The sequence below is a fragment of the Rhizobium sp. Root483D2 genome (assembly GCF_001426685.1).
Taxonomy (GTDB): domain Bacteria; phylum Pseudomonadota; class Alphaproteobacteria; order Rhizobiales; family Rhizobiaceae; genus Pararhizobium; species Pararhizobium qamdonense.
In genome coordinates this window covers 305,322-357,122 of sequence record NZ_LMFB01000005.1, presented here as the reverse complement: position 1 = coordinate 357,122, position 51,801 = coordinate 305,322, and the positions used below count along the sequence as shown (strand labels likewise).

Sequence of the window (51,801 nt, the reverse complement as noted above, 5' to 3'; positions counted from 1 at the left end):
CACCCCCATCATCACCCACCGCATCGGCATCGACGATTTCCGCGAGGGGTTCGAGGCCATGCGCTCCGGCAATTCCGGCAAGGTGGTCATGGATTGGTAAGGCAGGTCAAGGCGTGCAGACTGGGCTAACTTGAAACAACTGATTGCGGGAACGATAGAATGTCATTTCAGACCGGTGCACTGTCCTCCCGCGCGTGGCCTAGCAGATTATGAGTAGCTTGCAGCCTGTAGATATGAGGGAAAACTGGAACCGCCGGATGGTGATGCTGGCGCTTCCCATTATTCTGGCCAATCTGGCGCAGCCGATCCTGTCCCTGGTCGATACGATGGTGGCCGGGCATTTGCCGGGCTCCTCCTATCTCGGCGGTGTCGCGCTTGCCGGGGTGCTGTTCAACTTCCTGTTCTGGAGTTTCAGCTTCCTGCGAATGGCAACGACCGGCCTCGTTTCCCAGGCTTGGGGTGCGCAAGATGGTGCGCTGATGCGCCTGCATCTGCTCCGGGCACTTTTGATTGCCGCAACCGGCGGAGCGATCATCATCATCCTGCAAAAGCCGATCGTCGAGCTTGGATTGGGATTCCTCGGCGGCAGCGCGGCGGTCTATGAAAGCGCTTCGGCCTACGCCTTTGCCCGTATCTGGTCCGCCCCTGCCGCGCTTGGAAATTTCGTCCTTCTCGGCTATCTCCTCGGATGCCAGCGGGTGATGATTTCGCTCGCCCTGCAGATCGCACTCAACGTCATCAATCTCGTTGCGACATTGACGCTGGTTTTTGTGTTCGACTGGGGCGTTGCCGGTATTGGTGCCGGCACAGCGCTTGCGGAGTGGATTGCCTTGATCGCGGGGCTTGTGATCGTCAAGCCGTTTGGCGCACGCCCGGCGCTGGCGTTGAGGGATCTCCTGGACAGGCTGGCGTTCCAGCGTCTCATCGCCGTCAACCGCGACATCTTTTTGCGCAGCCTGTTTCTGCTGATCTGCTTTGGCTGGTTTGCCCGCAGCGGGGCTGCGGAAGGTGACGCTATTCTGGCGGCCAATGCCATTCTTCTCAATCTGCACGGTTTCACATCCTACGGTCTGGATGGTTTTGCCCACGCCACCGAAACCCTTGTCGGCTCGGTCATCGGTGCAAAGCGCAAGGACGCGCTTGCCCGCGTGATCAAAGCAGCCTTTCTGTGGTCGGGATTGGTCGCACTTCTGTTTTCGCTGTGTTATGCATTTGCCGGCCCATCGATCATCGCGCTCCTCACCAATCAGGAGGATGTGCGGGCCGTTGCCACCGTCTTCCTTCCGTATCTCGTCGTCCTGCCGCTCGTTTCGGTCACCAGCTATATGCTCGACGGGGTTTTTATCGGCGCAATGCGAACCCGGGAATTGCGCAACAGCATGTTTGTTTCGACGGTCATCTTCCTTGTGGCGGCCTATGTGTTGCAGCAATTCTTCGGCAATCATGGACTGTGGATGGCTATGATGGTGCTGATGTTTGCCAGAGCCGCAACATTGGGCATAAGCCTGAAACGGCGGGGCTTTATCGACGGATAGCCTGCCGTTCGAGCTTTAGGGCGCCGGCAAATGGAGCGCTCTAATTCTCGTTCATCGCGCGGCTGCCGTCATGGAGGTTGCGAAACCGCGCTGCGGCCTCTGTCCTGTTGTGAACACCCAATTTCCGGATGATGTGGTGCAGGTGAATCTTGACGGTATGCTCCGACAAACCGCATTCCGCAGCGATCAGCTTATTTTGCAGACCATGCGAAACCATGCCCAAGATTTGCGATTCCCGTGTGGTGAGCGACGCCATATTGACGTTAGCGGTCCTGGCCGTGCCGTTGTCTGAATATGCATGTGCTTTCTGGTCGCGGAGTTTTGCCTCATGGATCAGCGCGGGGGGCAAATACTCAGCGCCACAGAGCAGCAACCGCATGATCGACAGCCAGACATCGAGCCTGAGATCCATCGGCAAAACGCTTCGAATAAGCGGAGACCTGACGACGTCGCTGATCGATGTCACCAAGACCTTGTCATAGGGCTCGATCACTGCGGTTAACGCATGCGGATGCATGCGCATGAGTTCGGAGGCCTCGGCCTCGGCTTTCCTCATCAAGGCTCTATCGACCAGGATGAGTGCGACCGGATAGGAGAAGACCGCACATGCGGTGTCGATCGTATCGACCTGCTCGACCCGTATCCAAGGGAATTCGCGCTCCAGAGCATCGATCAGAGATGGCGATATGCTCCCGCTGTTTGCCAGGATCAAAATGACCCGTTGTGGTCCAACGCGTCTGCTGGCCCCCGCAGCGTCATGTTCATTCCCGTCCAACAGCATCATGTCTGTACCCATCACTCTGCGCACGCCCAAGCCAGATAACGGCCAAAGTCCGAACGGAATCCATGCGTTCGATCCAGACTGTAGCTGACGATGGGAACAGCCGCGACGGCGCAAAACGGCTGAGACGGGAGCATCGACGTTCGATGCGTGCGAAGATATGGCCGCATCATCCCTCATCCAAACGGACAGGGAGGGTAGCCGGCGGGGCACCCAAGCGGCGGTAGGTTTCTGCTTTAATCTTTAAGCCTCCACCACCCCGCTCCGCCTTCGGATTGGTCTGCATCAATCGATATAGAGGCCGTCATATTCTCGGCGGACGCCGCATCGCATTCTCACCCATATTGATGAAGCAAAGCCGCCGCTCTTCCCCTTCTCAATCTCGATGCAATGGGCACACTGAAGCTCAACCCGCGATGGGGCAGTTTGGCACTTCCAGCTTGGAGACATACGTTGCTTGTTTCATTCCGGCGTCACGAAAGCGCATTGCGTACACTGTTTGCCGCAGTCGCCCTCAGCGTTTCGGGCGGCGCTTTTTCGCCCGTTCTCGCGGGGGATGATCAATTCCAGCCACAAACAAAAATTCGCCTGACGGTCGTTCAATGGATGCCCTCCAAGGGCGTTTATGAGAGGTGGGACGCGCTCGGCGGCGAATTCATGATTTCGCAGGCGAAAACGGTGTCGCTTCCGATTATCGGCACGGTTTCCGTTGGGGGTCTTGATGGCGCGGGTCTGGCTGCAGAAATCGCCAGGCAACTGAAGACCAAAATCGGACTGGTGCAGACACCCGAGGCGACCATCGAAATTCTGGAGCGGCCGCCGATCTACGTTATCGGTGACGTGAACAAGCCTGGCGAATACGGGTTTCATCCGGGGCTGACGGTCCTGCAATCGGTGGCGATGAGCGGCGGGGAATTCAGGCCGTCGAATGGGTCAACGGGGAGCTTTGATAAAACGGGTTATGTCGGCCAGTTGCAGGAGATCGGCAACGCGATCCTGCGCAGCAAAATCAAAATCGCCCGTCTTCAGGCTGAAATGTCGGATGGCATGGAAATGCGCCTGGAGCCGGACATGCAAGACGGCCACGGGATCGCTGCGGCCATATTCGAGCAGGAAAAAATCATCTACGCCGCTCGCCGCAATGACATGGATCGCCAGTCGAAATCCTATGCCGAGCTGCGCGATCTTCTCACATCCGAAATCGCCACGATTGAAAAGAAGATTTCCAGCACGGACGAGGACATCGTGTCCGTCCAAAAAGAACTGACCAATGTCAAAAGCATGGTCGAGCGCGGCATCGCGCTGCCATCGCGCCAGTCCGACCTCGAGCGCACATTGCGCAGCTATCACGGCAACCGGCTTGACCTTGTAACCGCCATCATGCGGGCGCGCCAGAATATCGCTGAGACAACGCGCAGCCTCGATGGTCTCTACGACAAGCAGCGCACGGAAGTGGCCGTCGAACTCCAATTGGAACAGGCAAGCCTCGACCAGCAAAATCTAAAGCGGGACACGACGCAGAAGCTTCTGCTGGAGGCTTTGTCGGGAGATGCCGGTTCGCCGGCCGAGGCGGGTGGAGCGACCCTGGCTTTCAGCGTGACACGGCAGGAAGGCCAATCCATCCGCGAGATACCGGCATTGGATTCCACGGTCCTGCAGCCAGGCGATGTCGTGCGGGTCAGCCGCAAAGCGCCTGTGGCCCCGGCTGACGCCATGGTTTCCCCGGTGGATGCGGAAACCCAATCGGAACAGGCAAGTCAGTGAGGACGGACACGTTTAAGGCGGTAGCAGGTGGCGGGGCGGATCGAACCGCTCGGGGCAACGGAACAGAGAAAGCAAGGCATACGCTATGAAGGGGATCATACTTGCCGGGGGTAGCGGCACGCGTCTCTACCCTCTGACGATCGCGGTATCGAAACAGATGCTGCCAATCTACGACAAACCCATGATTTTTTACCCCTTGAGCGTCTTGATGCTGGCCGGCATCCGCGAAATTCTCATCATTTCCACGCCGCGCGACCTCCCCTGTTTCCAGGAGCTGTTTGGCGATGGGTCCGATTTCGGACTGAGCCTGTCTTATGCCGAACAGCCCCATCCGAATGGGCTGGCAGAAGCTTTCATCATTGGCCGCGACTTCATCGGCAAGGACAATGTCGCGATGATCCTCGGCGACAATATCTTCTTCGGGCATGGACTTCCCAATATTTGCAGGCAGGCGACGGCACGGGAAAAGGGCGCTTCGGTCTTTGCCTATCATGTCGAGGATCCCGAGCGCTACGGTGTCGTCAGCTTCGACAAATCGACCGGCAAAGCCATGACGATCGAAGAAAAACCGGCGCAGCCGAAATCCAACTGGGCCGTGACCGGACTGTATTTTTACGACAATGATGTCATCGACATCGCCTCTTCCATCAGGCCATCCGATCGGGGCGAGCTCGAGATCACCACCGTCAACAATATCTATCTCGAGCGGGGCGATCTGCATGTCTGCCAGCTCGGACGTGGCTATGCCTGGCTCGATACCGGTACCTATGACAGCCTGCAGGATGCCTCCTCGTTTGTGCGAACGGTCGAACGGCGGCAGGGGATCCAGATCGCCTGCCCGGAGGAAATTGCTCTGGATATGGGTTGGCTTCAGCCGGAAGAGGTCCTGCGGCGTGCATGCCTGCTCGGCAAGACCGCCTATGCGGCCTATCTGCGCCGGCGCGTAGAGGAATATGCAGCATGAGCCTCCAGATCAAATCGCTGGGGCTGGACGGTGTCTTGGAAATCCTGCCACCGAAGTTTCAAGACGACCGGGGATTCTTTTCCGAAACATGGAACGCGCAATTGCTGAGCGACAGCGGCGTGAAGCTCGACTTTGTCCAGGACAATCATTCCCGCTCGATTGCGCCAGGGGTGCTGCGCGGGCTGCATTACCAACTTCCGCCCTATGCGCAGGACAAGCTGGTCCGGGTGGTCAAGGGCTCCATCTTTGACGTCGTCGTCGATATCCGGCGCGGTTCTCCCAGTTTTGCGCAGTGGACAGCCCTGCGCATTTCTGCCTCCAAATGGAACCAGGTGCTCGTGCCCAAGGGGTTCGCACATGGTTTTCTGACGCTCGAGCCGGACACGGAGGTGGTCTACAAGGTCACCAGTCCCTACTCAGCCAGCCACAGCCGCTCGATACGCTATGACGACCCAGATATCGGGATTATCTGGCCGATGAATGCTTCGGCATTTCAACTCTCCGACAACGATCGCATGGCGCAGTCCCTTGATACAGCAGAGGTTTTCGACATGGCTGAGGAGAATGCGCTATGAACATCCTCGTTACGGGTGGTGCAGGTTTCATTGGTTCGGCCCTGTGCCGGCATCTCGTCGAGATCGGCGAGACCGTCATCAATGTCGATAAACTCACCTATGCCGGCAATCTGGCCTCTCTGCGATCCGTCGAAACCCGAGCGAACTACCGCTTCGTCAACGCCGATATCTGCAATGAAGCCGCGCTTGGCGAGCTGATGAGGCGGGAGAGGATCGACCGCGTCATTCATCTGGCAGCTGAAACGCATGTCGACCGGTCGATCGATGGACCGGCCCAATTCATTGAAACCAACATTGTCGGCACCTTCCGGCTTCTTCAGGCATCGTTGAAATACTGGCGCCAGCTGTCTGAAGCCGCGCAACGGCAATTCCGCTTCCATCATGTTTCCACAGATGAAGTCTTTGGCGATCTGCCGTTCGACGACAGCACTTTCAACGAGCAGACACCTTACGCGCCGTCATCCCCCTATTCCGCGTCGAAGGCGGCGTCGGATCATCTGGTTCGCGCTTGGCATCACACTTTCGGCCTGCCGATCGTCATGTCCAATTGCTCGAACAATTACGGGCCCTATCATTTTCCGGAAAAACTCATTCCGCTGGTTATTCTGAATGCGCTCAACGAGAAGCCCTTGCCGGTCTATGGCGCGGGAATGAATGTGCGTGACTGGCTCTATGTCGAAGATCATGCACGCGCGCTTGCGCTGATCGCAAGCCAGGGCACCATCGGCGAAAGCTACAATATCGGCGGAAGCTGCGAGCGTTCCAATCTCGCGGTCGTTCAGGCGATCTGCGATATTCTGGACAGCGCGAAGCCCCGCCGCAATCAAAAAAGCTACCATGATCTCATCTGTTTCGTGGCCGACAGGCCCGGTCACGATCGCCGTTATGCGATGGATACAACGAAAATCGAAAGCGAGCTGGGTTGGAAGCCGCAGGAGAGTTTTGAGACAGGACTTTCGCAGACCATTGCCTGGTATCTCGACAATGAATGGTGGTGGAGGCCGATCCGGGATGGCGCTTATGCTGGTGCCCGGCTTGGCAGATTGGCTGCCGTGCAATGAAAATCCTGGTGACCGGCACGAAAGGGCAGGTGGTCACCAGCCTTGTCGAGGCCGCCGCCGCCATGGAGGATATCGAACTGGTCGCCGTTGGCCGGCCGGATTTCGATCTCGCCGACCCGTCCTCGGTCAGACAGGCAATTCTTGCAGCCAAGCCTGACGTCGTCGTATCGTCCGCCGCTTATACTGCGGTTGACCGTGCCGAGGACGAACGCAATCTGGCTTATGCTATCAACGTCATGGGGGCGGCGGCGGTCGCCGAGGCCGCCGCCGTTTTGCGTGTGCCGATCATTCATCTTTCCACCGACTACGTGTTTTCCGGAACCGATCCCTACCCTTATCTGGAGGATGACGAGGCCGAACCGAAAACTGTTTACGGATACTCCAAGTTGCGCAGCGAGCGTGCGGTGGCCAGCGTCAATCCGCGCCATGTCATCCTGCGGACGAGCTGGGTCTACAGTCCGTTCGGGGCTAATTTTGTGAAAACCATGCTGCGCATTGCCACGGAGCGGGAGAGCGTCGGTGTCGTTTCCGATCAGTGGGGAAATCCGACCTCGGCTCTCGACCTCGCAACAGCGATTCTTCTGATCGCAACCTACCCCGCCAGATACAATACCGGCATTTATCACTTTACCGGAACAGGCGAGACAAACTGGTCGGGTTTTGCCCGGCATGTGTTTGACATCAGCCGGGCCCATGGCGGCCCCTATGCCGACGTCGAAGACATTCTGTCCAGCGATTACCGTACCAGGGCCAGACGCCCGGCAAATTCCTGTCTTTCGACCGACAAGTTCGAAAGGGTGTTCGGCTGGCGTGCACCAAGCTGGCAAGCCAGCGTGGAAACCGTTGTCCGGCGCATCATCGACAGGGACTATCCCAACTTCTCTTCGCCGCTGCACGGCGCACATAAGGCTTGAAATTCATGAATGCGCGCGCGACACCGTCCGAAGGACAGACCTACACGCAGATCCTCAAATCGACAGCCTTGATCGGCGGGTCGTCGCTGATCACCGTTGCGTTCTCGATCATCCGCAACAAGGCGATGGCGGTCATTCTCGGGCCCGAGGGCGTCGGGTTGATGGCGATCTACAGTTCGATCGCCGATATCGCCCAGGCTGTTGCAGGCCTCGGTGTTCAGTCCAGCGGCGTGCGTCAGATTGCCGAGGCGGTCGGAACGGGCGATGCCGAAAAGATTGCCCGGACGGCCTTCATTCTGCAGCGTATCTCGATCGTCCTTGGTATTGCCGGCACGCTGTTGCTGGCATGTCTGGCATTTCCCGTCGCGCATCTCACCTTTGGTGATCATCAGCATGCCGCCAGCGTCGCATTCCTCTCGCTGGCGATTTTCTTCCGGCTCGCTTCGGCTGGACAGACGGCGAAGATTCAAGGCATGCGGGAAATCTCGGTGCTTGCCCGCATCAATCTGCTGACGGCAGTGTTTGCGACGGTGGTCACCATCCCTCTGGTCTACTTTTTCGGCTTTGAAGGCGTGGCGCCGTCGCTCGTTGCGATCGCTGCCGTGACCTTGCTGATCTCATGGTGGTACAGCCGCAAGATGCCGCAAAGCGCCGGCAAAGTGTCCCCGCCGCAGTTTAGGCAGGAACTGGGCGGGCTGTTGAAACTCGGGCTCGTCTTTATGGCCAGTGGATTGCTCACCCTTGCAACCGCCTATATCGTGCGCATCATCGTGCTGCAGCACGGCGGCATTGTTGCGGCAGGGCTGTATCAGTCCGCTTGGGCACTCGGCAGCCTTTATGCCGGCTTCATCCTGCAGGCGATGGGCACCGACTTCTATCCGCGCCTGACGGCGATTGCCGGCGATCACACCGCTTGTAACCGTCTGGTCAACGAACAGGCCCAGGTCAGCATTCTGCTTGCCGGTCCGGGCGTGCTGGCAACGCTAACCTTTGCGCCTCTCGTCATGCGGCTGTTCTATTCTCCGGAGTTCTATGGTGCTGCAGACCTCTTGCGCTGGATCTGCCTTGGCATGCTCCTGCGCATCATTGCCTGGCCCATGGGCTTCATCGTGCTGGCAAAGGGCGAACAGGCGATCTTCTTCTGGACGGAAATTGCCGCGACCGTGGTGCATATCGGTCTCGCCTGGTTGCTGGTGGCCGAGTTCGGCCTCGTCGGTTCTGCGGCTGCATTTTTCGGGCTCTACCTCTGGCACAGCATCCTCATCTACTTCTTCGCGCGCAAACTCACAGGTTTCCGCTGGTCTCCCGCCAATCTAAAAATCGGACTGATCTTCATCGTCTCGTCGGCGCTGGTGTTCTGCGCAACGCTTTTTCTCCCCTTCTGGCAAGCGACGGCCTTCGGCTCTCTCGCCGTGCTGCTGAGCGGGCTGTATTCCTTGAAAATGCTGATCGGGCTTTTGCCGCCGGAGCAGCTTCCACGTCCAGTCAGACGATGGGTTCTGAGAGTCGCTTGAAGGGCAAGAATACGGCTCGACGGAAAGCAAGCCATCGCGATAAACGCAAACAGGAGACGCAAAGTCTGCGCCTCCTGTTTGCAGTTAGGGTATTGGACTAAGTAGAATTTATGCGGTCGCTCTCTGCGGCGCAAGGCACAGATTGCGAAGCGTCTCGGTGACAAGAAGCACCTCTTCGTCGGTCATCTGCGCAAACAGGGGGAGAATGATCGCCCCTTCCTGCGCCGCCACACTTCGCGCGAGCTGGCCTGCAGCAACCCGATGTGTCGTCTTATCGGCATAAGCGTCTTCGCGATGAATGTTCATGATGCCGCGCCGGGTCGAAATACCCTGGTCCAGCAACACCTGCATCGTCTCGCGCTGGTCAAGCCATGGCGGAAGCATGACGCAATAGCTCTGCCAGTTGCTGCGGGCCCAGGATGGCTCAACGGGTGTCTCAAGCCAGGTGATGTTGCGAAGTTCCTGCCGGTAGAGATCGGCCAGATGACGCCGCCGCGATATCAGTTCCGGCAGCCGGGTGAGTTGCACCCTGCCCATCGCGGCCTGAAGATCGGTCATGCGATAGTTATAGCCGAGCTCCGGATAGCCCTCATAGATGACCTGGCGCGATCCATGGCGGATCGTATCGGGCACGCTCATGCCGTGTTGCCGCCACAGCCGGAACTTGCGGTCATATTCGGCATTGGCTGTCGTCAGCATGCCGCCATCGCCAGTCGTGACGACCTTGCGGGGATGAAACGAAAAACAGGCAATATCGCCCCGCGGCCGGCCAATTTTTTCCCACTGGCCATCGATGAGGATTTCACTCCCCGTTGCGCAGGCTGCGTCCTCGATGACCGGAATGCCATTGCTTCTGCCGATCTCAACGATCGTTGCAAGGTCGCAGGGCATGCCGAGCTGATGCACGCACAGAATCGCTTTGGTCCGAGAGGTAATTTCCGTCTGGATCAGCTGAGGGTCGATATTGAAGCCATTGGCTTCGATATCGACAAAGACCGGAATGCCGCCCAGATAGCGGATGGCATTCGCCGTTGCGATGAACGTATGGCTGACGGTAATGACCTCGTCTCCGGGGCCAACACCAACGGCCTTCAACGCCAGATGCAAGGCCGTCGTGCAGTTTGAAACTGCGCAGGCATGATCGGCCTGGACGAAGGCTGCGAATTCGCTTTCAAACGCGGCAACCTCCGGACCTTGCGTCACCCAGCCGGATAACACGACGCGGCGGACCGCCTCCACCTCCCTTTCATCGAGCAGGGGCTTGGCAACGGGGATCTGGGGATGGACCGGGCTCATGCGGCGCGCCCTCCCACTTCCAGCACCCGTTCCTGGCGCCACCAGTCGACAAGACCGCGCAGGCCGTCTTCCAGCGACACCTGGGCTTTAAATCCCAAAAGACGCTCGGCCTTGTTCGTGTCGGCAAGCCTCCGCGTCACGGCGTTCACTTTGCGCGCTTCCTGATGTTGCGGCTCCAGTGACGCGTTCATCACGCTCGTCAAGAGCTTGGCAAGCTCAAGCAGGCTGGTCTCTTCACCGCTCGCAACGTTGAAGACCTCGTCGGTGATGCCCGACTTTGCGGCAAGCATATTGGCCCGCGCGATATCGTGAATATGGACGAAATCCATGGTTTGGCTGCCATCACCATTGATGATCGGCGGCAAGCCCGCTGATATCCGTTCCATCCAGCGGATCAGCACCTCTGTATAGGCACCATAAACATCCATGCGCGGACCGTAGACGTTGAAGTACCGCAGCGCGACATAGTCCAGGCCGTACATTTCGGCAAAGCTGCGCAACAGTCCTTCGTTGAACGCCTTGGCGGCGCCGTAGATGGTCCGGTTGTTGTAGGAGTGATGTTCCTCGGTCGTCGGGAAACTTTCGGCTAGACCCAGAACGGAGGCGGAGGAGGCGGCGATCACTTTTCCTACCTTTGCCTCAACGGCCGCTTCGAGAACATTGAACGTTCCCTCCGCCAAGACTTCAAATGCGAGCCGGGGGTCTTCGGCGCATTGCGTGATCCGGATTGCTGCCTGATGGAAGACGATATCGACGCCTTTGAAATGCTTTGCCAGCAAAGCGCGGTCGCGGATATCTCCTTCGATGACGGTCAGCGGAAAGACCGCCTGTGACTCTGCCAAATTTTCCCGGCGGCCACGCACGAAATTATCAAAGATCAGGATTTCGCGCGGCTGCTCGCGCGCCACGAGATCGGCAATATGCGAGCCGACGAGGCCGGCTCCGCCGGTAATAAGGATCCGCTTGTCTTTCATGATCTGCTCCCAACGTTCAGGATGTGGCTGTCGTGGTGTCGCTATCGCTACGCCAACGGAGAAACTTTGCCGGGACCCCGGCGACGATCGAGAAGGGAGCGACGTCAGAGACGACGACTGCTCCAGCGCCAACGATTGCGCCCTTGCCGATTGTCACGCCCGGAAGGATCGTCGCATTGGTGCCGATGTCGGCCCATGCGCCGATACGCACTGGCTTGATTTCGAGATCCGTTCGAATGATCGGTACGTCGATCGGATTGGCTGTGTGGCTTGACCCAAGCAGCTTGGCGCCGGGCCCCCAGCCGACATGGTCCTCGATCACCAGGTCACGCGCGTCGAGAAACGCCTGCGGGCCGATCCAGACATTGTCGCCGATCACGCATCTGCCGTCGTAGCGGCCCTGAATATTGGCCTGCGCGCCGATGAAAACGCCGCTGCCGATCTCGAAGGTCTCCGGATGTTTGAAGACGGCGCCACTTCCGATCTGAAGCCCGGCCCCGCATTGGCGCGTAGCGGCCTGCCAGATCGCCTTGCGCATCAAGGCATCGACATAGCCATCACCCGTTGAAAAGCGGCCATAGAGCTCGATGAGGCCTGCGGCGCCATAGGTTCGTTTGAGTTCAGCGGCCATATCCAGCTGAAATCCGGGATCCTGCGGGATTTCGCGGCGCCCATGCACCGATTGGACGATCCGGGCCATGGAGGTGATGTCAGCTGACATAGGCGTCTTGCTCCAGGGCTGCCACGACCTGTTCCACCTGTCTTGCGGTCATTTCAGGATAGATCGGCAAGGACAGAACCGTGCGGGATGCGGCCTCGGATACCGGAAAGCCACCCGGTTTGTAGCCGAGGTCTTCATGTGCCTTTTGCAGATGTACCGGGATGGGGTAATGCAGGCCGGACTGGATGCCCTCCGCTTCCAACGCACGGTGGAGACCGTCCCGGTCCCGGCAGCGGACCGCATAAACATGATAGACATGGCGGCGATAGGCGACTTCGACGGGTGTCTCCACGGTATCCAGATTGGAAAGCAGTGACGAATAGCGGGATGCATGCGTGCGGCGTGCAGCGGTCCAGGCGTCGAGATGCCGGAGCTTGACGCGCAGGATCGCCCCTTGGATGCCGTCCATGCGATAGTTGAAGCCTTTGACCAGATGATGGTAGCGGCGCTCCTGGCCCCAGTCGCGCAGCATCCGCATGGTCTTGGCATGTGCATCATTGTTGGTGACGACGATGCCGCCTTCGCCGCAGGCGCCGAGGTTTTTGCCGGGGTAGAAGCTGAAGCAGCCGGAAGCGCCAATGCTGCCGGCGCGGCGGCCCTTATATTCCGCACCATGCGCCTGGCAGGCATCTTCGATGACAGCAATACCATGGCGGTTTGCAATGGCCATGATTGCGTCCATATCGGCCATCTGGCCGTAGAGATGAACCGGAACGATTGCCTTCGTGCGCGGCGTGATCGCGGCTTCAAGCTTGGCGGGATCCATGGTGAGCGTCATCGGTTCGACATCGACGAACACGGGCAATGCGCCGGCATAGCAGATCGCCGATACCGTGGCGACGAAGGTGAACGGAACGGTGATGACTTCATCACCGGGGCCGACATCTGCTGCCAGCAACGCCAGATGCAGCGCACTGGTCCCGGTGTTGACGGCCACCGCGTGTTTCGCGTCGGAATAAGCCGCAAATTCCTCCTCGAACTGGGCGACTTCCGGCCCCAGAACATATTGTGCCGAGGCGAGAACACCGAGGACGGCAGCGTCGATCTCATCCTTGATCGATGCATATTGCGCTTTGAGATCAAGGAACGGGATCATGCGATTAGCCTCGCCTGTTCGAGTTCAACCACGCGGCCGCGCTGCTGCAGAGATTGGGTTGCCGCTTCAAGGATGCGGACAACGCGCAAACCGGCATGGCCATCGACGATCGGCTGCTCGTTCTTTTCCACACAATCGACGAACTGCTTGAGTTCACGGCCAAGCGCCTCGGTCATATCGAGCTGCGGCGCGTACATGTCGCCCGTGCGGTAGCCGACCAGCATCTGGTAGACCTTCTCGCCATTGCGTTGCGGATTGCCGTTCAGTGTGATGCCCTTGTCGTAGATCTTGATCTTTTCGCTGGGCTCAAGGTCGTCGTAGACAATCATCTTGTTGCTGCCGCCGATCAATGTGCGGCGAACCTTGACGGGTGCCAGCCAATTGACGTGGATATGAGCGATCAGCTTGCTTTCGAAAAACAGATTGAGATAGGCGATGTTTTCCGGTTCGCCGGCGACATGGCTCATGCCGGTCGCGGACACGGCAACGGGTTTTTCCTGCAGCACGTAATCCATGATGGAGAGATCGTGGACGGCAAGGTCCCAGATGACGCTGACATCATGCTGGAACAGGCCGAGATTGACCCGGACGGAATCGTAGTAATACATGTCGCCGAGCCCATTTTCGACGACTTCGCGCATCTTGCGGACAGCGCCCGTATGCACGAATGTGTGATCCACGGCGAGGACGAGACGCCGGCGGGCGGCCTCATCAACCATGCGGCGCGCTTCATCCACCGTCGAGGCCATCGGCTTTTCGACAAAGACGTGCTTGCCGGCCATCATGGCTTTCATCGCCAGTTTGAAATGGGTCGAAACCGGCGTTGCGATGGCCACCGCATGAACGCGGGGATCGCGCAGCACCTGTTCGAAGTCGCTGGTGATTTCCACGGCTGGATAGCGCGCTTTGACGGTCGCCAACCGCTCCGGCATAAGATCGCAAACATAGAGAATCTGTGCGTTGGGCACTTCCGCTATGTTCCTGACAAGATTTGGGCCCCAATAGCCGTAGCCAATTACCGCTATGCCGATCATTATACTCTCCTGGACAAAGGAATTTCGGCCGGTGCGCCCTGCGCGCAACCGATAATTTGAGCTGGAACGCCTGCGACAATCACCCAGTCGGGGACATCTCTTGTCACCACGGCGCCAGCGCCGACGACGGCGCCGGTCCCGATCGTCACGCCGGGAAGGATTGTCGCGTTGCTGCCGATTGCGGCCTGGCGTTTGACCAATGTGGGAACGACATCCCATTCGCCGTCGGTCAGCAATTCTCCATCTGCATTGACGGCGCGCGGGTGGGGATCGTTGGTGAACATCACCCCATGGCCAATGAAAACGCCGTCTTCGATCTCCACGCCTTCGCAGATGAAGGAGTGGCTCGAAACCTTGCAGTTGCGGCCGATGACCGCGTTCTTCTGGATTTCCACGAATGTGCCGATGCGGGAACCCGCTCCCACTTTGCAGCCATAGAGATTGACCAGGTCGGGATGGTGAATGACCACCCCATCTTCCAAAATGACACTCGATGCGATCATGCTGCGAAGACCCCAAATCGCGAAACAAGACTGAATTCAAATGATCTCGATGCGGCGATTTTCATCGCGATAACAATCATCAAAGGTCACGTTGTTTTGAATTCTCCGGTCTTCAGAAGAGTGGGTTTCGACCGGCGAGTAAAGAAAACAAAATGCGGTAATCCGCACTTCGAAAGGCGTAGCCATACAAGGCGCGGTGCTGCTTCCGAATGCGGATGCTGGCGATCATCTGCACCCTGTCATGGGCGCGTCACTCAAAGGGGGAGCTTGCGGGATCATACCATCCACGCAACTCTGCCATCGTACCAGTGCGCTTACTGCGGCTCCGTACGCCGGGCTTTTGAGCGAGGACGTTCGGCTGGATAAACATTAAAGACAGAGGGAAACGATGCGTCTTCTCGTATATCCGCATGATCTTTCGATCGGTGGCAGTCAGATCAACGCAATCGACCTTGCAGCCGGTGCCGCCGCTGCAGGTCACGATGTCTCGGTCTACGGCATTCCCGGCCCGCTGGTTGACTACATTACAGAGCGTGGACTGACATACATTCCGGCCCGAACTCTCCACTATCGCCCCGCGCCCTCGCGGATAGCGCAGCTCGCAACCATTGCCCGTCAAAACCGGATCGATCTCATTCATGCCTATGAATGGCCGAGCTGCCTGGATGCCTATTACGGCGCCTCGCTTTGCCTGAACGTGCCCTTGTTGTGCACAGTGTTAAGCATGGATGTGATGCCTTACGTTCCGGCATCCGTGCCGCTGATCATGGGCACTGCGGATCTCGGCGAGCAGGCCCGCAAGGTTCAAAAAAGCGGCGTCTGGGTGATCGAACCGCCTATCGATGTCGAGCGCGACAATCCGGATATTGACGCAACCACCTTCCGGCGCCGGCATGAGGTCTCGGACGAGGAGTTTCTGATCGTCAGCGTTTCGCGTCTCGCGCTTGATCTGAAACTGGACGCATTGGTTCGCGCCATTGACGCGGTCGATCTTCTTGCGGGCTCATATCCGTTGAAACTCATCCTGGTGGGGGACGGGCCCGCGCGCGCCGCATTGGAGATGCGGGCACAGGCGGTCAATGCCCGGCATGGAAGAGAGGTTATAAACCTTCCCGGAGCGGATATGGACCCGCGGCCCGCCTATGCTGGCGCCGATCTCGTTGTTGGAATGGGAAGCTCGGCATTGCGGGCGCTGGCGATCGGCCGTCCGTTGATCGTTCAAGGCGAGGATGCTTTCTCTGAAATATTCGAACCAAAAACCTATGATCTGTTCTTGAAACAGGGCTTTTACGGATTGGGCGACAAAAAACCCGGCGCGCAGCTGCTTGCGCGCCAGATCGAAGACCTCGTTGTCGATGCCACCAGGCGGACCGAGCTTGGCACCTTCGGCAGACGCGCCGTCACGGAGCGCTTCAGCTTGCAACGCGCCATTGGCGTGCAGCTGGACATTTACCGGCAGGTTCTGGCCAATCCGCCGCAGCGAAATCTGTCTGAGGCCATGCGCTCGGCGCGGCTGGCCCTCATGCTGGAATATGCCAATCACGATCCCGGCCGCAAACGCCGCAAAAGGGACCGTGAATCTGCAATTCTCTCCGCCGCACGCTCAGGCCTTTGGCCGCCAGCATCCGCCGGGAGCTTGGTGTAGCAGAATCAACTTTTTTCCGAAAACAGTTTCGCTGGATGTCTATCAGGCGACGGGCCGCTGTGGGCGGCTCTTGAATAATTTCCCGACCATGATGGAGCCGATCAACTGCATATGGCGGGGATAGGTTCTCAGAGCGGCGGTGAGAAATTTCATCGCGCTTTTTCGCTTTCCCGCTGTGTAAAAATAGCGCGCGACATCGATCAGCATCAAGGACTTCTGTTCGCTGCGATTGCAAAGCACGGCCCGGTTTTTCTTCAGGATTCGAAGCAGGCCGATGATTTCGCGGCGGCGGTTGATCGAGATGCTGTCACGCGAAATGAAGCCGAGCACGACCGGTTCGACGTCTTCATAGATCGACGTGTGCTGGGCCAGGCGGATGGCAAAGTCCCAGTCTTCATTGGCCCGGGCGCAGACATCAAACCATTCGGCATAGGGAAAGCAGTTCTTTCGAAACAGGGCGTTTTGCAGACTGATCCGGTTGCGGGTGAGGAGCCGGCCAAGCTGATCCTCCTCCAGTGACAGGCGCCCTTCCGGAGGAGGATCGTAAGCCACCCGGCCGGAGCCATAATTCCGCTGGTTGTCGCGCCCATAGACGATCTTTGCGCCGATGACGGCGCCGACATCGCCGGGGATCGCGGAAAACAGTGCGAACTGCTTTTGCAGTTTGCCGGGCAACCACAGGTCGTCGCTGTCCTGGAACGCGATATACTCGCCTTTCGCATGGCAAAGGCCGGTGTTGCGCGCGGCAGCTGCTCCGCCGTTTCGAACACGCCTGACATAGCGGATGCGGCGATCACTGAAGCCACGCACCACGCTTTCGATGTCCTCCGTCGAGGCATCATCGACCACGATCAACTCCAGATCCTGATGGGACTGGGTGATGACGCTGTTAATCGCTGCGACCAGGCTGCCGCTTCTATTATAGGTGGGTAGAATAACGGATATCGTCATCAAATGAACATTCCACACGAGCAACAATGACAGTCAGTGCGTGCGCATGTCTGCGCAACTGCCTTGGTTTTGGCATCGGCAAGCGACTGCGATCCAACTCCTCTGGCGTACGGGACCGGAGCAGCAAGCACAATTTAGCTTTATTCATAAGCCGTGCGCCAAGAGGTGAGGCGAAGCGCCACGCCATCAGTCAAGCTCCATCATTTGGAGGAGGCTGTCATAGCCTGCAGATGAAGAGGTCAGCGATCATCCGGCCGCATCGCGGCGTAAGAGGTATGCACTCCGGCAAAATCCACACCCCCCTCTCGACCAAAAACCAGGTTCATATCGCGCCCGGATTTCGGCAAGCTCTGACGTGAAACGGGTTTCCCGCTTTGTGGCGATCCGGACTGGAGAGAAATCGTGTGTAAACTCCGACCGATTGCGGCCTATGGCAGACCAGACCGTGTTTCCAAAGTGAACCCCGGCTATCCCAGTGCTATGACGCCGGTATTTCCGCGTTGGTCTAAGCCGTCAAGCCGGGTGCACTCTTGATGCCCATGCATGGTGCCGCAAGACGGGAGGGCGAATACCCTCAACAGCGCCGGCGTCCTGGGTCCATTACCAGGCCAGCCCAAGTGCCCACGCCCAACCGGGCCTTCGCCATCCAGGCGATCGAGGGGCGCACAGCAACACAGACGGCAATCCGGGACAAACTGCCTTGGGTGGCGGGTCTCTTTCTGTTCAGCTTGATTATCCCCTGGATCATCGAGCTCGGCGCGTTGCGCCTGTCCGTTTCCCGCTTCATCTTGATCGCCACGATCCTCCCCTGTCTGGTCATGTGGATGAGCGGTAAGGCCGGGCGGATCAGGACGCCGGATATTCTGGTGATTTTGTTTTGCCTTTGGTGCTCGGTCAGTCTGGCTGTTGTGCACGATCTGGCAACGTCTTTTCAATCCGGCGGCATGATGGCGATCGAGACGATGGGCGCCTATTTTCTGGCGCGCGTCATGATCAGAAACGAGGGGCAATTTTATGGAATGGTCAAAGCCATCTTTCTGATCATCCTGCTGCTTCTGCCACTATCGCTTTATGAATCGGTGACAGGATCGAACATCGCTCTCAACATGTTCCGATCGGTTTTGCCCACCCAGATCGATTATTTCATGGCACCGCGATGGGGGCTGCGTCGCGTACAGTCGGTGTTCGATCATCCCATCCTATATGGCGTATTTTGCACAAGCGTGTTTGCCCTCGTGCACAAGGTTCTTGGGCGCGATGTTTCGCCGATGCGCCGATGGGGCCGTTCCATTCTGGTCTTTCTGGCCACGCTTCTTTCGATGTCGTCAGGTCCGTTGAGCGCCTTGGTGGTGCAGGCTCTCTTGATGTCCTGGGGATGGTTTCTGCGCGGCTTTCGCTATCGCTGGCATGTCCTTGCGGCATTCTTTGCATCGCTCTACACGGCGGTTTCGCTTGTTTCGAACCAATCCTTCTTTGAATTCTACGTTCACTACTTTGCCTTCAGCCAGGATACCGGGTGGGACCGCATTCGCATCTGGCACTACGGCTGGCTTTCCGTCTTCAATCACCCGATCTTCGGCATCGGTCACAACGAATATCAGCGGCCGGAATGGATGGAGCCGAGCATCGATATGTTCTGGCTCATCAATTTCGTGCGTTTCGGATATATTGCGGGCATCCTGATGTTCCTGATTTTCGCATGGGTTTTCCTCAGCACCGCCTTGAAAAAAGGCTTGAGCGACCAGCAAAACGACTACCGGACGGCCTATCTGATTTCGATGGTCGGTGTCTTCACGGTGGGATGGACGGTTCATTTCTGGAACGCGCCCTACCTGCTGATCATGTTCTATCTGGGCAGCGTATCCTGGATGCAGGATATTGACAGCGATGCGGGTCAAAGCTCGAAGGTCACCCCGAGAAGCTCACTCAGAACAACCGTGAAATCGTCATGATACAGAGGGCCAAAACCCGCTGGCTTGCGATGTCCTGGCTGCTTACGGCAGGCGTCGCGCAGCATGCGCCCCTCGCGTTGGCGCAAGCAGCAATCGCGGACGCGTCGCCAGTGGTTGAGGCGAAGATCGCGGTTTATCCGGATGAGGCAAGCACCGGCGTCCCCACTAATCTACCTCTCGCGCGCGCAACAAACTTCGTTCTGGATGTTGCTGGAGCGACCGTCAGCGGCCTGGATTTTCAAGGCACAGTCACGATCACCGCGCCGAACGTGACGCTGCGAAACTGCAGGATTTCGGCAAAGGGCTGGGCGGCGCTGGACATCCGGTCGGATGGCGTGACCGTCGAGAACTGCGATATCGACGGCCAGGCTGCGCCCGGTATTCGCGGTATCAGCATTTCCGGCAACAATGTCTCAATCCGTCACTGCAACATCCATCATACGGAAGACGGTATCTACCTTACCGGCTCATCCAATATAACTATCGAAAACAACTATATCCATGACCTGCAGTCGCAATGGGACGGTCCTCATTTTGACGGAATTGCCACGGATGGCGGGATCGCCGATGTTGTCATCAAAGGCAACACTATCGTCAATCCTCACGGGCAGACGTCGGCAATCATGCTGAGCAATTATTTCGGGCCGGTAACGCGCGTGCGTGTCGAAAAAAACCGTCTCTTGGGCGGCGGTTATACGGTCTATTCGGACGGCCAGTTCGGCGCCGGCACGATATCCAATGTCTCGTTCCTGGATAACAGGATGGGCAAAGGCCATTATGGATACGCGTCCATAAACAACAATACTCCGGATTGGTCCGGAAATATCGATGACACGCTTGAAACAATGTTGAACCAATGAAATTGGCGCGCACGGGGAGCCGGATAACATGAAGGATCTAACAATTAGCCGCTTCAGAACCGCTCGCGGGCGCATTCTCAGACGTCAGATCGAGAAACTTGCCGACCATCTGGGACGGCCGGTCTCCATTCTGGACGTTGGTGGCCGGCCGGACTATTGGGAAAATGTCGGGCATGAGCGCATCAGTGAAATCCGGCTTCTCAATATCGATGAAAACGAGATCGATCGTCACGGCCTGTCCAATCTTTTTACCAGCGAGATCGGCGATGCGCGTGACCTGAAGGGCTATGCGGATAAATCGGTTGATCTGGTTCATTCCAATTCGGTGATCGAGCATGTCGGCGCCTGGCCAGATATGAGCGCCATGGCATCAGAGATGCAGCGGGTCGGTCTGTCCGGCTGGATACAAACGCCGGCGTGGGAATTTCCGATCGAGCCGCATTTCCGGCTGCCATTCCTGCATTGGCTGGCTCCGCCCATGCGGCGTGTGGCGCTGAAATTGTCGAAGGACTACGGTGCCTTGGATGTCGCAACGCGCCGTTATCACATCGACCGCATCAACCTTTTGTCCTACAGCGAGGTCAGGGCGTTGTTTCCGATTGGTAATATCTATGTCGAAAAGTTTGTTTTCTCGAAAAGCTATTCAGCCCGGTGGGGGCCGGGGGCTGCGTGAAAGCGCCCTGAACAATCTGCCACGATATCGCGCCAAATTTCGTTGCGCATCCGCATCACGGCAACGCTGGGCCGGGTAATGACATATTCTGCGCGCGCGACGGCTGAGCTCTCAAACGTTACAGCTTCCGGCTGAGTCCATCGTTCCGGAACGGCACAGCGTGTCCACTCGAACGTATCGCAATGCGGCATATACAAGCGCAATATTTAAAATAATTTAAAAGTTATTGTTTTGTGGAGCGTAAAGGGAGACTTTATATCTCTTTCGTGACGAAGATTATGGTAAATCGCCGCGATGTCCTCCGCCTGGACCATTTAGCACTCAAATTACCCCTAAAAAGGTACTGGCTATTAATCCGTAAAGGGTATCCAGTTGCGCCTTCGTAGTGCCTTCACTTCATCACGGAAAACAAATAATTTACGGCTTCATTCAAATACTATGCAATGTCATTTACATCGTGTAATATAAGTAACTGCGAATAAATATTTTGATTTAAACAAATGTATATCACAGGTTGAGTTTCTAGTAAATCTGGGGCTGGCGCGTGCTTTTTTTACGACCTTGGCGTTGACCGGGTATGTGCATGTGCGTTTAGGGAGTAGAGACGTATGAATTCACTATTGATGACAAACGGCAAGGACATTTCGAGTAATCTTTTCCATTCCATAGCAACCGATCCTCTCAGCACACAAAATGATAAAAGGCCCGGCGAAATGCCGCGGGGGCGTTCGCTTTTGATCATTGACGACCGTGCGCTGGATCGGCAGTGCCTTGCCTATTGCATATCCGCACACAAGATCGACATGGATGTGCTGGCCTTCGGTTCGGTGGAAGAATGGGAGCGCAAACGGCATGACTATCCGCAGCTCGCCGCCGTTCTTTTGAACATCGGCGGGAAGAAAATTGGCGAACCGAGTGTTTCCGAAGAAATCACCAGGCTCGCCGCAGCGTTTGAAGCGCCCATCATTGTTCTGGCAGATGCTGACGATCTGCCGCAGATCATGAAGGCACTCGAATGTGGAGCGAAGGGCTATATCCCTTCGTCCGTCAGCATCGACGTCTGTATCGAAGCCATTGCGCTTTCAATGGCCGGCGGCATCTTCGTTCCGGCCAGCAGCGTCTTTGCAATGCGCCAGGCGCTTGAAACGGGAAGCCCAGCTGCCCGCCCACTCGCCGGCATGTTCACCGAGCGGCAGGCCGAAGTGGTCGAGGCGCTACGGCGTGGCAAGGCCAACAAGATCATCGCCTATGAACTCAATTTGCGCGAAAGCACCGTCAAAGTGCATATCCGCAATATCATGAAGAAGGTCAAGGCGACCAATCGGACTGAAGTTGCTTACAAGATCAAGGATCTCTTCCCGCTTTCTTCGGCTCCGGCAAGCGAAGGCATGAAGGGAAGCGAGCATTAATTTTTAACGGATTCAAGTTCTGCGTACATTTTCCGAAAGGTCGTTCGGATTTGTCTCTTTCATCTCGGTCTTAGCAAAGCACCAAAAATATTTGGTGCTTTGCTTTTTTGTAAGGGGCCTCTTTTCAGAGGCCCGTTCCTTTGAAAACAACCATCGGCGTCCGGACCAAAATCCACAAATCCGCACTGAAGGACATCATGCCGGAATAGCGGGTATCATGCAGTGCGCGCTCGATGAAGGTACAGCCATTGCGCTCGCTAATCTGCCAAAGTCCAGTCAAGCCGGGACGCAGGTTGAAATAGGCTGTCCCTGGATAATATTGCCGCTGCTCAGGCAACATCGGGCGCGGGCCAACCAGGCTCATATCGCCGGCAATCACATTCAGAAGCTGCGGCAGTTCATCGATTGAATATTTGCGCAGATATTTGCCAAGCCATGTGATGCGTGGATCCTTTTCAAGTTTCTGCTTTGTCTCCCATTCGGCCTTTGCGGCAGGGTTGGAGGCCAAATACTCTGCCAGCTTCCGGTCTGCGTCCGGGGCCATCGTTCGCAGCTTCCACAGATTGAATATTCGCCCGCCTTTTCCGACGCGCGGCTGCGAGAAGAACGCCTTTCCCCCATTCAGCCGGATCAGCATCGCGCACAGAGCAACGATCAGCAAAGCGAATGGCGCAGCCAGCAACGTGACAGCGACATCGAAAAAACGCTTCTCCACGAAATAGCGCGATCGGGATTTCGCAGCCCGCTCGTACGATGAGCTGTGTGAAGTAACACCCAAGGGGTATTCTAGATTACTTTCCGACATGACGCCTCCAAAGTTAGCCAGTGTTTGAAAAATCGGCGTAAGGGGCGTGAAAAATGAAAATATAAAATTCCATTTGGAGGAATTTGTACTTCCTCGATTTTTTAATTTATTGCCCCAAAGCCTTTTGTTAATTTGATATTAACCATAGTCATCAAATTCACAATAAATCTAATCTAAACAATTCGATGTAGGTCGGATTGCTGTCGCAAAATAACGCACTTTCAAAACGAAGATTTGCACTCGTTTAAGTGGCTTTTGGCTGATAGAGGCGGGGAAAGGGAGAGTGAAAGGCGCGTTGATGCCGAGGCGACCGGGCGATTAAAAGCTTTGCAGCAAGACGCTGGCTGGACGATTTTCACCGGCGTGTTTACGCACCGCCGCGCTGCTGGAGCATGGATTTTTGGAAAGTGGCGCGCGAACCGTTGAACGAGCTCTGCCGGCGCGATGCCGAAATCAGGCGTGCGGGCTTTTGAAGCGCCGCAGCCGATCGGGATATGTTGCTGATCGTTTGATGGCGGTCGCGTTGGTCATTCAAGACCTTTCACGATTCCAGTTTTCGATGAAGCGGCTTGCATCGCCATGAAACACCAGGCCGAACATGCGGCGCGCGCGATGAGCCCGAATGCGGGTCAGGCAGGCGAGCGCCAGTATCCGGTTTCGCATGCCGGAGACACGATCTGTCGTCAAGATTTTGAAAGTCTCGGCCAACGGAGACGCGGCGATGATCAGGCCCTCGACAAGCCATCGCAGTGTCGCCGAAGGGTGACCGGAAACCTTGCGGAAGCCGTGGGCGACATGCCGGTCCCACCGCCGGGCCAGATCAGCAAAAGACTTGCAGGAGGGGGTCAGAACTTTCGCCTCCGGCAGAAAGATGACGCGATGGCCCATTGCCGTCGCCCGTTGTCCCCATTCGGTATCTTCCATGGTCGATATTCCACCGAAAGGACCGACGGACTGAAAAACATGCTTTCGAACCGCCATATTGCCCGTTGCGGCAAACCCATATTGTTCGACATAAGCACGCGCGCGATAGCTGTAGATATTTTCATAGGATTCGATCGCAGTCGGATATCGGGGGTCGGCAACCAAGACTGCGATATCGCCGCCGAGAAGCGCAACATCGGGCCTGTTTGCCATGGCATCGACGATTTCTTTCACCCAGCCAGGCTGAGCAATGCAGTCGCAATCGATAAAAGCCAGAAGGTCGGCCTGCGCGAGATCTGCGCCATGATTGCGGGCCGGCCCTGGGCCTGGAACAATTTCGCGCTCCAGGCGGAGATCCGGAATGTCGAGGCAGGCTGCCACCGGCATTTCGCTCGAGCTGTTGTCCACTACGATGATCTCGAACGCAATACCATCCGCGCGTTGTGCATCGAGCGCAAGAAGACATTGCCGCAGATCATCGGGCTCGTTGAGGTGAGGCACGATCACGCTGAGCTGGAAGGGAGGCGGCATAGGGCTTCCTATTGAGTTTAAGCAAAGGCTCTTTTGCAGGCGCCGGTTCAACAGGGGATCAAGGCTTATCCCGCGCGTTTGGACCATGATCGCAGATCACCGTTCTCCTCGTAGAATGAATGGAATGGCGCTGTGTAGGAAGACGCTTCCAGGCCCGCCTTGAGGCGCATGACGGCTGGCGCTACCCATGCACTTTGGGAGAGTTTTAACCGGCGCCACGAGACCGGATAAGCCTTTTGGCGGACGCTTGGGCATCTGCCCGCCGTTCAGCCTACTCCATCTCACATACCGCGAAACCGCGATGGTACAGGCCTTGCTGGGACGGCGCGTTCTGCTGCCGGGAGGCTGCGTTGCAGACCGGACGGTGATCTACAGCATAGGGAGATAGGGTCTGTCCAAAAGTACTAACTTCGCCATCGCCGCAGTCCCGCTCACCCTCCATTGACCAACTGTTCCGCTTTTCCGAACCACTGAAGAATGACCTCGGCCACAGTGCCAACCGGGTTCAGAAGTTGGGTGATTGCGTAATGGGCAATATAGACTTGAAATTTTATGTTTCGATCCTTTTGCGAAGGCTGCCCTATCTCATAGCGATCATGGCCGTGGCATTGTTGTCGTCTATCGCGGCCACATTTTTCACATCGCCGGTCTATAGTTCGAGCGCAAAAATTCTGTCCGAAGCGCCACAGATCCCGGCCGAACTTGCACGCTCGACCGTGCCGCTCAGCGCCGTGGAGCAGTTGCAGATTCTCCAGCAGCAGATCACGACCAGAGATGACCTTCTGGCGCTCGCAACCCGGCTTGCAGTCTATGGCGATAGCGCCAAGCAACCCGACGAAGACGATCTCATCGCAGATATGCGCTCCCGGATAAAATTCGAGCAATTGCAGTTTGACACGCAGAGCCGGGATCAGGGGGCGACAGTATTCAGCGTATCCTTCCTGGCCGGCAGGCCGGATATGGCAGCGAAAGTCGCCAACGAGCTGGCGGCGATGATCCTCGACAGAAACCAGCGGCAACGGACGGATCGTGCCGGCAGCACGTTGCGGTTCTTCAACCAGGCCGTCGATCGGCTGTCCGCCGATCTGAACAGGCTGGAAGCCGATATTCTCAAATTCAAGACCCAAAACAAGGATACCCTGCCGGAAAGCCTCGATTTCCGCCGCAACCAGCAGGGCAGCCTGCAGGAAAGGCTGATTTCGCTGGAGCGCGAGGAAACCGATCTTCGCACCAAACGCGGCAATCTGATCGCGACATATACCAATGCCGGACAGTTCGCCGGGGCAGCGCCGGTGACGCCGGAGCAGCAGATGCTTGCGGATCTCAACCGGGCGCTTGCGGATCAGCTCGCGATCTTTTCGGAAACGAGCCCGAATATAAAAGCACTGCGCGCCCGGATCGCATCGTTGCAAAATTCCCTGTTGGCCAGCCCTTCCAAGGACGGCAAGAATGACGATGAACCGGCATCCAGACAAGCCGGCCCCTTCGGGCTGGATCTGCAGCTGTCGGATATCGATAATCGCCTGAAGGCCGTCGCGGTTGAGAAAACCTCGATCGCCCGCGCGATCGAAAACCTGACCCGCTCGATCGCGGGCACGGCTGCCAGCGAAACAGTCCTGAATTCACTCGAGCGAAATCGCCAGAACATTCAGGTGCAATATAATGCCGCGATCGGCAGGCGTGCAGAGGCTTTGACCGGTGAGCAAATTGAAATGCGCTCCGATGGCGGCCGGTTTTCGCTGCTCGAACCCGCGACGCCGCCCGTCAGGGCCATCAGCCCTCAGCGTCGGCGCATCGTTGCGCTGGGCGTTATGGCAGGGCTCGGCCTCGGGCTCGGTGTCATCGTGCTGCTGGAGCTCCTCAACAAAACCATCCGCAGGCCGGCAGAGCTTGCGCAACTGCTTCAGTCGCAACCGCTCGCCACGATCCCCACTATCAGGCCGCCGAGCAAAACGCATTTTCCGAATTACAGGCGTCACATCGCGGCAATGCTGGTCATGGGCGTGCTGCCGTTGTCGCCGATCGATGGCCCGGTATCGCAGCACGGTATCGGTCATGCCATCGCTAAAAGCGGGGCAGGGTTAAATGTCTCTCTTATCCCCGTAGCAACCGTCGCCGGAGGCAGAGTGTAAGTCATGGATCAGATCAGAGCCTCCCTGCAAGACAGTCTCAGACTGCAAAGTAATGATCAGCTGGCGGAACAGGCAATGCAGGCATGCACCCGGCTTGGATTTGAGATCGCATGGGCAAATCTAGCACCTCTCGATCCAGCGCCGGACACGACCTTTCGAAATCGCATCGTGACGATAGACCGTTCGGATCCGGCGCATGCGCCATTCGACATGATGCGCACGCGGGTTCTCCAGAGCATGCGTCAAAATGGCTGGACATCGATTGCAATCACGTCGCCCACTGCGTCCTGCGGAAAGTCGCTGGTCGCGCTCAATCTGGCCTTCAGTCTGGCACACCAGCAGGATTGCCGTACGCTGCTGGTCGATCTCAATTTGAAGCAACCGCAAATCGGCGAGATGCTCGATGTCAATGCGCACGCGTCCATGGAAGATTTCCTGAAAGGGGATGCGCCGATCCACGATATTTTCCTGCGATACGGCGACAACCTGGCCGTGGGCATAAACCATCAGCCGGTGCAGTTTTCCGCAGAGCTGCTGCAGAGCTTGGAGGCTGCAAAGGTATTGCAGGACCTGCGCCTGCGGATGGGGCCGGACATCATCTTGTATGATCTGCCGCCCATGCTCTCCAGCGACGATGTGACGGCATTCCTGCCCAATGTGGACTGCGCAATTCTGGTTGCAGCTGCAGAACATAGCACATTTGCCGAGGTGGATCGTTGCGAGCGGTATCTGTCCGAACGGACGAACATGCTCGGGGTCGTTTTAAACAAGTGCCGATATTGCACCGACTGAAAATGAAGCTGGATAGAGGCGGCCGGACCCTTTTGCCATCGTTCGCCAAAATGATTGTCAACTCTGGATAAAGGAAATTGCCATGCGCAAAATACTCGTCGTCTATGGCACGCGCCCCGAAGCGATCAAGATGGCTCCCCTGATCCATGCGCTCTCTGCGTCGCGCCATTGCACGCCGGTCGTCGCCGTCACAGGTCAGCACCGGGAAATGCTCGACCAGGTGAACCGGTTGTTCGAGATTGAACCCGAACATGACCTGAACATCATTACCCAAGCGCAGACGCTTGAGAGCGTCACCGCCCGCGTTCTTGCAGGTGTTGCCAATGTCATCGAAAGCGAAGCGCCTGCCGCAATTGTGGTCCAGGGCGATACGACAACCTGCTTTGCAGCGGCATTGGCGGCGTTCTATCGAAAAATCCCGCTGATCCATCTGGAGGCGGGCCTGCGAACCGGCGAGCGGCATAACCCTTTCCCGGAGGAAATCAACCGCCGCCTGACCACCCAGCTTGCAGCGCTGCACCTGGCGCCGACGCAGACATCGAAGGCAAATCTCCTCAATGACGGTGTCGCGGAAAACGATATTGTCGTGACCGGTAATACCGTGATTGACGCGCTGCTGCATGTGTCCGGCCGTATCACGCAGACAGGTAATCAGGATCTCCAGCGGATCAGCGGCCGCAGAAGCGTTTTGGTGACTGCGCACCGGCGTGAATCCTGGGGCGAACCGATGGCGCAGACCGCGCGCGCCATCGCGCGGCTCGCACGGAAATTTCCTGATATCGCGTTCCTGCTTCCCGCGCATCTCAATCCGGCCGTGCGCAACGTCCTGCTTCCCCCGCTTCAAGGGCTTGAGAACGTGGTGATTACGCAGCCGCTGGACTATGGTGATTTCGTCAAAGCCATGCGTGATTGTTCCATCGTGCTGACGGATAGCGGTGGTGTGCAGGAGGAAGCCCCGACATTCGGAAAACCGGTTCTCGTAATGCGTGAAACCACGGAACGGCCCGAGGCGGTGACGGCCGGCACGGTGCGCCTGGTTGGAACAGATGAAGATCGTATTGTCAGCGAAGTCAGCGAGCTTTTGACGGACCGCCGGGCCTATCAGGAGATGGCGCATGCCGTGAATCCGTATGGCGACGGGCAGGCTGCAACACGGTCAGTCCAGGCGATCGAGCACTTTTTTGCTCTGGCAGAAAGACCCGAAGAGTTTGATGCCGGGCGCGACCCGCTGGAATCGCCAGCGGCTGCCCAGGCAATGAGCGGCTTTGCCGCTTAAGATCGGCAAGCTTCAGCAGACGCGTGCCGATGCGTCGAACGCAAACCCCCACGCTTGTTCCACATCGGCGTGCCGCGGATGAAGACGGCCCCAGCCACGGCGAGTGGCTGAGCGCCACCTCTTTTGGAACGACGGGACAGCCGGGTTGTCATGTCTACCCGTCAGGTCCGCACACTCCAAAAGATCGCCAATTTAAAAATGCCGGCAAAGTTTGAGCAACTGTCAGATCGGGAAGTTCCACCATGCGTGAAAACGATATCTCAAAATGGGAGGTCGATGCCGGGAACAAGCTGAAGGCCTATACCCTGTTGGAATGGGGTGTAGCCGCCAGCGAGCCGTATCATGTCATGCTGCGGATCGGTTACGCTATTTCCAAATGGGAATGGGATACATACAAAGACACGGACCGCTCGCCGCACCAGTTCCAGACAGCGATGTCACCGACGGCGGCCAAAGAACTCGGAGCGCTCCTGATCCTCTATGCCGAGGAAATGGAAAACCAGATCCCGTCAAAGGGCGAGCAAAATTAATCTAAAAATTCAAGCACATGATCCTTGGGAACGGTAGCACGTTTCCATCTGCCGCCGCGTCTTCACGCCAGACGAGGCGCGGCTGGGAAAGCTAACCCTGGATCGAAGCTCAAACGGTATACACCATATTCGGGAACGGTGCCTACTCCAAAGAGAGAGGCCTGATCCACCTCTTGCAGTGGTACCTGTTCACGTTCGCAGCGGTTATGATCCTGTTCTTCAAGGCAATTTTTGGGTCTACTCGAAAGGAAACAACAATGTCGTCAGACAAAAATCGGCAGGCACCCGTCAATGGTGCACGGCGGCATTTTCTCGGTTTGGCCGCCGCAACGGGTGCCAAAGTTGCAGCCCTGAGTGCCTTGACCGCATCGACTGTATTTCCATCGTCGATCGCCCAGGCGATGGGGATCCCATGGTGGAAGAAAGGCGACAAAGGCGGTGGAAATCCGATGTGCTTTCTCGTCGGCACGGCAATCATGACCCCGGCTGGCGAGATCAGCATCGAGAATTTGAAAATCGGTGATTTCGTCAAGACCGTTGATGGCAAGGCCATGCCCGTGCGGTGGATCGGCCGTCAAATCTACAAGCGGAATGGTGCGTCCTGGCCTGCCAGTGTGGTCCCGATCCGCATCGCACGGCACGCCATCGACCGGCAGACACCGCACCGCGACCTCTATGTTTCCCCGGGCCACGCGCTGTTTATGGACGGCGTGCTGATCAGAGCCAAGGATCTCGTCAACGGCATTTCCATCACATCGGCGCTTTCGGACGATCGCGACACGATAGACTATTACCATATCGTCCTCGATACCCACGAAGCGATCCTGGCTGAGGGGATGGCGGCGGAGACTTTTCTCCTTCAAGACAGCAATCACGAAACCTTCACCAAATTTGGTGACTTTGCGCGCGCTGCGGGTGAGATTTCGGTCATGAAACCTTTCGCACCGGTCGTCGCGACCGATTCCGGCCGGGAACATCTCAAAGCTCTGCTTCCAGCGGCGATCCGCCATGCCCTGCATATCCGGCAGCCGGCTCGCACGGCGCATCAAAGACTTGCGCTACGGGCCGAAGACTTGGTCAGTTGAGAACTGGGGGCACCTGTGTATGAGGCAGGGACGCTCGTCACCAAGTTCTTGTCATATCCTTATATCAAAACAATGAGGCCGCTTTCGCGGCCTCATTGCATTACACCGCAGCGTTACAAGACGAAGTAACCCTTGTGCAGGGAGATAGCGTCATCAAGGTGAACCGCAAAATCGGCCTTCCCGTCGCCATTGACATCGCCGTAGACGTAGGTGTCGGACGCACTCTTGACGGTGCGCAGTTCCCCGGCTTTGCCGCTAAAGGCTGCGTTGCCAATGTAGTTGAAGGCCTGATTGCCGGATGCCGCTGCATTGGCATCGATTGCCGACAGGTCGATCCGGTCACCGCCGGTGCCCGAGAAGTCGAAGATCGTGTCACGCCCGCTGACCGATACGGTCGAATCACCAAGCGCCTTGAAGCTGAACGTATCAGCACCGGCCCCACCGATCAGATCATCGGCACCAGCCCCGCCATACAGCACGTCCTTGCCGCCGCCGCCGTTCAGGACGTCGTTGCCAGCACCCCCTTCGAGCAGATTGGCTTCGGCATTGCCATAGAGTTTGTCGGCATAACCGGAGCCCTTCAGGTTCTCGATCGAAACATAGGTGTCACCCTTGGCATCGCCGGTGTTGATGGCGGCATTGGCAAGGCTGGCTGTTACGCCGGTCTTTGCACCCGCATAGGAAGCCATATCGGTTCCTGCTCCGCCATCCAGTCTGTCACCGCCGGCACCGCCATTCAGGAGGTCGTTGCCTGCGCCACCGGAAAGCAGATTGGCACCGCTATTGCCATAGAGCTTGTCGGCAAAACTTGATCCACTCAGCCGCTCAACCGACACATAGGTGTCGCCCTTGGCATCGCCTGTGTTGATGGAAGCGTCGGCAAGGCTGGCTGTTACGCCGGTCTTTGCGCTTGCGTAGGAAGCGGTATCTACCCCCGTTCCACCATCCAGTTTGTCAGCGCCCGCACCGCCATCCAGGACATCATTGCCTGCACCGCCCTTGAGCGCATCATTGCCACCAAGACCCTTGATGGTGTCGTTGCCGCCGAGGCCGTCGATCTTGTCAGCACCCGCCGTGCCTGTCAGCACATCATTGCCATTGGTCGCCTTGTTCGTGACAGGTGTTTCTGGCGTCGTTGGCGTTTCCGGTGTCGTTGGTGTCTCAGGCGTTGTCGGTGTTTCCGGAGTGGTCGGCGTCTCAGGTGTTACCGGCGGCGTTTCCGGGCTGACGGGTGTTGGCCAGTCCGTGCCCATTTCGTCATTGTTTGACAGGGTGGGCGTATTGCCTTTGAAATAATAATAGCCCCAGTGACCCTGACCGAGCTCGTTATTGGTGAACTCGACGCCGGAAATCTTATCGGTGCTGCTGAAGCTGCCATCCGAATAAAGCGTGTAGCCGCCGCCCGCGAGATAGTTGCCATCGACCTTGATGTTGGAAACCGGGCCAAAGTCGTTATTGATCATGACGGCCGAGGTCTGCCCATTGTCGTTGATGATCGTGTTGTGCCGTATATCGACGCCTGAGACGCCGCCATTGATCTCGATGCCATCATAATGCGGACCACCCCACACAGTGCCGGCCCGGACATTTGGAGCCTTCATATCGTGGATGTAATTGTCCTGGATCAGGCTTGCGCCTGTCACGTTGATGCCGTTTTCCACGTTGTGGATATCGTTGCGCAGGAACGTTCCCGAGCCGAAAATGCCGTTTGCGCCGTCCTTGCTGCTTCCGACATTCAGGATCTCATTGTCCTTGACGATGGTGCCGGTAATACCCGGCTTGATCCAGATGCCCGTCCAGTCAGTGGACGTTATGCGGCTATTCTGGATCGTGACGTCCGGGGCCATGACCCAGATCGTTCCCTTGATGTCGAGAGCGTTGAGAACTGTGCCCGCCTTGGTGACATTCACATCGCCCGATGCCGTCAGAACGACACCGTCCGGAAGACCGGTACTCTTTGCGTCGGGAAATCCCGTGAGGGTTTTGGTTGAGGTAATAGCCATATCAGAGGCTCCCGTTTCAGTGCTGGAGTTGGGGAGGCAAACCTGCGCAAGCGGACCGGCTGCAAGTACGCGTCCGGCGTGATGGTGCTTCCCGTTTGAAGCTGGCGCTTAATGGACAGAACTGGCACAGCAGTCCGCGGCAGGATTGCGTCAAATATTGTCCGGATCAGAGACGTTTTGGGTCGTCGCCGGAACTGTCTCTGTTGAGACAATGAGGCCGCTTTCGCGGCCTCATTGCATTACACTGCGTCGTTACAAGACGAAGTAACCCTTGTGCAGGGAGATAGCGTCATCCAGGTGGACGGCGAAATCGGCCTTCCCGTCGCCATTGACATCGCCGTAGACGTAAGTGTCCGAAGCGCCCTTGACGGTGCGCAGTTCCCCGGCCTTGCCGCTAAAGGCTGCGTTGCCAATATAGTTGAAGGCCTGATTGCCGGATGCCGCAGTATTGGCATCGATCGCCGACAGGTCGATCCGGTCACCGCCGGTGCCCGAGAAGTCGAAGATCGTGTCACGCCCGCTGACCGACACGGTCGAATCACCAAGCGCCTTGAAGCTGAACGTATCAGCACCCGCCCCGCCGATCAGGTCATCGGCACCAGCCCCGCCATACAGCACGTCCTTGCCGCCGCCGCCGTTCAGGACATCGTTGCCAGCGCCCCCTTCGAGCAGATTGGCTTCGGCATTGCCATAGAGCTTGTCGGCATAACCGGAGCCCTTCAGGTTCTCGATCGAAACATAGGTGTCACCCTTGGCATCACCGGTGTTGATGGCGGCATTGGCAAGGCTGGCTGTTACGCCGGTCTTTGCGCCCGCATAGGAAGCCATATCGGTTCCTGCTCCGCCATCCAGTCTATCAGCACCGGCACCGCCATTCAGGAGGTCGTTGCCTGCGCCACCGGAAAGCAGATTGGCACCGCTATTGCCGTAGAGCTTGTCGACAAAGCTTGACCCTCGCAGGTTTTCAATCGACGTATAGGTGTCGCCCTTGGCATCGCCCGTATTGATGGAAGCATCGGCAAGGCTGGCTGTTACGCCGGTCTTTGCGCTTGCGTAGGAAGCGGTATCTACCCCCGTTCCACCATCGAGTTTGTCAGCGCCCGCACCGCCGTCCAGGACATCATTGCCTGCACCGCCCTTGAGCACATCATTGCCACCAAGACCCTTGATGGTGTCGTTGCCGCCGAGGCCGTCGATCTTGTCGGCGCTGGCCGTACCGGTCAGCGCGTCATTGCCGTTGGTTGCCTTGCCGGCCACAGGTGTTTCCGGGGTGGTTGGCGTTTCCGGCGTCGTCGGTGTCTCAGGTGTCGTTGGCGTCTCCGGAGTGGTCGGTGTTTCCGGAGTGGTCGGTGTCTCCGGTGTTACCGGCGGCGTTTCCGGCGAAGCACCTAGACCGGTGTTTCCTGAAAGGATCGGCTTGTTGTCATACAGCGAGAAATCGCCCCAATGACCGCCACCGATCTCGTTGTTGGTGATCTTGATCGTGTTGTTATCGACGGAGCCGCCGCCCTTGCGCCCGTCGATATAGACGGTGTAGCCGCCACCCACGAGACGGTTGTGATCAACGGTGATGTTGCGCAGACCACCGAAGGTGTTTTCCAGCATCAAGGCTGCCGTCTGGTCATGATCGTTGATAATGGTGTTGTGGATGAAGTCGATATCCTGGCCACCATTGACCTGGATGCCGTCATAATGCGGGTCGGCTTTTCCATTCCGCAGGTTGTGAATGTAATTGTCCTGGACCGAAGACGGACCCCAGAGCGTCATGCCATTTTCAACGTCGTGAATGTTGTTGCGCAGGAACGTGCCATGGCCGTAGATGCCATTGTCGCTCAAGCCGCGTCCGTCGATTTCACTGTCCTTGAGTGTGAAGCCGGACGCATCCTCCATGATTCTGAGGACATGCCATTCCGTGTTGGAGATGAGCTTGATGTTGCTCAGCGTGACGTTTTTGGCATCGATGATGATATCGCCGGTGACTTCCATATTGCTGATGACGGCGTTGTCCTCAGTGATATGAAGCGAGCCGTTATACTTCGTCATCGCGACGCCACCCTTGACGCCGGTATTGGTTGCGTCAGGAAAACNTCGCTGCTGTCGCTGCTGTCGCTGCTGTCGCTGCTGTCGCTGCTGTCGCTGCTGTCGCTGCTGCGGCACTGCTGCTGGCCGTAGACGTGGCAGCGGCCGTATCGCTGGTTGCTGCACTGATGCTGGCAACTGATTTCAAAGCGGGCTGTGAGGCCTCTGTTGCTTCGGTATCGCTTGCCGTGCCGGAGTTGGAGGTTCCGCCCAAATCGACTTCAGCAGTCCCGGAATCGCTTTCTGCTGCCTGTGTGTTGTTGAGAAAATGGAACGAATTGTGGTCAGACGTCCTGCCTTCGTGGCGAACATCGCGCCCACCAAAATCGTCCATCGCTCTGTGAGCGTGATGTGCAAAGCCGCCTGATTCATTCAGCGTGGCTTTGGAGGCAACGGTTGCCTGTTGAGTGTCACTCGCGTCGTTCAGATCGATGACGCCGAGAGAATCCCCCTGGATGTCGTTCTCCGTCAAAAACCCACTCGTGGTTGCATTCAATAGTGTTCGTGCCACTGTGCTATCGCCTTTCTCCTCAGCCCTTAAACCCCGTTTCAAGATGGTATTACGGGTAAGCTGCCTACCCCTTTTTAGGTAAGGCAAACTTATAACAGCAAGGAGTAATGCAACTTACAAGGAGGTGCAATCGGTCAAAAGCGGCTCACTGTAATGAGGCATGACGCCCGATTTCAGTCTTAATATTGCCGCAAAACACTTAAAATTCCGCTTCCGTTTGAAATATTTGGTGAATTTTCGGCCAATCAAAATTGAATAAATTTCCGATTGTTTTCTAAATTTCCACGCGAAAATACAACCTGCAGTGCCTCGAGGGCGCTGAAAAGACTGGCAAAATATTAGCGGGAGATCACGTAAAGCCGATTGAGCGCAGGTGGAAGAATGGAGGCTTAACTTTTTTCCAAAAATTAATTCTGCGCAACCATAAGGGCTTGTAAACTGGGGCATCAACCGGGTTTCCGGTCAAAAGCAGCCGCTCAGGCAGATTGGAAACTCTCACGGAAGGCGGAAATTTCGCGATTTTGCGGACCGGTGATTCGCTGATGCGGCCGTGGAAAACGCTGGAGGGATGGCAATTGCCGGGGCTTAAAAGCCGAGTGCTGCGCTCAGTGCGGCGCGACGTCCTGAGCCCACCGCCAGGCGTATCGCTTCGCCTGCCACGATGCCGGATTGGAACACCGCCGAGGCCAATGCGCCGTGATGCCGACGGTAATATTTGATGCGGTTGGTGGTCATCAGCGCGGTCAGGAAATCGCTGCTATGGTAATCGCCGCCGATATGCACGGCCTGGGATTCCGGAACATAAAGCACGTCCAGGCCGGCTGCCCGAACGCGCCGGAGATAATCGACCTCTTCGCTATAGAGGAAGAAACTGTCATCCCAGTCGCCGATCGTCTCCCGCGCGCTGGCCGTGACGAGCAGGATTGCCCCGGTCGCCCACTGGATGCGCCCGCCCGCGCGGTACAGTGAAGAATTGCCGACCATTTCGCCGAGCCCCAGCCGCGAGGAAAGCCTGCCTCCCAGCAGCGCTTCGGACCAGGCCGTTGCTATCGAGGGTTCACGGCGAATGGATTTGGCAATGGCGCCGTCTTCGCCGCGCACCTGCGGCACGGCCACGCCGACACAAGCACTGTTCAAGCCCGCATACAGGCGGCGTATCGATCCGGGTTCCAGGCGAATATCGGGATTGAGGACCAGCAGATCCGATGAACGGCCGATCGTCGCTGTCGCGGCATTGATCCCGGCGGAATAGCCCCCATTGCGGCCGGTCGCGATCACTCTTGCGCCAATCGGATGGGCCCGCGCCAGATCGACGGATTGGTCATGGCTGTCGTTGTCGACGACGATCACCTCATATTCTTCGATGCCTTCAAGGCCGGCATGCAGGGAATCGAGCAAGCCCGGCAGAACGTCGGCGCTGTTATAGGCAACGGTTACGACCGAAAGTTTGCGGACGTTTGTGCCGCCCAGTGCAACCCGGTTGCCGTTAATCAGCTCTCTTTGTTGTGTCGAAGCATCCATGTCGCGGCCCCATCTCCGGCGAGCCCCTCAAGCGGGAGCTCTGCAATTTCTATGGGAAAAGCACGGGCGCGCAAACACTGCAGAGAGAGGTAGAGGGTAAGTCCGGCTGCGCTTCTCCGCTTATCCCAAAGCCGAATGAAGACCGGCAGGGGTAATACTATCGATGCATATTGATACCTTTGCCGGCATGCCGATGGCCACTGTTTAAGTCTTTGAGTGCGCTGGCATATCTGTGAGGATTTTCTAGCATGGGGCAGCAGCCGACGACTTTCATTCAAAATCTTCCGCGACGCTTTTGCGCCGATTTGATCAACCGCCCTTTTCGTTGAGACGGCAAGTTATCAGGAGCTTTCATGCCGATTAATTTTCCGCATTCCGTGCCATCAAGAGCGAGAAGCCCATCCTTGGACAGCGGCGCGCAGCGTCCGCCGGCGCATGATCAAGCGGGTCCAGACACACTGGACCGCCTGGAAGCCCTTGAATCCGTGTCGCATAAAACAAGAACGCAGGCTGGCCGCTTCTTGAATATTGCAAAGCGAGGCCTGCCCCGCATGCACCGCAAAGGGGCTTTCGGCCACACATTGCGCGCGGTCAAGGTAAACTCGGATTGGACGGAGCGCCTTGAGGGAGACAGCCTTCGCTACACCGCCATCGCGGCGCTTGGGCTCTCCTACATTGATCGAGGCACACAACAACTGATCCTAAACGGCGACACCGCGTTCGATCTTGCCCATGCCTGTGCGGTTCGTGCCACGACATCGGCAGATATGGGCGCCATCGCGCTTGCCGCCTGGGCCGCTGCAGAGGCCGGGCGGTTCCATTCCGTGGCGCTGTTTCGCCAGCTTGTTCAGGTACTCTCTTCCGATACGCCGATCGCGACGGTCGACTGTGCCTGGGCCTTGAGCGCCGCATTAGCCGCGCGGCAATTCGGTGATACGCAGGATGTTGTCTCCCTGGCGACCAAGCGGCTGATGTCGGGACGCTCCGCGTCAGGCCTGTTCCCACATATGCTGCCTGCCTCCGCCAGCGGGCGTTTCCGCGCCCATATCGGCTGCTTTGCCGATCAGGTCTATCCGATACAGGCACTCGCCCGCCTCTATACGGCACAATCGGATGTCGAAGCATTATCCGCGGCGGAAGCCTGTGCCGAACGGATTAGCGCTTTGCAGGGTCCGGCCGGTCAATGGTGGTGGCATTACGATACCCGCAACGGCGGCGTGGTCGAGGGATATCCGGTCTATAGCGTGCACCAGCATGCAATGGCGCCCATGGCATTGCTCGACCTTCGCGAAGCCGGCGGCACCGACCATTCGCAGGCGATCATCAAGGGCATGCGCTGGCTCGACGAACATCCCGAGGTGTCCATGCCGCTTGTGGCATCGGAAAAAGGTGTGATCTGGCGCAAGGTGGCGCGCCGCGAACCGCGCAAGGTGGTCAGGGCCTTGTCCGCCGTGACGACGTCGCTTCTGCGGGGATGGCATGTTCCAGGCCTCGATATGCTCTTCCCGCCTGTGCGCATCGACTATGAATGCCGGCCCTATGAGCTTGGGTGGCTTTTATATGCATGGCTTGCGGGCGGCGTGGTCGCGAGGCTTTCGCCGGGCGTGACTGCTGACCGGCCCGCAATTCTCAAGGAGATTTGATATGCAAAGGCAACGCCAGCTCCTGTTTGGCATATATATGGACGCCATGCGCATGGATGACGTCATCGAACGATGCCGGGCAGCCCTTTCGACGCGCCGGCCAATCCTTCTGGGCGTGCTCAATGCCGCAAAAATTGTCGAGCTTCACAGGAACAAGATTCTGCGCGAATCCCTGTTGGAATGCGATCTCTTGCTGGCAGACGGTCAATCCGTCGTGTGGGCCAGCAAATTGCTGGGCAAGCCCCTTCCGGAGCGCGTGGCAGGCATTGATATCTTCACGCGCCTTCTCTTCCTTGCGCATCGCGACGACCGGTCGATAGCGCTTCTGGGTGCCAAACCTGAAGTGCTGAAAGAAATGCGCCGCGTCATTGCCGAACGTTTTCCCGGGTTGAAGATCGCCTATAGCCATCACGGATATTATGAGGCTGCGGAAGCAGGCCAGATTGCGGCCGATATCAAGGCTTCCGGCGCCGACATGCTTTTTTTAGGAATGACCTCGCCGAAGAAAGAGATATTTCTCGGATCCTATGGTTCGTCGCTGAACGTGCCCGTCCTGCACGGCGTCGGCGGCTCTTTCGATATCATTGCCGGGCTTACAAAACGCGCGCCGCCCGCCTGGCAGAAGGCCGGCATGGAGTGGGCCTACCGATTGCTGCAGGAGCCGCGCCGCCTTTGGTGGCGTTACCTGAAAACCAACACCAGCTTCGTTCAACTCACCGCCCGCGAAATGCTTCATCCGGCGCGCGCATTCCGGTTCGTTGCGAACCGCAATGTGGCGCCGGTGAGATCCAGAATTCCAGATGCGCAACTTCGGAGCATTGCTGATGAGTGAAGTGTTTAAGGGCAGACTTGCCATTCTGGGCATGGGCTATATCGGCTTGCCCACCGCCGTGGTGATTGCGACGCGCGGCGTCGATGTGATCGGTGTCGATATCAATCCGGCGACGGTTGCTGCCTTGTCGCGCGGGGAGGTACCTTTCGTCGAGCCGGATCTGGCCGTGGCCGTCAGCGGTGCCGTTGCCATGGGGCGGCTGACCGCGACAACTGAAACCCCGGAAGCGGACGCATTCATCATCGCCGTGCCGACACCCTTCAACGAGGACCGGACCGCTGATCTATCCTATGTGAAAACGGCTGCCGAGCAGATTGCTCCGATGCTGAAGTCCGGCAACATCGTGGTGCTTGAATCGACGTCGCCGCCGGGAACCACGCAAAAGATCGGCGATTGGATCGGAGCGCTGCGTCCGGATCTGCGAATGCCGCGCGATGGCGAAACCGGTGCCGACATCTTTATTGCCCATTGCCCGGAGCGCGTTCTTCCCGGCCGCATCATGATCGAGATGATCACCAACGACCGCGTCGTCGGTGGTCTGACGCCGAGATGCGCGGAAAAGGCGGCGTCGATTTATCGCCTGTTCGCCCAAGGCGAGATTCTGCTGACCGACGCTGCCAGCGCGGAAATGGCAAAGCTCGTCGAAAACGCCTATCGCGACGTCAATATCGCTTTTGCCAATGAAATCTCGCTGATCAGCGAAAGTCTGCATATCGATGTCTGGGAAGTCATCCGTCTCGCCAACAGGCACCCGCGCGTCAATATTCTGAGCCCCGGTCCCGGCGTCGGCGGGCATTGCATACCGGTCGATCCCTGGTTCATCGTCTCTGCCGCACCAACACTGTCGCGGTTGATCCGCATAGCCCGCGAGGTCAATGATCACCGGCCGCATCACGTCGCCGGACAGGTCGTGGAAAAGGCGAAACGCTTCCGTGCGCCGACCGTTGCCTGCCTGGGCCTGACCTTCAAAGCCAATGTCGATGACGTGCGCGAAAGTCCGGCAATCGAGGTCGTCGGCCTGATCGCCGCCTCATTGCCGGATGTCGATATCCTTGTGGCGGATCCCTATGTGAGCGTCATGCCGCCGCTTCTGGCGAAGTATGACAATCTTCGCCTGGAGGGCGCGTATCAGGCGGTGGAGCGCGCCGATATCGTGGTGCTTCTCGTCGAGCATGAACCTTTCAAGGCCATGCGGCATACACGCCTGACAGGCAAGGTAATCTATGATACGCGTGGTGCCTGGCACTGATACAGCCGGTGCCGAGCCGATAAAAGGCTTTCTGCGAAGACGACGGGGCCGGGCAGAATGAACTTCGAGCGCGTGGCGGATTTCGATATCGTTGTGATCGGGGGTGGCATTGTCGGGCTATCGACAGCCATGCAACTGTCACAGCGGTTTCCCGGCCTTACCGTCGCCGTCCTGGAAAAGGAGCAGATGCTTGCCAGTCATCAGACCGGACGCAACAGCGGTGTCATCCATGCCGGGGTTTATTACGAACCCGGCAGCCTGAAGGCAACTTTCTGCCGTGAGGGCAGTGCGGCGACGATGCAGTTCTGCAAGGACTACGGCATCCGCTTTGAGCAGCGTGGCAAACTGCTGGTCGCGACGCGCCCGGAAGAATTGCCGCGTATGGAAAAGCTGCATGAGCGTGCCGTTTCCAATGGGTTGGAAGTACACCGGGTCAGCCAGGCGGAACTGTCCGAGCGCGAACCGCACATTGCCGGTCTTGCCGCGCTGTTCATTCCGGCGTCCGGCATTGTCGATTACGGCGAAGTGACGCGATGCATGGGCGCGCTGCTGATCGAAGCCGGCGGCACGATCATGACCGATGTCGAAGTTACCCGCATCGATGAGCAGGCTGATGGCGTCGAGATCACCCTCGATACCGGTATGCTGCTCAGTGCCCGCCATGTCATCGTCTGCGCCGGTGTCAATGCCGACCGTCTCGCGCGCATGTGCGGGCTTGCCAAGGATATCGCGATCATTCCCTTTCGCGGCGAGTATTTCCGTCTCGGGGCGGATAAGAACCGCATTGTCGAACATCTCATCTATCCCATCCCGGAACCGTCTTTGCCATTCCTCGGCGTGCATCTGACGCCGATGATCGGCGGGTTCGTGACGGTTGGCCCCAACGCCGTGCTGGCCTTTGCGCGCAACGGATACAGTTTTGGCAGGATCGACCCCAAGGATGTCTGGGAGATGATCCGCTTTCCCGGGTTCCGCCACGTCATGACAAACAACATGCGCTATGGCCTGGGTGAAATGGCCAATTCACTCAGCCGCCGCCGCTATCTAGCGCTTTGCCAGCGCTATTGCCCCGAGTTGCAATTGGCCGATCTGCAGCCGCATCCCGCCGGTATCCGCGCTCAGGCAGTCAGCCGCGACGGCCGTCTCCTGCATGATTTCCTGATCGAACGCACGGCGCGCACGGTGCATGTGCTCAACGCCCCTTCGCCCGCAGCCACGTCGGCCCTGCCGATCGGCAAGCATATCGCTGATATCGCCGAGACACATTTCGCCCGGTAGTTTTCCAAGCAAATGGGGCGGGCGGGTTTTTCGGCACTCATCGCATCGATGGCGATGATTCCCAATAAAGCGCGAGAGAGCTGTGATTGCTATTAAGACGGCATGGTAAAACTACCGCGTTCTCGCTCATGGCGCTGCGCGTGCGACAGCACCGGCGCGAGGGTGGACAGGTCGGTCCTCGTCGTCCAGGCCACTTTCGAGACTTTGCAGGATCGGGCAATGCGGGCGGTGGTCGCCGTTGCAGGTATTGACGAGCGTTGTCAGCGTATTGGCCATGTCCTGAAGGCCCTTGATCTTCTTATGCAGCTCGTCGATATGGCCCTGCGCCAGGCGCTTGACCTCGCTGCTCTGGCGGGCCTCGTCGCGCCAGAGGCCAAGAAGATCGCTGATCTCGGCCACCGAAAAACCGAGATCGCGCGCGCGGCGGATGAAGCGCAGCATATGGACATCGGTGCCGGAATAATCGCGGTAGCCGGATGAGGTCCGGTCTGCCTCCGGAATGAGGCCGGTCTGCTCATAGTAACGGATCATCTTGGCCGAAACGCCCGATGCCTTTGAGGCCTGTCCAATATTCATCAGTCTTCTCCGTACTAGAATGCTCCGGTGGTCTGTCAGTTCGCCAGCTTGAAACGGCGCAGGCGCAGCGCGTTGCCGAGCACGAACACGCTCGACAGCGCCATGGCGCCCGCGGCAAAGACCGGCGACAGCAAGATGCCGTAGGCGGGATAGAGCAGGCCGGCGGCGACCGGTATCAGCGCCGTATTATAGGCAAACGCCCAGAACAGGTTCTGCCGGATATTGCCGATCGTCGCCTTCGACAGAGCGATTGCGTTCGGAACGCCCTGGAGGCTGCCCGACATCAGCACCACGTCTGCCGCCTCGATGGCGATATCCGTTCCCGAGCCGATGGCAAGACCCACATCCGCCTCGGCCAGCGCCGGGGCATCGTTGATGCCGTCACCAACGAAGGCAATCTTGCCATAACTTGCCCTAAGACGGCGAACCGCATCGACCTTTCCGTCCGGCAATACCTCCGCCACCACCTCATCGATCCCAAGCCGGGAAGCGATAGCTTTGGCGGTACGGGCATTGTCGCCAGTAATCATCGCCACCTTGAGGCCGAGATCGTGCAGCGCCTTGATAGCCGCCGGCGTTGTCGCCTTGACCGGATCGGCCACGGCGATGATGGCTGCAAGCGTGCCGTCGATTGCGGCGTATAGCGGCGATTTGCCCTCATTGCCCAGGCGCCCGGCCACTTCGGAGAGCACGTCCACATCATAGCCAAGCTCGGCCATGTAGCGATCCGCACCGATCTCGACGCGTTTGCCGCCGACACTGGCCTTGACACCAAAGCCCGTCACCGATTGAAAATCCGACACCGGCGGCAGCGGCATGCCTTGACTGGTGGCAGCATCGACGATCGCACCGGCAATAGGATGCTCTGACCTTGCCTCGACGGCGGCCACAAGACCGAGCACGGTTTGTTTGTCGAAGCCATCAGCCAGTTCCATGTCCGTCAGGGCCGGCTTGCCCTCGGTCAAAGTCCCCGTCTTGTCGAGCGCCACGACCTTGGCATCCTTCAGCAGCTGCAGCGCTTCTCCCTTGCGGAAGAGCACGCCAAGTTCGGCGCCACGCCCGGTGCCCACCATGATGGATGTCGGCGTCGCGAGACCCATGGCGCAGGGGCAAGCGATGATCAGGACGGCCACGGCATTGACGAGCGCAAAGGTGAGCGCGGGCGATGGGCCGAAGATCAGCCAGGCCGCAAAGGTCAGCGCCGCGACCGCAAAGACTGCTGGTACGAACCACATGGTGACCTTGTCGACCAGCGCCTGAATGGGCAGCTTGGAGCCTTGCGCTTCCTCGACCATGCGGATGATCTGCGACAGCACCGTCTTGCCGCCGACCGCCGTTGCGCGGAACACGAACGTGCCCTTCTGGTTGACCGTGCCACCGACAACAGCGCTGCCTGTCATTTTTGAAACCGGGACCGGCTCGCCCGTGATCATCGATTCATCGACATAGCTGGCGCCTTCGACGACCTCGCCATCTACGGCCAGCCGCTCGCCCGGACGAACCTCGACCAAATCACCGGCAACGACCGAGCCGATTGCCAGGTCGATCGTCTTGCCGTCTTTACGCACCCGCGCGGTCTTCGCATGGAGGCCGGCCAGCCGTTTGATCGCTTCCGATGTCCGGCCCTTGGCACGCGCCTCAAGCAGACGTCCGAGCAGAATGAGCGTCACGATGACAGCGGCTGCTTCATAATAGACATTGATCGTTCCCGGCGGCAGGAAGCCGGGGGCGAATGTTGCAACCAGTGAATATCCATAGGCAGCCAGCGAGCCGACAGCCACAAGCGAGTTCATATCGGGCGCCAGGCGCCAGAGCGCCGGCAGCCCCTTGCCGTAAAAACGGATGCCCGGAACAAAAAGCACGAGCGTCGTCAGCGCGAACTGGACGTACCAGCTCGCCTGCATGCCGATCGTCGCGTCAATAAGGCCGTGCACGCCCGGAATGAGATGCGAGCCCATCTCCAGCAGAAAGATGGGCGCGGCCAGTATCGCAGCGATGGTGAAATCCCGGGTGAGTTGACGGCGCTCGGCCTCTTTTCTTTCCGCGTGCCCGTTATCCTCGCTTTCGCCGCCTGCTGCCGGAGCGATCACTCTTGCCGCATAACCGGCGTCGGCGATCGCCGTAATCATGGCTGCCAGATCGGCGGTTCCGTGGATGGTGGCGCGCTCCGTCGCCAGGTTGACGGCAGCCTGCGTCACGCCGGGCACCGTCTTCAGCGCCCGCTCGACACGGCCGACGCAGGATGCGCAGGTCATGCCCTCGATCGACAGTTCCGTCAAAGCAACGGAACCGGCCGATTGTTCAGGCACCGAGTAGCCGGCATTTTCCACCGCCTCGACAAGCGTTTCGTGCGAAACCGCTGACTTGGTCGTGATCGTCGCACGTTCCGTCGCCAGGTTCACCGAAACGGTGTCAACGCCCGCAACGTTGTTGAGCGCTCTTTCGATACGGCCGACGCAAGACGCACAGCTCATCCCCTCGATGGGGAGCGACAACGTTCCGGTCAGATCTTTTGCGCGAACAGGGGCATTCATAGCCGCCTCCTTTTCATTCCGAATTCAGGTCCGGATAGAAGATGGGGCTTCCAACCATGGGAAGGTCAATAGCAGATTTAGTGTTTCATTGCCACTTGACCTTCCCATGGTTGGAAGCCCCATCTTCTGCAGCATATCCAAATGAGGAAAATCCCAATGGAACTGACAATCGAAAACATGACCTGCGGCGGCTGCGCCAGATCTGTGACCAAGGCGATCCAATCCGTCGATCCAAATGCCGTGATAACGATCGATCTCAGTGCCCGCACGGTCAAGGTCGAAACGGCGGCGACGCCGTCGGCTCTTACGAAGGGTCTCGAAGACGCCGGCTATCCGGCAACCATGAACCCGGCCGAAGCTTTGTCTTGAACACACTCACGCCCATGTTTGCGAAACGCGGATTGAAGGCGGAGCCCGGCGCTTAACCTGTATCTTCGTCAGATCAGACGGCGGCGGCGCAGAATGGTCAGCGCTGCCGCCGTCATGATTGCAAGGGCATACCAGGTCGCCGCATAGACAAGGTGGCTGTTGCGGAATTGAACCACGGTCAGGCCGCCGATGGGAAGGCCGCCGGGATTGGGCGTGGCATCGGCATCGATGAAATAGGGTGCAGTTGGCGCAAAGCCCTTGGAGCGCGCGATGGCATCCACGTCACGGGAGTACCAGCGGTCATTGGCCGGATCGTTCGAGCGCAGGAAAGCGCCGCCGGGTTCGCTGATGCGCAGCAGACCGGTGACGGTGACAGGCCCGGCAACGATTTCGCTTGCCGTGCGCGCAGCCGAGTTGCGTCCCGCCTCTGGCAGAAACCCGCGATTGACCAGGACCACCGATGAATCCGACAGAAGCAGTGGCGTCAGCAGCCAGTAACCGGCGCCGCGTTCAGTGACCGCTTGAACGAGAACCGACTTGCCATGCTCGAAGGTGCCTGTCGCCGTGACATGGCGATACTCGTCCTTTTCGGCGCTGATCCCGCCCCACTCTCCCTGTGCGGGCGAGGGTACTGGGCCTGCATGAACACGCGCGTCCACGCGGGCGATCAGGTCCAGCTTCCAGAACAGCCGCTGAACCTGCCAGGTTCCCAATGCGGCAAAGACGAGTGTCAAGACCAGCATGGCACTGACGAAAACGCGCCGGGCGCGGCGTGAATGTCCGGCTGCGTCCGCTGTCACGGGATATTCAGCACTCACCGAAATCAACCGTCAGGGCATGTTCCGCATCATATCCGGCGACATCGGCATCATGTTCACATTGAGATGGTGCATGACCCAGAGCGAGCCGGCGAGTGTGATGCCGACAATGACGAGGGTGAAAAGCAGCGCCATAACCGTCCAGCCGCCTTCCGAGCGCGGGCTCATATGCAGAAAATAGACCATGTGGACGACGATCTGGACGACAGCGAATGCCATTACGAGAACCGCCGTCAGGAGCTTGCTGTCGAAAACGCCGGCCATCACGAGAATGAACGGAATGGCCGTCAGGATAACGGACAGCCCGAACCCGATCATGTAGCCCTTCAGCGAACCATGGCCGGCCTCATGGCCATGCCCGTGATGGGCGTTGTCACCATCGTTATGAGCAGGGGCGTGCGGGTGTGAGCTCATCCGAGGACTCCGATCAGATAGACAAAGGAGAAGACGCCGATCCAGATAACGTCGAGGAAGTGCCAGAACATCGAAAGACACATTAGCCGGCGGCGGTTTTCAGGGATCAGGCCGCGCTTATAGACCTGGACCATCAGCGTGATCAGCCAGATGATGCCGAAGGTGACATGCAGGCCGTGGGTGCCGACCAGCGTGAAGAACGATGACAGGAACGCACTGCGCGTTGGCCCCGCACCCTCCAGAATCAGATGGGTGAACTCGTAGAGTTCAAGGCCCAGAAAGGCTGCACCGAACAGGCCGGTGACGCCAAGCCAGAACAGCGTTTCGGCCTTGGCGTTGCGTTCCATCTGCAGCATGGCAAAGCCATAGGTGATGGACGAGAACAAAAGCATTGCCGTGTTGATCGCCACCAGCGGCAGGTCGAACAGGTCGGCAGGCGAGGGGCCGGCCGCGTAGTTGCGGCCGAGCACGCCATGCGTGGCAAACAGCACGGCAAAGATCAGGCAGTCGCTCATCAGGTAGAGCCAGAAGCCCAGATTGGTGCTGCCTTCCGGATGGTGGTCTTCCTTCAGGTAGAAGACCGGCTTGTCGCCCTCATGCAGTTGAATGTCTTTTGCCATGTCAGGTCCGCTCCGCGAGCAGCTTGGTGCGCGCATCTTCCGTCGCGGAAACGGTTTCCGCCGGGATATAGAAGTCGCGGTTGTAATTGAACGTATGGGCGATTGCGACCGTGATAAGGCCGATGAAGGCGAGGATCGCCAGCCACCAGATATACCAGATCATCGCAAAGGCAAACGCTATGCTCAGGGCAGACAGGATGACGCCGGTGCCGGTGTTCTTCGGCATATGGATTTGACGGAAGCCTGTTACCGGGCGCTCATGCCCACGGTTCTTCATGTCATACCAGCCGTCATGATCATGCACCACCGGCGTGAAGGCGAAGTTGTATTCCGGCGGTGGCGAAGACGTCGACCACTCGAGCGTGCGCCCATCCCAGGGATCGCTGCCGCAGGCCAGCTGGTCGCGCCTGAGGTAGCTGACGACGAGCTGGACGATGAAGGACGCAATTCCGAGCGCGATCAGGAAGGCGCCGAAGGCCGCAATGATGAACCAGATCTGCAGGGACGGGTCCTCGAACTGGGACACGCGGCGCGTCACGCCCATCAGGCCGAGCACATAGAGCGGCATGAAGGCGAAGAAGAAGCCGATCTGCCAGAACCAGAAGCTCATCTTGCCCCAGAATTCATCGAGCTTGTAGCCGAATGCCTTCGGCCACCAGTAGACGATGCCGGCCATCAGCCCGAACAGCACGCCGCCGATGATGACGTTGTGAAAATGGGCAATCAGGAACAGCGAATTGTGCAGCACGAAGTCTGCCGGCGGAACGGCGAGCAGAACGCCGGTCATGCCACCGATGACGAAGGTGATCATGAAACCGATCGTCCAGTACATCGGCAGTTCGTAGCGGATGCGGCCGCGATACATGGTGAAGAGCCAGTTGAACATCTTCGCCCCGGTCGGGATCGAGATGATCATCGTGGTGATCCCGAAGAAGGCGTTGACGGACGCTCCCGCACCCATCGTGAAGAAATGGTGCAGCCAGACGAGATAGGAAAGGATCATGATCACGCAGGTCGCGTAGACCATCGAAGCATAGCCGAACAGCCGCTTGCCGCTGAAGGTCGCAACCACTTCGGAAAAGATGCCAAAGGCCGGCAGGATGAGGATGTAGACTTCCGGATGGCCCCAGATCCAGATCAGGTTGACATACATCATCGGGTTGCCACCGAGATCGTTGGTGAAGAAGTTGGTGCCGGCGTAGCGGTCAAGAGTGAGAAGCGCCAGCGTTGCGGTCAGGACCGGAAAGGTGGCAACGATCAGGATATTGGTGCAAAGCGAGGTCCAGGTAAAGATCGGCATCTTCATGAATGTCATGCCTGGCGCGCGCATCTTGACGATGGTGGCGATCAGGTTGATGCCAGACAATGTCGTTCCGACACCTGCCACCTGCAGTCCCCAGATATAATAATCGACGCCAACGCCCGGACTGTAGTCCGAACCGGACAGCGGCGGATAGGCAAGCCAGCCGGTCCGCGCGAATTCGCCGACGAACAGCGACATCATGATGATGATCGCGCCGGCTGTCGTCATCCAGAACGAGAAATTGTTGAGGAACGGAAAGGACACGTCGCGTGCGCCGATCTGCAGCGGGACGACATAGTTCATGAAGCCCGTGACGAACGGCATCGCCACGAAGAAGATCATGATCACGCCATGGGCGGTGAAAATCTGGTCATAGTGATGGGCATTGAGGTAGCCCTCATTGCCGTTGAAGGCGATCGCCTGCTGGACACGCATCATGATCGCATCGGCAAAGCCGCGCAGCAGCATGATGATCGCCAGGATGATGTACATGATGCCGATCTTCTTGTGATCGACGCTGGTGAACCATTCGGTCCAGAGATAGCCCCAGAGCTTGAAGCGGGTTATCAATGCGAGGACGGCGAGGCCGCCCAGCGCCACGCCGATGAACGTCACGACGAGGATAGGCTCGTGATAAGGGATGGCTTCAAGCGTGAGCCGTCCGAAGATGAATTCCGTCAAAGTATTATAGCCGAACATGGTTTCGTCCAAAATGTCGCGGGCGCGGCCTTATGGCTGCGTCGTGCTGTTGGTGTTCAGTTGCGCCGGAGCGGGCCCGTTCTGATCATTTTCGGGCATGGGGTCACCCCCGTGCATGGAATGGTCCATCGGCTGCTTCTCATCCACGCCTTCGGCGGGTTTTTCGCTGCGCGCCGGATTGCCGGTCGCCGGAAATGTTGCGGCGGGAGCTTCTTCTGTGCCGTGCCGGCTGTCATATTCGAGGCGCCCGCGATTTTCAGCACTGTCCTTGCCCGAACCACCCATCATGTCGATATGCATCATTTCGCTCATGCACATCTTGCCGGGATGGGCGCACATGTTGAGGATGGAGGTGTAAAGGCCGTCATCGACGGTGGCATAGTAGCGAACCGGCTCCTTGGTGCTCGGCTTTTCGAGCTTAAGGTAGGCGTCGCGGTTGAGGGCGGTGCCCTGTGCCTTGACCCGGGCGACCCACTGATCGAAGCCTTGCTGCGGCACGCCATGAAACTTGAAGCGCATATGGGAAAAGCCGTCGCCGGAATAGTTGGCCGACAGACCATCATATTCGCCTTCCTTGTTGATCACGGCATGAAGTCGGGTCTGCATGCCCGGCATGGCGTAGATCATCCCGGCAAGAGCCGGCACGTAGAAGGAGTTCATGACAGACGAGGAGGTGATCTTGAAATTGATCGGTACATCGACGGGCGCTGCCATCTCGTTGACGGTGGCGATGCCGTAATCCGGATAGAAGAACAGCCATTTCCAGTCGAGCGCGACCACTTCCACATTGATCGGCTTCACTTCGGCGGTCACCGCACGTTGCGCGTCGATCCGGTCAAGCGGGCGATAGGGGTCGAGCTTGTGTGTGCTGATCCAGGTCACCGCACCCAGCGCAATGATGATGATCAGCGGCGCAGACCAGATGACCACTTCCAGCGCGGTCGAATGATGCCATTCCGGGTCGTACTTGGCGTTGGTGTTGGAGACACGATAGCGCCAGGCGAAAAAGACAGTCAGAAACAGCACGGGAACGATGATCAACAGCATCAGCACCGTGGAAATGATGATGAGATCCCGCTGCTGCATGGCGATATCGCCGGATGGTGCCATGACAACCATGTTGCACCCGGCCAGAGCCAGGAGTGGCAACAGGGTGAGAAAGCGGCTGGCGGTTTTCCATTTGGACATAGCGGGCTCGAAGTTTGCGTTCCGTGTCTTCCGCACTAGCGAAGCATCCCTGCTACAGGAATGAGGTGGTTCGTCGCAGTGCAGCAATTTGTCGCGTTGCAAAAAGTTTGGCCGGGATCGAAGTCGAACGTCTGTCTGGGCTAAGGTATAGACGGTCTTTGGTTGAGGTCAAAGCTTCTGTGGCATTCGTGAACGGCACGTTCGTTTATAGGATGGACCACAGCGGTTTTGCACCATATTCTCAGTCAAAGCCCGGCCTGGGTTCACATTGTGATGAAATCGGAATCCTTCGGAGAGAGCAAGATTATGGGCGTAGTGGCAAATCCTTCGTCATCGGGACTTGAGCAGGACGCCCGGCGTATGCACGGCGACAAGCCGCTTTCGGCTGGCAGCATCGCGCTTGGCGTGATCATCGGCCGCATGTCGGAGTTTTTCGATTTCTTCGTCTATGGCCTCGCCTCGGTGCTCGTCTTTCCGCGGCTGATCTTCTCGTTCGCGCCCAATCCGGTGGCGGCAACGATGATGTCCTTTGCGGTCTTTTCGTTGGCTTTCCTGGCGCGCCCCGTCGGATCCTTCGTGTTCATGTGGATCGACCGCAACTATGGACGCGGCACGAAGCTGACGATCGCGCTCTTCATCCTCGGTGGCTCCACCGCCTCCATCGCGTTCCTGCCAAGTTATGAGACCGTCGGCTACTGGTCGGTGGCGCTCCTGGCGCTGTTCCGGCTGGGCCAGGGCTTTGCGCTCGGCGGCGCCTGGGATGGCCTGGCCTCCCTGCTCAATCTCAACGCACCGCCGCACCGCCGTGGCTGGTACGCGATGATCCCGCAGCTCGGGGCGCCCATCGGCTTTGCGCTGGCCAGCACCCTGTTCGGCTATTTCGTCGCCAATCTTTCCGATGCAGATTTCCTCTCCTGGGGATGGCGCTATCCATTCTTCGTGGCCTTCGCCATCAACGTCGTGGCGCTGTTTGCCCGGTTGCGCATCGTTGCCAGCCAGGAATTCGGCTCCGCACTGGAAAACAACGAGTTGCAGGCCCGCCCGGTCTTCGAAATGCTGAGCAAGCATTCCTCCGATGTGCTGCTTGGAGCCTTCGCGCCGCTGGCAAGCTTCGCCATGTTCCACCTCGTCACGATCTTTCCCTTAAGCTGGGTAACGCTGTTCGGCGGCCAGTCGGCGGCGCAGTTCCTGTGGGTGCAGGTGGCCGGCGCTGCCGTCGGTTTCATCGCCATCATCCTGTCCGGCCTCATTGCTGATCGTATCGGCCGTCGCAACCAGCTGATGATCGGCGCTGTCATCATCGCCATCTTCTCCTTCTCCGCTCCGTTCCTGCTCGATGCCGGACGGTCGGGCCAGGATGCTTTCATCATCATCGGCTTTGGCATTCTCGGCCTGTCCTTTGGCCAGGCCTCCGGCGCCGTCTCCTCGCGCTTTGGTCAATATTACCGCTATACCGGCGCAGCCCTGACCTCCGACCTTGCCTGGCTGATCGGCGCCGGTTTTGCACCGCTGGTCGCCCTCGGCCTTGCCAGCAACTTTGGCATCATCTTTATCGGCGGCTACCTGATATCCGGCGCAATCTGCACGATCGTCGCCTTGAGCGTCACCCGCGCGCTGGATTTGAGCGGCGAACCGGACGCGAAGACGGAAACGCCGTCGAAGGGCAAGTAAATGCCCTGGTGCTGCTGGTAGGACAGGCAAGCCACGTAGGTTGGTAATATTCGCGACGCGGCAAAATCCGTGGGGCTGGTCTACAGGCTGGCTCACGGTCGGGAGATAACTGGTTTCGTCCCTTTTACATCATCCTGAGCATTTGTTTTACTCAGGATGATTTGAGTACCCCAAATTCCGGAAAGAATACGTCATC

The 51,801-nt window shown here is 58.1% G+C and carries 43 protein-coding genes; 23 read left to right on the top strand and 20 right to left on the bottom strand.

Features of this window, described 5'->3' with window-relative positions:
- The first annotated feature begins 218 nt into the window (after window positions 1–218).
- Window positions 219–1,535 carry an MATE family efflux transporter gene (locus ASD32_RS05095; protein WP_200953563.1) on the top strand — a complete coding sequence of 439 codons (1,317 nt, stop codon included), beginning with the start codon at window positions 219–221 and terminating at the stop codon, window positions 1,533–1,535.
- A gap of 40 nt (window positions 1,536–1,575) precedes the next feature.
- Here the strand turns inward: ASD32_RS05095 and ASD32_RS05090 are convergent, their stop codons facing one another.
- Window positions 1,576–2,319 (bottom strand): response regulator transcription factor, encoded by a 744-nt coding sequence (locus ASD32_RS05090; protein WP_244490102.1) that lies wholly within the window; start codon window positions 2,317–2,319, stop codon window positions 1,576–1,578.
- 450 nt (window positions 2,320–2,769) lie between these two features.
- Between ASD32_RS05090 and ASD32_RS05085 the strand changes: the two genes are divergently transcribed.
- The 6 genes from ASD32_RS05085 to ASD32_RS05060 all read left to right on the top strand — a co-directional run bounded on the left by ASD32_RS05085 (window position 2,770) and on the right by ASD32_RS05060 (window position 9,108).
- A complete protein-coding gene (locus ASD32_RS05085) occupies window positions 2,770–4,080 on the top strand; it encodes an exopolysaccharide biosynthesis protein (protein ID WP_060636874.1) in 1,311 nt (436 codons plus the stop codon).
- A gap of 85 nt (window positions 4,081–4,165) precedes the next feature.
- Complete coding sequence (gene rfbA / locus ASD32_RS05080; protein ID WP_060636872.1) at window positions 4,166–5,044, top strand: glucose-1-phosphate thymidylyltransferase RfbA; 879 nt, start codon at window positions 4,166–4,168, stop codon at window positions 5,042–5,044.
- Window positions 5,041–5,619 carry a dTDP-4-dehydrorhamnose 3,5-epimerase gene (rfbC, locus tag ASD32_RS05075; RefSeq protein WP_060636870.1) on the top strand — a complete coding sequence of 193 codons (579 nt, stop codon included), beginning with the start codon at window positions 5,041–5,043 and terminating at the stop codon, window positions 5,617–5,619. Before rfbA ends, rfbC begins: the two co-directional genes overlap by 4 nt.
- Complete coding sequence (gene rfbB, locus ASD32_RS05070; protein WP_060636868.1) at window positions 5,616–6,680, top strand: dTDP-glucose 4,6-dehydratase; 1,065 nt, start codon at window positions 5,616–5,618, stop codon at window positions 6,678–6,680. The genes rfbC and rfbB overlap by 4 nt, the downstream gene beginning before the upstream one ends.
- Complete coding sequence (gene rfbD, locus ASD32_RS05065) at window positions 6,677–7,594, top strand: dTDP-4-dehydrorhamnose reductase (protein ID WP_060636866.1); 918 nt, start codon at window positions 6,677–6,679, stop codon at window positions 7,592–7,594. The genes rfbB and rfbD overlap by 4 nt, the downstream gene beginning before the upstream one ends.
- 5 nt (window positions 7,595–7,599) lie before the next feature.
- Entirely contained in the window at window positions 7,600–9,108 is a 1,509-nt protein-coding gene (locus tag ASD32_RS05060; protein ID WP_060636864.1) for an O-antigen translocase, read from the top strand.
- A gap of 108 nt (window positions 9,109–9,216) precedes the next feature.
- On the opposite strand, the gene ASD32_RS05055 is transcribed toward ASD32_RS05060, so the two are convergent.
- From ASD32_RS05055 to ASD32_RS05030, 6 genes are read right to left on the bottom strand one after another with little or no spacing between them, the layout of a single operon-like run.
- Window positions 9,217–10,404, bottom strand: a complete 1,188-nt coding sequence (locus ASD32_RS05055) for a DegT/DnrJ/EryC1/StrS family aminotransferase (RefSeq protein WP_060636862.1) — start codon at window positions 10,402–10,404, stop codon at window positions 9,217–9,219.
- Window positions 10,401–11,378, bottom strand: coding sequence for an NAD-dependent epimerase/dehydratase family protein (locus ASD32_RS05050; protein ID WP_060636860.1), 978 nt, complete (start codon window positions 11,376–11,378; stop codon window positions 10,401–10,403). Before ASD32_RS05050 ends, ASD32_RS05055 begins: the two co-directional genes overlap by 4 nt.
- A 16-nt stretch (window positions 11,379–11,394) precedes the next feature.
- Window positions 11,395–12,099 carry an acyltransferase gene (locus ASD32_RS05045; RefSeq protein WP_060636858.1) on the bottom strand — a complete coding sequence of 235 codons (705 nt, stop codon included), beginning with the start codon at window positions 12,097–12,099 and terminating at the stop codon, window positions 11,395–11,397.
- Window positions 12,089–13,195, bottom strand: coding sequence for a DegT/DnrJ/EryC1/StrS family aminotransferase (locus ASD32_RS05040; RefSeq protein WP_060636857.1), 1,107 nt, complete (start codon window positions 13,193–13,195; stop codon window positions 12,089–12,091). The genes ASD32_RS05045 and ASD32_RS05040 overlap by 11 nt, the downstream gene beginning before the upstream one ends.
- Entirely contained in the window at window positions 13,192–14,229 is a 1,038-nt protein-coding gene (locus ASD32_RS05035) for a Gfo/Idh/MocA family oxidoreductase (RefSeq protein ID WP_060636855.1), read from the bottom strand. Before ASD32_RS05035 ends, ASD32_RS05040 begins: the two co-directional genes overlap by 4 nt.
- A complete protein-coding gene (locus ASD32_RS05030) occupies window positions 14,229–14,732 on the bottom strand; it encodes an acyltransferase (RefSeq protein ID WP_060636853.1) in 504 nt (167 codons plus the stop codon). Before ASD32_RS05030 ends, ASD32_RS05035 begins: the two co-directional genes overlap by 1 nt.
- Before the next feature lie 388 nt (window positions 14,733–15,120).
- Between ASD32_RS05030 and ASD32_RS05025 the strand changes: the two genes are divergently transcribed.
- A complete protein-coding gene (locus ASD32_RS05025) occupies window positions 15,121–16,377 on the top strand; it encodes a glycosyltransferase family 4 protein (RefSeq protein ID WP_060636851.1) in 1,257 nt (418 codons plus the stop codon).
- 42 nt (window positions 16,378–16,419) lie between these two features.
- On the opposite strand, the gene ASD32_RS05020 is transcribed toward ASD32_RS05025, so the two are convergent.
- Window positions 16,420–17,328, bottom strand: a complete 909-nt coding sequence (locus tag ASD32_RS05020; RefSeq protein WP_060636849.1) for a glycosyltransferase family 2 protein — start codon at window positions 17,326–17,328, stop codon at window positions 16,420–16,422.
- Window positions 17,329–17,945: 617 nt separating this feature from the next.
- Between ASD32_RS05020 and ASD32_RS05015 the strand changes: the two genes are divergently transcribed.
- The 4 genes from ASD32_RS05015 (at window position 17,946) to ASD32_RS05000 (ending at window position 22,222) form a co-directional block, all read left to right on the top strand.
- Window positions 17,946–19,280: an O-antigen ligase family protein gene (locus tag ASD32_RS05015; RefSeq protein ID WP_060636847.1), complete on the top strand. Its 1,335-nt coding sequence runs from the start codon at window positions 17,946–17,948 to the stop codon at window positions 19,278–19,280.
- Complete coding sequence (locus tag ASD32_RS05010) at window positions 19,277–20,140, top strand: right-handed parallel beta-helix repeat-containing protein (protein ID WP_060636845.1); 864 nt, start codon at window positions 19,277–19,279, stop codon at window positions 20,138–20,140. The genes ASD32_RS05015 and ASD32_RS05010 overlap by 4 nt, the downstream gene beginning before the upstream one ends.
- 28 nt (window positions 20,141–20,168) lie before the next feature.
- A complete protein-coding gene (locus ASD32_RS05005) occupies window positions 20,169–20,813 on the top strand; it encodes a class I SAM-dependent methyltransferase (RefSeq protein WP_060636842.1) in 645 nt (214 codons plus the stop codon).
- A 713-nt stretch (window positions 20,814–21,526) separates the two neighbouring features.
- Window positions 21,527–22,222 (top strand): response regulator transcription factor, encoded by a 696-nt coding sequence (locus ASD32_RS05000; protein ID WP_244490101.1) that lies wholly within the window; start codon window positions 21,527–21,529, stop codon window positions 22,220–22,222.
- Window positions 22,223–22,346: 124 nt separating this feature from the next.
- On the opposite strand, the gene ASD32_RS04995 is transcribed toward ASD32_RS05000, so the two are convergent.
- Window positions 22,347–23,027 (bottom strand): sugar transferase, encoded by a 681-nt coding sequence (locus ASD32_RS04995; protein WP_060636838.1) that lies wholly within the window; start codon window positions 23,025–23,027, stop codon window positions 22,347–22,349.
- 531 nt (window positions 23,028–23,558) lie between these two features.
- Window positions 23,559–24,482 (bottom strand): glycosyltransferase family 2 protein, encoded by a 924-nt coding sequence (locus ASD32_RS04990; RefSeq protein WP_060636837.1) that lies wholly within the window; start codon window positions 24,480–24,482, stop codon window positions 23,559–23,561.
- Window positions 24,483–25,024: 542 nt separating this feature from the next.
- Between ASD32_RS04990 and ASD32_RS04985 the strand changes: the two genes are divergently transcribed.
- The 5 genes from ASD32_RS04985 to ASD32_RS04965 all read left to right on the top strand — a co-directional run bounded on the left by ASD32_RS04985 (window position 25,025) and on the right by ASD32_RS04965 (window position 30,297).
- Window positions 25,025–26,614: a lipopolysaccharide biosynthesis protein gene (locus ASD32_RS04985; RefSeq protein ID WP_244490100.1), complete on the top strand. Its 1,590-nt coding sequence runs from the start codon at window positions 25,025–25,027 to the stop codon at window positions 26,612–26,614.
- Window positions 26,615–26,617: 3 nt separating this feature from the next.
- Window positions 26,618–27,406, top strand: a complete 789-nt coding sequence (locus ASD32_RS04980) for a CpsD/CapB family tyrosine-protein kinase (RefSeq protein WP_060636835.1) — start codon at window positions 26,618–26,620, stop codon at window positions 27,404–27,406.
- Between the two features lie 82 nt (window positions 27,407–27,488).
- Window positions 27,489–28,682 (top strand): UDP-N-acetylglucosamine 2-epimerase (non-hydrolyzing), encoded by a 1,194-nt coding sequence (gene wecB, locus ASD32_RS04975; protein WP_060636834.1) that lies wholly within the window; start codon window positions 27,489–27,491, stop codon window positions 28,680–28,682.
- Window positions 28,683–28,924: 242 nt separating this feature from the next.
- On the top strand, window positions 28,925–29,212 hold the full coding sequence (locus ASD32_RS04970) for a hypothetical protein (RefSeq protein ID WP_060636833.1): 288 nt from the start codon (window positions 28,925–28,927) through the stop codon (window positions 29,210–29,212).
- A 206-nt stretch (window positions 29,213–29,418) separates the two neighbouring features.
- Window positions 29,419–30,297 (top strand): Hint domain-containing protein, encoded by an 879-nt coding sequence (locus tag ASD32_RS04965; protein ID WP_244490099.1) that lies wholly within the window; start codon window positions 29,419–29,421, stop codon window positions 30,295–30,297.
- 113 nt (window positions 30,298–30,410) lie between these two features.
- Here ASD32_RS04965 and ASD32_RS30920 read toward each other — a convergent pair whose 3' ends face one another.
- The 3 genes from ASD32_RS30920 to ASD32_RS04945 form a co-directional block, all read right to left on the bottom strand.
- Complete coding sequence (locus tag ASD32_RS30920; RefSeq protein WP_060636830.1) at window positions 30,411–32,300, bottom strand: hypothetical protein; 1,890 nt, start codon at window positions 32,298–32,300, stop codon at window positions 30,411–30,413.
- A gap of 252 nt (window positions 32,301–32,552) precedes the next feature.
- The gene (locus ASD32_RS30585) at window positions 32,553–33,905 is read right to left on the bottom strand and encodes a calcium-binding protein (RefSeq protein ID WP_280139406.1); all 1,353 of its coding nucleotides are present in this window, start codon (window positions 33,903–33,905) and stop codon (window positions 32,553–32,555) included.
- Window positions 33,906–35,475: 1,570 nt separating this feature from the next.
- Complete coding sequence (locus ASD32_RS04945; protein ID WP_060636825.1) at window positions 35,476–36,411, bottom strand: glycosyltransferase family 2 protein; 936 nt, start codon at window positions 36,409–36,411, stop codon at window positions 35,476–35,478.
- A gap of 551 nt (window positions 36,412–36,962) precedes the next feature.
- On the opposite strand from ASD32_RS04945, the gene ASD32_RS04940 reads away from it, so the two are divergent.
- From ASD32_RS04940 to lhgO, 4 genes are all read left to right on the top strand, one after another.
- On the top strand, window positions 36,963–38,054 hold the full coding sequence (locus tag ASD32_RS04940) for a hypothetical protein (protein WP_244490098.1): 1,092 nt from the start codon (window positions 36,963–36,965) through the stop codon (window positions 38,052–38,054).
- A 1-nt stretch (window position 38,055) separates the two neighbouring features.
- The gene (locus ASD32_RS04935; protein WP_060636824.1) at window positions 38,056–38,886 is read left to right on the top strand and encodes a WecB/TagA/CpsF family glycosyltransferase; all 831 of its coding nucleotides are present in this window, start codon (window positions 38,056–38,058) and stop codon (window positions 38,884–38,886) included.
- Window positions 38,879–40,135: a UDP-N-acetyl-D-mannosamine dehydrogenase gene (gene wecC, locus ASD32_RS04930; protein WP_082546642.1), complete on the top strand. Its 1,257-nt coding sequence runs from the start codon at window positions 38,879–38,881 to the stop codon at window positions 40,133–40,135. The genes ASD32_RS04935 and wecC overlap by 8 nt, the downstream gene beginning before the upstream one ends.
- A 72-nt stretch (window positions 40,136–40,207) precedes the next feature.
- Window positions 40,208–41,413, top strand: a complete 1,206-nt coding sequence (lhgO, locus tag ASD32_RS04925) for an L-2-hydroxyglutarate oxidase (protein ID WP_200953569.1) — start codon at window positions 40,208–40,210, stop codon at window positions 41,411–41,413.
- Between the two features lie 126 nt (window positions 41,414–41,539).
- On the opposite strand, the gene cueR is transcribed toward lhgO, so the two are convergent.
- Both cueR and ASD32_RS04915 read right to left on the bottom strand, forming a co-directional pair.
- Window positions 41,540–41,989, bottom strand: a complete 450-nt coding sequence (cueR, locus tag ASD32_RS04920) for a Cu(I)-responsive transcriptional regulator (protein ID WP_060636821.1) — start codon at window positions 41,987–41,989, stop codon at window positions 41,540–41,542.
- 35 nt (window positions 41,990–42,024) lie between these two features.
- Window positions 42,025–44,523 carry a heavy metal translocating P-type ATPase gene (locus ASD32_RS04915; RefSeq protein ID WP_060636819.1) on the bottom strand — a complete coding sequence of 833 codons (2,499 nt, stop codon included), beginning with the start codon at window positions 44,521–44,523 and terminating at the stop codon, window positions 42,025–42,027.
- 156 nt (window positions 44,524–44,679) lie between these two features.
- Here ASD32_RS04915 and ASD32_RS04910 point away from each other — a divergent pair, with 156 nt between their 5' ends.
- Window positions 44,680–44,892 carry a heavy-metal-associated domain-containing protein gene (locus ASD32_RS04910; RefSeq protein ID WP_060636817.1) on the top strand — a complete coding sequence of 71 codons (213 nt, stop codon included), beginning with the start codon at window positions 44,680–44,682 and terminating at the stop codon, window positions 44,890–44,892.
- Between the two features lie 68 nt (window positions 44,893–44,960).
- Here ASD32_RS04910 and ASD32_RS04905 read toward each other — a convergent pair whose 3' ends face one another.
- The 5 genes from ASD32_RS04905 to cyoA all read right to left on the bottom strand — a co-directional run bounded on the left by ASD32_RS04905 (window position 44,961) and on the right by cyoA (window position 49,934).
- Window positions 44,961–45,635: an SURF1 family protein gene (locus tag ASD32_RS04905; RefSeq protein WP_082546648.1), complete on the bottom strand. Its 675-nt coding sequence runs from the start codon at window positions 45,633–45,635 to the stop codon at window positions 44,961–44,963.
- 87 nt (window positions 45,636–45,722) lie between these two features.
- The gene (cyoD, locus tag ASD32_RS04900; protein ID WP_060636815.1) at window positions 45,723–46,124 is read right to left on the bottom strand and encodes a cytochrome o ubiquinol oxidase subunit IV; all 402 of its coding nucleotides are present in this window, start codon (window positions 46,122–46,124) and stop codon (window positions 45,723–45,725) included.
- A complete protein-coding gene (cyoC, locus tag ASD32_RS04895; RefSeq protein ID WP_060636813.1) occupies window positions 46,121–46,744 on the bottom strand; it encodes a cytochrome o ubiquinol oxidase subunit III in 624 nt (207 codons plus the stop codon). The genes cyoD and cyoC overlap by 4 nt, the downstream gene beginning before the upstream one ends.
- Window position 46,745: 1 nt before the next feature.
- The gene (cyoB, locus tag ASD32_RS04890; RefSeq protein WP_060636811.1) at window positions 46,746–48,746 is read right to left on the bottom strand and encodes a cytochrome o ubiquinol oxidase subunit I; all 2,001 of its coding nucleotides are present in this window, start codon (window positions 48,744–48,746) and stop codon (window positions 46,746–46,748) included.
- A gap of 30 nt (window positions 48,747–48,776) precedes the next feature.
- On the bottom strand, window positions 48,777–49,934 hold the full coding sequence (gene cyoA / locus ASD32_RS04885) for a ubiquinol oxidase subunit II (RefSeq protein WP_060636809.1): 1,158 nt from the start codon (window positions 49,932–49,934) through the stop codon (window positions 48,777–48,779).
- Window positions 49,935–50,240: 306 nt separating this feature from the next.
- Here cyoA and ASD32_RS04880 point away from each other — a divergent pair, with 306 nt between their 5' ends.
- Complete coding sequence (locus tag ASD32_RS04880) at window positions 50,241–51,605, top strand: MFS transporter (protein WP_060636933.1); 1,365 nt, start codon at window positions 50,241–50,243, stop codon at window positions 51,603–51,605.
- Window positions 51,606–51,801: the final 196 nt, after the last annotated feature.

Bases quoted from the DNA above. Each gene is read 5' to 3' on its own strand.
- ASD32_RS05090 (WP_244490102.1), bottom strand. From the start codon at position 2,319: ATGATGCTGTTGGACGGGAATGAACATGACGCTGCGGGGGCCAGCAGA.
- rfbA (WP_060636872.1), top strand. From the start codon at position 4,166: ATGAAGGGGATCATACTTGCCGGGGGTAGCGGCACGCGTCTCTACCCT.
- rfbC (WP_060636870.1), top strand. From the start codon at position 5,041: ATGAGCCTCCAGATCAAATCGCTGGGGCTGGACGGTGTCTTGGAAATC.
- rfbB (WP_060636868.1), top strand. From the start codon at position 5,616: ATGAACATCCTCGTTACGGGTGGTGCAGGTTTCATTGGTTCGGCCCTG.
- rfbD (WP_060636866.1), top strand. From the start codon at position 6,677: ATGAAAATCCTGGTGACCGGCACGAAAGGGCAGGTGGTCACCAGCCTT.
- ASD32_RS05060 (WP_060636864.1), top strand. From the start codon at position 7,600: ATGAATGCGCGCGCGACACCGTCCGAAGGACAGACCTACACGCAGATC.
- ASD32_RS05055 (WP_060636862.1), bottom strand. From the start codon at position 10,404: ATGAGCCCGGTCCATCCCCAGATCCCCGTTGCCAAGCCCCTGCTCGAT.
- ASD32_RS05050 (WP_060636860.1), bottom strand. From the start codon at position 11,378: ATGAAAGACAAGCGGATCCTTATTACCGGCGGAGCCGGCCTCGTCGGC.
- ASD32_RS05045 (WP_060636858.1), bottom strand. From the start codon at position 12,099: ATGTCAGCTGACATCACCTCCATGGCCCGGATCGTCCAATCGGTGCAT.
- ASD32_RS05040 (WP_060636857.1), bottom strand. From the start codon at position 13,195: ATGATCCCGTTCCTTGATCTCAAAGCGCAATATGCATCGATCAAGGAT.
- ASD32_RS05035 (WP_060636855.1), bottom strand. From the start codon at position 14,229: ATGATCGGCATAGCGGTAATTGGCTACGGCTATTGGGGCCCAAATCTT.
- ASD32_RS05030 (WP_060636853.1), bottom strand. From the start codon at position 14,732: ATGATCGCATCGAGTGTCATTTTGGAAGATGGGGTGGTCATTCACCAT.
- ASD32_RS05025 (WP_060636851.1), top strand. From the start codon at position 15,121: ATGCGTCTTCTCGTATATCCGCATGATCTTTCGATCGGTGGCAGTCAG.
- ASD32_RS05020 (WP_060636849.1), bottom strand. From the start codon at position 17,328: ATGACGATATCCGTTATTCTACCCACCTATAATAGAAGCGGCAGCCTG.
- ASD32_RS05010 (WP_060636845.1), top strand. From the start codon at position 19,277: ATGATACAGAGGGCCAAAACCCGCTGGCTTGCGATGTCCTGGCTGCTT.
- ASD32_RS05005 (WP_060636842.1), top strand. From the start codon at position 20,169: ATGAAGGATCTAACAATTAGCCGCTTCAGAACCGCTCGCGGGCGCATT.
- ASD32_RS05000 (WP_244490101.1), top strand. From the start codon at position 21,527: ATGCCGCGGGGGCGTTCGCTTTTGATCATTGACGACCGTGCGCTGGAT.
- ASD32_RS04995 (WP_060636838.1), bottom strand. From the start codon at position 23,027: ATGTCGGAAAGTAATCTAGAATACCCCTTGGGTGTTACTTCACACAGC.
- ASD32_RS04990 (WP_060636837.1), bottom strand. From the start codon at position 24,482: ATGCCGCCTCCCTTCCAGCTCAGCGTGATCGTGCCTCACCTCAACGAG.
- ASD32_RS04980 (WP_060636835.1), top strand. From the start codon at position 26,618: ATGGATCAGATCAGAGCCTCCCTGCAAGACAGTCTCAGACTGCAAAGT.
- wecB (WP_060636834.1), top strand. From the start codon at position 27,489: ATGCGCAAAATACTCGTCGTCTATGGCACGCGCCCCGAAGCGATCAAG.
- ASD32_RS04970 (WP_060636833.1), top strand. From the start codon at position 28,925: ATGCGTGAAAACGATATCTCAAAATGGGAGGTCGATGCCGGGAACAAG.
- ASD32_RS04965 (WP_244490099.1), top strand. From the start codon at position 29,419: ATGATCCTGTTCTTCAAGGCAATTTTTGGGTCTACTCGAAAGGAAACA.
- ASD32_RS30920 (WP_060636830.1), bottom strand. From the start codon at position 32,300: ATGGCTATTACCTCAACCAAAACCCTCACGGGATTTCCCGACGCAAAG.
- ASD32_RS30585 (WP_280139406.1), bottom strand. From the start codon at position 33,905: ATGCTGGAAAACACCTTCGGTGGTCTGCGCAACATCACCGTTGATCAC.
- ASD32_RS04945 (WP_060636825.1), bottom strand. From the start codon at position 36,411: ATGGATGCTTCGACACAACAAAGAGAGCTGATTAACGGCAACCGGGTT.
- ASD32_RS04940 (WP_244490098.1), top strand. From the start codon at position 36,963: ATGCACCGCAAAGGGGCTTTCGGCCACACATTGCGCGCGGTCAAGGTA.
- ASD32_RS04935 (WP_060636824.1), top strand. From the start codon at position 38,056: ATGCAAAGGCAACGCCAGCTCCTGTTTGGCATATATATGGACGCCATG.
- wecC (WP_082546642.1), top strand. From the start codon at position 38,879: ATGAGTGAAGTGTTTAAGGGCAGACTTGCCATTCTGGGCATGGGCTAT.
- cueR (WP_060636821.1), bottom strand. From the start codon at position 41,989: ATGAATATTGGACAGGCCTCAAAGGCATCGGGCGTTTCGGCCAAGATG.
- ASD32_RS04915 (WP_060636819.1), bottom strand. From the start codon at position 44,523: ATGAATGCCCCTGTTCGCGCAAAAGATCTGACCGGAACGTTGTCGCTC.
- ASD32_RS04910 (WP_060636817.1), top strand. From the start codon at position 44,680: ATGGAACTGACAATCGAAAACATGACCTGCGGCGGCTGCGCCAGATCT.
- ASD32_RS04905 (WP_082546648.1), bottom strand. From the start codon at position 45,635: ATGCTGGTCTTGACACTCGTCTTTGCCGCATTGGGAACCTGGCAGGTT.
- cyoD (WP_060636815.1), bottom strand. From the start codon at position 46,124: ATGAGCTCACACCCGCACGCCCCTGCTCATAACGATGGTGACAACGCC.
- cyoC (WP_060636813.1), bottom strand. From the start codon at position 46,744: ATGGCAAAAGACATTCAACTGCATGAGGGCGACAAGCCGGTCTTCTAC.
- cyoB (WP_060636811.1), bottom strand. From the start codon at position 48,746: ATGTTCGGCTATAATACTTTGACGGAATTCATCTTCGGACGGCTCACG.
- cyoA (WP_060636809.1), bottom strand. From the start codon at position 49,934: ATGTCCAAATGGAAAACCGCCAGCCGCTTTCTCACCCTGTTGCCACTC.
- ASD32_RS04880 (WP_060636933.1), top strand. From the start codon at position 50,241: ATGGGCGTAGTGGCAAATCCTTCGTCATCGGGACTTGAGCAGGACGCC.